The sequence below is a fragment of the Pseudomonas sp. FW305-28 genome, assembly GCF_017351395.1.
In the GTDB taxonomy this organism is placed as follows: domain Bacteria; phylum Pseudomonadota; class Gammaproteobacteria; order Pseudomonadales; family Pseudomonadaceae; genus Aquipseudomonas; species Aquipseudomonas fluorescens_AA.
In genome coordinates this window covers 57,672-115,057 of sequence record NZ_JACNDD010000001.1, presented here as the reverse complement: position 1 = coordinate 115,057, position 57,386 = coordinate 57,672, and the positions used below count along the sequence as shown (strand labels likewise).

The 57,386-nt window shown below is 62.3% G+C and carries 53 protein-coding genes (2 of these 53 cut by a window edge); 19 read left to right on the top strand and 34 right to left on the bottom strand.

Annotated elements, in window-relative coordinates; all coding sequences use genetic code 11:
* The 3 genes from J4E53_RS00515 to J4E53_RS00505 all read left to right on the top strand — a co-directional run.
* Positions 1-62, top strand: partial view of a LysR family transcriptional regulator gene (locus J4E53_RS00515; protein WP_060741897.1) — the 3' end only. Its footprint begins 823 nt before the window's first position; only the last 62 of its 885 coding nucleotides appear in the window; the start codon falls outside the window, past its left edge; the stop codon is at positions 60-62.
* A 140-nt stretch (positions 63-202) separates the two neighbouring features.
* Positions 203-2,062: an ABC transporter ATP-binding protein gene (locus J4E53_RS00510; protein ID WP_103308523.1), complete on the top strand. Its 1,860-nt coding sequence runs from the start codon at positions 203-205 to the stop codon at positions 2,060-2,062.
* Between the two features lie 103 nt (positions 2,063-2,165).
* A complete protein-coding gene (locus tag J4E53_RS00505; RefSeq protein WP_060741895.1) occupies positions 2,166-3,059 on the top strand; it encodes a LysR family transcriptional regulator in 894 nt (297 codons plus the stop codon).
* On the opposite strand, the gene J4E53_RS00500 is transcribed toward J4E53_RS00505, so the two are convergent.
* The 13 genes from J4E53_RS00500 to J4E53_RS00440 all read right to left on the bottom strand — a co-directional run bounded on the left by J4E53_RS00500 (position 3,047) and on the right by J4E53_RS00440 (position 17,891).
* A complete protein-coding gene (locus tag J4E53_RS00500; RefSeq protein WP_103308522.1) occupies positions 3,047-4,216 on the bottom strand; it encodes a carboxymuconolactone decarboxylase family protein in 1,170 nt (389 codons plus the stop codon). The genes J4E53_RS00505 and J4E53_RS00500 overlap by 13 nt on opposite strands.
* Before the next feature lie 19 nt (positions 4,217-4,235).
* Positions 4,236-5,282, bottom strand: coding sequence for an alpha/beta hydrolase (locus J4E53_RS00495; protein ID WP_060741893.1), 1,047 nt, complete (start codon positions 5,280-5,282; stop codon positions 4,236-4,238).
* 46 nt (positions 5,283-5,328) lie between these two features.
* Positions 5,329-6,423: an alpha/beta fold hydrolase gene (locus J4E53_RS00490; RefSeq protein ID WP_103308521.1), complete on the bottom strand. Its 1,095-nt coding sequence runs from the start codon at positions 6,421-6,423 to the stop codon at positions 5,329-5,331.
* 120 nt (positions 6,424-6,543) lie between these two features.
* Positions 6,544-7,062 (bottom strand): hypothetical protein, encoded by a 519-nt coding sequence (locus J4E53_RS00485; RefSeq protein WP_103308520.1) that lies wholly within the window; start codon positions 7,060-7,062, stop codon positions 6,544-6,546.
* Between the two features lie 695 nt (positions 7,063-7,757).
* Positions 7,758-10,523: a cystathionine beta-lyase gene (gene metC / locus J4E53_RS00480; protein WP_103308519.1), complete on the bottom strand. Its 2,766-nt coding sequence runs from the start codon at positions 10,521-10,523 to the stop codon at positions 7,758-7,760.
* A 46-nt stretch (positions 10,524-10,569) separates the two neighbouring features.
* Positions 10,570-11,169, bottom strand: a complete 600-nt coding sequence (locus J4E53_RS00475) for a cysteine dioxygenase (RefSeq protein WP_103308518.1) — start codon at positions 11,167-11,169, stop codon at positions 10,570-10,572.
* Positions 11,170-11,180: 11 nt separating this feature from the next.
* Complete coding sequence (locus tag J4E53_RS00470; RefSeq protein ID WP_103308517.1) at positions 11,181-12,017, bottom strand: amino acid ABC transporter ATP-binding protein; 837 nt, start codon at positions 12,015-12,017, stop codon at positions 11,181-11,183.
* Positions 12,004-12,792 (bottom strand): amino acid ABC transporter permease, encoded by a 789-nt coding sequence (locus tag J4E53_RS00465; RefSeq protein ID WP_103308516.1) that lies wholly within the window; start codon positions 12,790-12,792, stop codon positions 12,004-12,006. Before J4E53_RS00465 ends, J4E53_RS00470 begins: the two co-directional genes overlap by 14 nt.
* Positions 12,782-13,516, bottom strand: a complete 735-nt coding sequence (locus tag J4E53_RS00460) for an amino acid ABC transporter permease (protein ID WP_060741886.1) — start codon at positions 13,514-13,516, stop codon at positions 12,782-12,784. The genes J4E53_RS00465 and J4E53_RS00460 overlap by 11 nt, the downstream gene beginning before the upstream one ends.
* A complete protein-coding gene (locus J4E53_RS00455) occupies positions 13,513-14,724 on the bottom strand; it encodes an aminotransferase class I/II-fold pyridoxal phosphate-dependent enzyme (RefSeq protein WP_103308515.1) in 1,212 nt (403 codons plus the stop codon). The genes J4E53_RS00460 and J4E53_RS00455 overlap by 4 nt, the downstream gene beginning before the upstream one ends.
* Positions 14,721-16,145, bottom strand: coding sequence for an FAD-binding oxidoreductase (locus J4E53_RS00450; RefSeq protein WP_103308514.1), 1,425 nt, complete (start codon positions 16,143-16,145; stop codon positions 14,721-14,723). The genes J4E53_RS00455 and J4E53_RS00450 overlap by 4 nt, the downstream gene beginning before the upstream one ends.
* Complete coding sequence (locus J4E53_RS00445; RefSeq protein ID WP_103308513.1) at positions 16,142-16,993, bottom strand: transporter substrate-binding domain-containing protein; 852 nt, start codon at positions 16,991-16,993, stop codon at positions 16,142-16,144. Before J4E53_RS00445 ends, J4E53_RS00450 begins: the two co-directional genes overlap by 4 nt.
* A 55-nt stretch (positions 16,994-17,048) precedes the next feature.
* Complete coding sequence (locus tag J4E53_RS00440; protein WP_103308512.1) at positions 17,049-17,891, bottom strand: transporter substrate-binding domain-containing protein; 843 nt, start codon at positions 17,889-17,891, stop codon at positions 17,049-17,051.
* A gap of 242 nt (positions 17,892-18,133) precedes the next feature.
* On the opposite strand from J4E53_RS00440, the gene J4E53_RS00435 reads away from it, so the two are divergent.
* A complete protein-coding gene (locus tag J4E53_RS00435; protein ID WP_060741881.1) occupies positions 18,134-18,991 on the top strand; it encodes a LysR substrate-binding domain-containing protein in 858 nt (285 codons plus the stop codon).
* 36 nt (positions 18,992-19,027) lie between these two features.
* On the opposite strand, the gene J4E53_RS00430 is transcribed toward J4E53_RS00435, so the two are convergent.
* The 6 genes from J4E53_RS00430 to J4E53_RS00405 form a co-directional block, all read right to left on the bottom strand.
* Entirely contained in the window at positions 19,028-19,471 is a 444-nt protein-coding gene (locus J4E53_RS00430) for an HIT family protein (protein WP_103308511.1), read from the bottom strand.
* Between the two features lie 257 nt (positions 19,472-19,728).
* Positions 19,729-20,130 (bottom strand): response regulator, encoded by a 402-nt coding sequence (locus J4E53_RS00425; protein ID WP_103308041.1) that lies wholly within the window; start codon positions 20,128-20,130, stop codon positions 19,729-19,731.
* A complete protein-coding gene (locus tag J4E53_RS00420; RefSeq protein WP_060741878.1) occupies positions 20,127-22,310 on the bottom strand; it encodes a PAS domain S-box protein in 2,184 nt (727 codons plus the stop codon). Before J4E53_RS00420 ends, J4E53_RS00425 begins: the two co-directional genes overlap by 4 nt.
* A gap of 109 nt (positions 22,311-22,419) precedes the next feature.
* Complete coding sequence (locus J4E53_RS00415; RefSeq protein ID WP_103308039.1) at positions 22,420-23,250, bottom strand: amidohydrolase; 831 nt, start codon at positions 23,248-23,250, stop codon at positions 22,420-22,422.
* Between the two features lie 28 nt (positions 23,251-23,278).
* Positions 23,279-24,568, bottom strand: a complete 1,290-nt coding sequence (locus J4E53_RS00410; protein ID WP_103308038.1) for an MFS transporter — start codon at positions 24,566-24,568, stop codon at positions 23,279-23,281.
* Positions 24,569-24,690: 122 nt separating this feature from the next.
* Positions 24,691-25,422, bottom strand: a complete 732-nt coding sequence (locus J4E53_RS00405; RefSeq protein ID WP_103308037.1) for a GntR family transcriptional regulator — start codon at positions 25,420-25,422, stop codon at positions 24,691-24,693.
* Positions 25,423-25,730: 308 nt separating this feature from the next.
* On the opposite strand from J4E53_RS00405, the gene J4E53_RS00400 reads away from it, so the two are divergent.
* On the top strand, positions 25,731-27,074 hold the full coding sequence (locus J4E53_RS00400) for an OprD family porin (RefSeq protein ID WP_103308036.1): 1,344 nt from the start codon (positions 25,731-25,733) through the stop codon (positions 27,072-27,074).
* Between the two features lie 78 nt (positions 27,075-27,152).
* Here the strand turns inward: J4E53_RS00400 and J4E53_RS30650 are convergent, their stop codons facing one another.
* The gene (locus J4E53_RS30650; protein ID WP_237140832.1) at positions 27,153-27,344 is read right to left on the bottom strand and encodes an Lpp/OprI family alanine-zipper lipoprotein; all 192 of its coding nucleotides are present in this window, start codon (positions 27,342-27,344) and stop codon (positions 27,153-27,155) included.
* A 192-nt stretch (positions 27,345-27,536) separates the two neighbouring features.
* On the opposite strand from J4E53_RS30650, the gene fnr reads away from it, so the two are divergent.
* From fnr to J4E53_RS00380, 3 genes are all read left to right on the top strand, one after another.
* Positions 27,537-28,289 carry a fumarate/nitrate reduction transcriptional regulator Fnr gene (gene fnr, locus J4E53_RS00390; protein ID WP_060741873.1) on the top strand — a complete coding sequence of 251 codons (753 nt, stop codon included), beginning with the start codon at positions 27,537-27,539 and terminating at the stop codon, positions 28,287-28,289.
* Between the two features lie 130 nt (positions 28,290-28,419).
* Positions 28,420-29,913, top strand: a complete 1,494-nt coding sequence (gene arcD, locus J4E53_RS00385; protein ID WP_060741872.1) for an arginine-ornithine antiporter — start codon at positions 28,420-28,422, stop codon at positions 29,911-29,913.
* 88 nt (positions 29,914-30,001) lie between these two features.
* On the top strand, positions 30,002-30,541 hold the full coding sequence (locus J4E53_RS00380) for an Hsp20/alpha crystallin family protein (RefSeq protein ID WP_060741871.1): 540 nt from the start codon (positions 30,002-30,004) through the stop codon (positions 30,539-30,541).
* 330 nt (positions 30,542-30,871) lie between these two features.
* Here J4E53_RS00380 and J4E53_RS00375 read toward each other — a convergent pair whose 3' ends face one another.
* The 4 genes from J4E53_RS00375 to J4E53_RS00360 all read right to left on the bottom strand — a co-directional run bounded on the left by J4E53_RS00375 (position 30,872) and on the right by J4E53_RS00360 (position 36,764).
* Positions 30,872-32,227: an MBL fold metallo-hydrolase RNA specificity domain-containing protein gene (locus tag J4E53_RS00375; RefSeq protein WP_207268094.1), complete on the bottom strand. Its 1,356-nt coding sequence runs from the start codon at positions 32,225-32,227 to the stop codon at positions 30,872-30,874.
* A gap of 100 nt (positions 32,228-32,327) precedes the next feature.
* Entirely contained in the window at positions 32,328-33,218 is an 891-nt protein-coding gene (locus J4E53_RS00370; protein ID WP_103308034.1) for a universal stress protein, read from the bottom strand.
* A 66-nt stretch (positions 33,219-33,284) separates the two neighbouring features.
* Positions 33,285-35,657 (bottom strand): phosphoketolase, encoded by a 2,373-nt coding sequence (locus J4E53_RS00365; RefSeq protein WP_103308033.1) that lies wholly within the window; start codon positions 35,655-35,657, stop codon positions 33,285-33,287.
* 213 nt (positions 35,658-35,870) lie between these two features.
* Complete coding sequence (locus J4E53_RS00360) at positions 35,871-36,764, bottom strand: universal stress protein (protein ID WP_060741867.1); 894 nt, start codon at positions 36,762-36,764, stop codon at positions 35,871-35,873.
* A gap of 245 nt (positions 36,765-37,009) precedes the next feature.
* Here J4E53_RS00360 and J4E53_RS00355 point away from each other — a divergent pair, with 245 nt between their 5' ends.
* Complete coding sequence (locus J4E53_RS00355; RefSeq protein WP_072347403.1) at positions 37,010-37,573, top strand: GNAT family N-acetyltransferase; 564 nt, start codon at positions 37,010-37,012, stop codon at positions 37,571-37,573.
* A gap of 51 nt (positions 37,574-37,624) precedes the next feature.
* Here the strand turns inward: J4E53_RS00355 and J4E53_RS00350 are convergent, their stop codons facing one another.
* Positions 37,625-38,536 carry a universal stress protein gene (locus tag J4E53_RS00350; protein ID WP_103308032.1) on the bottom strand — a complete coding sequence of 304 codons (912 nt, stop codon included), beginning with the start codon at positions 38,534-38,536 and terminating at the stop codon, positions 37,625-37,627.
* A gap of 100 nt (positions 38,537-38,636) precedes the next feature.
* Positions 38,637-39,887 carry a DUF4010 domain-containing protein gene (locus J4E53_RS00345; RefSeq protein WP_103308031.1) on the bottom strand — a complete coding sequence of 417 codons (1,251 nt, stop codon included), beginning with the start codon at positions 39,885-39,887 and terminating at the stop codon, positions 38,637-38,639.
* A gap of 257 nt (positions 39,888-40,144) precedes the next feature.
* Here J4E53_RS00345 and J4E53_RS00340 point away from each other — a divergent pair, with 257 nt between their 5' ends.
* The 8 genes from J4E53_RS00340 to J4E53_RS00305 all read left to right on the top strand — a co-directional run bounded on the left by J4E53_RS00340 (position 40,145) and on the right by J4E53_RS00305 (position 47,079).
* Complete coding sequence (locus tag J4E53_RS00340) at positions 40,145-41,068, top strand: universal stress protein (RefSeq protein ID WP_060741863.1); 924 nt, start codon at positions 40,145-40,147, stop codon at positions 41,066-41,068.
* A 59-nt stretch (positions 41,069-41,127) separates the two neighbouring features.
* Complete coding sequence (locus J4E53_RS00335) at positions 41,128-43,875, top strand: cation-transporting P-type ATPase (RefSeq protein ID WP_060741862.1); 2,748 nt, start codon at positions 41,128-41,130, stop codon at positions 43,873-43,875.
* A gap of 37 nt (positions 43,876-43,912) precedes the next feature.
* On the top strand, positions 43,913-44,392 hold the full coding sequence (locus J4E53_RS00330; RefSeq protein ID WP_060741861.1) for a hypothetical protein: 480 nt from the start codon (positions 43,913-43,915) through the stop codon (positions 44,390-44,392).
* A 65-nt stretch (positions 44,393-44,457) separates the two neighbouring features.
* Positions 44,458-44,790, top strand: a complete 333-nt coding sequence (locus J4E53_RS00325) for a TSUP family transporter (protein ID WP_305891268.1) — start codon at positions 44,458-44,460, stop codon at positions 44,788-44,790.
* Positions 44,791-44,833: 43 nt separating this feature from the next.
* Entirely contained in the window at positions 44,834-45,268 is a 435-nt protein-coding gene (locus J4E53_RS00320; RefSeq protein ID WP_103308030.1) for a YeeE/YedE family protein, read from the top strand.
* A gap of 2 nt (positions 45,269-45,270) precedes the next feature.
* Entirely contained in the window at positions 45,271-45,690 is a 420-nt protein-coding gene (locus tag J4E53_RS00315; protein ID WP_103308029.1) for a DUF6691 family protein, read from the top strand.
* Positions 45,691-45,703: 13 nt separating this feature from the next.
* Positions 45,704-45,892, top strand: a complete 189-nt coding sequence (locus tag J4E53_RS00310) for a DUF2892 domain-containing protein (protein WP_092141787.1) — start codon at positions 45,704-45,706, stop codon at positions 45,890-45,892.
* Positions 45,893-45,987: 95 nt separating this feature from the next.
* Positions 45,988-47,079: an ArsO family NAD(P)H-dependent flavin-containing monooxygenase gene (locus J4E53_RS00305; RefSeq protein WP_103308028.1), complete on the top strand. Its 1,092-nt coding sequence runs from the start codon at positions 45,988-45,990 to the stop codon at positions 47,077-47,079.
* A gap of 45 nt (positions 47,080-47,124) precedes the next feature.
* Here the strand turns inward: J4E53_RS00305 and J4E53_RS00300 are convergent, their stop codons facing one another.
* Genes J4E53_RS00300 through J4E53_RS00270 form a run of 7 tightly spaced genes read right to left on the bottom strand, consistent with a single transcriptional unit; the run spans position 47,125 to position 53,419 of the window.
* Positions 47,125-48,492, bottom strand: coding sequence for an ATP-binding protein (locus tag J4E53_RS00300; protein WP_103308027.1), 1,368 nt, complete (start codon positions 48,490-48,492; stop codon positions 47,125-47,127).
* Positions 48,492-49,151 (bottom strand): response regulator, encoded by a 660-nt coding sequence (locus J4E53_RS00295; protein ID WP_060741855.1) that lies wholly within the window; start codon positions 49,149-49,151, stop codon positions 48,492-48,494. The genes J4E53_RS00300 and J4E53_RS00295 overlap by 1 nt, the downstream gene beginning before the upstream one ends.
* Positions 49,152-49,162: 11 nt before the next feature.
* Positions 49,163-49,807 carry a tetratricopeptide repeat protein gene (locus J4E53_RS00290; RefSeq protein WP_060741854.1) on the bottom strand — a complete coding sequence of 215 codons (645 nt, stop codon included), beginning with the start codon at positions 49,805-49,807 and terminating at the stop codon, positions 49,163-49,165.
* Positions 49,804-50,613, bottom strand: a complete 810-nt coding sequence (locus tag J4E53_RS00285) for an SDR family oxidoreductase (RefSeq protein ID WP_060741853.1) — start codon at positions 50,611-50,613, stop codon at positions 49,804-49,806. Before J4E53_RS00285 ends, J4E53_RS00290 begins: the two co-directional genes overlap by 4 nt.
* Positions 50,600-51,274 (bottom strand): TenA family transcriptional regulator, encoded by a 675-nt coding sequence (locus J4E53_RS00280; protein WP_060741852.1) that lies wholly within the window; start codon positions 51,272-51,274, stop codon positions 50,600-50,602. Before J4E53_RS00280 ends, J4E53_RS00285 begins: the two co-directional genes overlap by 14 nt.
* A complete protein-coding gene (locus J4E53_RS00275; protein ID WP_103308026.1) occupies positions 51,271-52,752 on the bottom strand; it encodes an AMP-binding protein in 1,482 nt (493 codons plus the stop codon). The genes J4E53_RS00280 and J4E53_RS00275 overlap by 4 nt, the downstream gene beginning before the upstream one ends.
* Positions 52,742-53,419: a thermostable hemolysin gene (locus J4E53_RS00270; RefSeq protein ID WP_103308025.1), complete on the bottom strand. Its 678-nt coding sequence runs from the start codon at positions 53,417-53,419 to the stop codon at positions 52,742-52,744. Before J4E53_RS00270 ends, J4E53_RS00275 begins: the two co-directional genes overlap by 11 nt.
* Positions 53,420-53,664: 245 nt before the next feature.
* Here J4E53_RS00270 and J4E53_RS00265 point away from each other — a divergent pair, with 245 nt between their 5' ends.
* Positions 53,665-55,371 carry an amidase gene (locus J4E53_RS00265; protein ID WP_103308024.1) on the top strand — a complete coding sequence of 569 codons (1,707 nt, stop codon included), beginning with the start codon at positions 53,665-53,667 and terminating at the stop codon, positions 55,369-55,371.
* Positions 55,372-55,561: 190 nt separating this feature from the next.
* Here J4E53_RS00265 and J4E53_RS00260 read toward each other — a convergent pair whose 3' ends face one another.
* Positions 55,562-56,416, bottom strand: a complete 855-nt coding sequence (locus J4E53_RS00260; RefSeq protein ID WP_103308023.1) for a LysR family transcriptional regulator — start codon at positions 56,414-56,416, stop codon at positions 55,562-55,564.
* 74 nt (positions 56,417-56,490) lie between these two features.
* On the opposite strand from J4E53_RS00260, the gene J4E53_RS00255 reads away from it, so the two are divergent.
* Positions 56,491-57,386 carry the 5' portion of a DMT family transporter gene (locus J4E53_RS00255; RefSeq protein ID WP_103308022.1) on the top strand. It continues 46 nt past the right edge of the window, so 896 of the gene's 942 nt are visible here — the first part of the coding sequence; the start codon lies at positions 56,491-56,493; its stop codon lies off the right edge, out of view.

Sequence of the window (57,386 nt, the reverse complement as noted above, 5' to 3'; positions counted from 1 at the left end):
TGGACATCGAGCGGCCTACGCAACATGTACTGGATGTGTTGTGGGAGTTGAGCGCGCAGTGATGCCCCCCAAATGCTTCGAACTTTGCCGTCGCCAAAGAGACTACCTGAGAGTGCCAGTACCACCGGTGGTCGTGGTGCCACATAACCCTCAAAGCAGCCTTTAGTGACAGAATCCCCAATCGACCGTTTCGGAGACCCCCATGCTTCGCGTATTTGAACAAAGGCTCGACCCTTTCCCGCCCGACGAGGTACCGCCACCGCCCGAAGGCCTGGCTCGGTTTCTCTGGGCCTGCACACGGGGGGCCCGCGGTTACATCCTCGCGTTTGCGCTGCTCAGCGCCGGTGTGTCGATCTATGAAGCCTGGCTGTTTTCCTTCCTCGGCCAGGTCGTGGACCTGCTCTCGACCTGGCAGGCCGGCGGTGAGGCGGCGGCGCAGGAAAGTCGCGTGCTGTGGGGCATGGGCCTGGTCATGCTGGCCAGCATCGGGCTGGTAGCGTTGCGAACCATGGTGCAGCACCAGGTATTGGCGATCAATCTGCCGTTGCGGCTGCGTTGGGACTTTCACCGCCTGATGCTGCGGCAAAGCCTGTCGTTTTTTTCCGACGAGTTCTCTGGCCGGGTCACCACCAAGGTGATGCAGACTGCGCTGGCCGTGCGTGACGTGCTGTTCACCCTGATCGAGATCGCCCCCGGAATCGGCGTGTATTTCATTGCCATCATCGCATTGGCCGGTGGCTTCGCCCTGAAACTGATGCTGCCTTTCGTGGCCTGGATCGTGCTGTTCGGGCTGGCCATGCTCTACTTCGTGCCCCGCCTGGGGAAAGTCGGACAGGAACAGGCCAATGCGCGCTCTTCGATGACCGGACGTATCTCGGACGCCTACACCAACATCACGACCGTGAAACTGTTCTCCCACTCCAATCGTGAAGCGCACTTCGCGCGCGCGGCCATGGAGGATTTCAAACAGACCGGCTTTCGCCAGATGCGTCTGGTCAGCCAATTCGAGATCGTCAACCAGGCGTTGGTGGTGGGGTTGATCATGGCGGCAGGCGGTTATGCCCTCTGGCTGTGGCACCAGGGCGACGTCGGCGCCGGTGCCGTGGCGGCGATCACCGCCATGGCGTTGCGTATCAACGGCATGTCGCACTGGATCATGTGGCAAATGACCTCGCTGTTCGAGAGCATCGGCACCGTGCAGGATGGCATGGCCACCCTTACCCGCGGCCCCAAGGTGCAGGATGCGCCGGACGCGGGAGTGCTGGTGACTTCCGGCGGAGCGGTCACCTTCGACAATGTGAGCTTCAACTACAATGGCGAACGCCAGGTGCTCAATGGCTTGAGCCTGAACATTCGCCCGGGCGAGAAAATCGGCCTGGTGGGCCGCTCCGGCGCGGGCAAATCCACGCTCATCAACTTGCTGCTGCGCTTCTATGATGTCGACAGCGGACAGATCCGCATTGACGGGCAAGACATTGCGCACGTGACGCAGGACAGCCTGCGCAGCGCCATCGGCATGGTCACCCAGGATACGTCCCTGCTGCACCGCTCCATTCGCGACAACATCGCCTATGGTCGACCCGATGCGAGCGACGCACAAATCCGCCGTGCCGCGGCCAATGCCCAGGCCGATGAGTTCATCAGCCAACTGAGCGACCGCCAGGGCCACACCGGCTACGACACCTTGGTCGGCGAGCGCGGCATCAAGCTGTCGGGCGGCCAGCGCCAGCGCGTCGCGATTGCCCGAGTGATGCTCAAGAACGCCCCGATCCTGCTCCTCGACGAGGCGACCAGCGCGCTGGATTCGGAAGTCGAAGTGGCCATCCAGGAAAGCCTCGATGAAATGATGCAGGGTAAAACCGTCATCGCCATCGCCCATCGGCTGTCCACGATTGCGGCGATGGATCGACTGATTGTCATGGACGATGGACGCATCATCGAACAGGGCACCCACAGCGAATTGCTCGCCAAGAACGGCATCTATGCGCGGCTGTGGCACCATCAGAGTGGCGGGTTCCTGGGTGAGGACCGGTGGGTGGGCGAGGCGATGGATCAGGTATGAGCGTGGATGGCCCGGGGGGCAACGCTCCCTTCACCCCGATGGTCCCAGCCGATGACTGGCACCAGTGCCATAATCCCTCCCCGCTCATGCCAGAGACGGATCAATGACCACCGAACGCTACGACCAGCTCGCCATCTTCGCCGCCGTCGCCCAGGAGCGCAGCTTCACCCGCGCAGCGGCCAAGCTGGGCATGTCGCAACCGGCGCTGAGCCGGGCGATGCGTCAGTTGGAGGAGCGGCTGGGGGTCAGGCTGCTCTCGCGCACCACGCGAAGTGTCGCCCCGACCGAAGCCGGTGAACACCTGCTGCGGGTGGTCGCGCCGCGATTCGAAGAGATCGATAACGAGATGGCGATGCTCAGTGAGTTTCGCGATAAGCCGGCGGGTAAGTTGCGCATCACTGCCGGTGAGCACTCTGCGATCACGATCTTGCAATCCGTTCTCGCCAGGCTGCTGCCAAACAATCCCGATCTCAATATCGAAATCATCGTCGACTACGGTTTCACCGATATCGTCGCGGAGGGTTTCGACGCCGGTGTCCGGCTGGGCCCACAGGTCGCCAAGGACATGATCGCCATGCGTATCGGCCCTGATATGCGCATGGCGGTTGTGGGCTCGCCAGCGTATTTCGCCCGATACCCCAAGCCAGTCATCCCTGACGACCTCACGGCGCACAATTGCATCAACCTGCGCATGCCGACCCATGGCGGCCTTTACATCTGGGAGTTCGAGAAAAACGGACAGGAAGTGAACGTCCGAGTGGAAGGCCAGTTGGTGTTCAATACCATCGCGATGCGCCTGGAGGCGGCCCTCCAAGGGTTGGGGCTGGCCTACATGCCGGAGGACCAGGTGCAAGACGCTGTCGCGCAAGGCCGGTTGATTCGGGTGCTGGAAGATTGGTGCGAGCCGTTTTCCGGCTACCACCTCTACTATCCCAGTCGCCGCCAAAGTTCACCGGCCTTTACGCTGCTGCGCGAAGCCTTGCGCTACGTGGGTTGATTGGCCTGGACGGTGTCCAACGCTTCACTGGCACGCTTGGCCGCGGCGGCGTCGCCCTGCTCGTCCAGTAGCTGGATCAGTTGCCGCAGCTGTGCAGCGCTCAAGCCGACTCGCAGGCTGGCGGCCAGGTGCGAGCGCAGTTGCGACTCCACGCCGGGAGTGACCGCCAGCGCGGCGACTGTCGCCAGCTCGCGGCTTTGCCAGTCCAGGTTGTCACGCTCGAAAATGTCGCCAAACAGGTGCGTCTGCAAGTACTGGTTGATGACCGGGACGAAGTCGAACAACGGCCCCTGGACGGGCGCACCGGCAATGCGCGTCTGATTGGCCGTGCCCGCCGCCAGCAACGCGTCGCCGGTAGGAATCAGTCGAGCAGGCTCGCGCCCCGGGTCGTCCTGGACGCCGCGTTGCTTGCGCGCCTCCACCACTTTCATCAATTCGCCGAGGGCGTTGAGGCTGCGGGGAAAGCCACTGTAGGCGTAAAGCTGCACCAGGATTTCCTTCGCCTCGCTGACGGTAAGGCCGGCATCCAGCCCTCGATTCAAAGCAGTGTTGAGACCAGGCATATTGCTCGTCGCCAGGGCGGCGGCAATCAGCGGGATGGCTTGCTGCTTGGCCGACAGGGTTTGCGAAACCGCCACCGTATCCGGCCTGGCCGTAGACGTTCCAGCGGCGCCGTACTGTTCTTCGCTGACCTTCTCCATCCACTCCACGCTCTTGCCCTCCACCGTCCCAGTGACGGCCAGGTGAGTCATGGCGCTCGTCGGCGCAGCACCATGCCAATGCTTGACGCCTGGCGGGCAAACGATGACATCGCCCGGACGGATCTGCTGCACGGGCTTGCCCCACTCCTGCGTCAGGCCGACACCGGAAATCACCACCAAGCGTTGACCGGCGGGATGGGTATGCCAAGCCGAGCGCGCACCCGGTTCGAAGCTGACGTAGGCGCCGGAGGCGCTCACTTCATCGGTAGCCGGGAACAACGGATCGACCCGCACTCGCCCGGTGAAATAGTCCGCCGGGCCTGCGACCGAAGCCTGGCTGCCGGCCCGGCTGATCTGCTGCGAAGTCCGGGATTCATTGGCAGTACCTCCTGCTCCCCAGGCATCGGCAAAGGGAGCCGCAGCGCACACCGCGAGACCTATCAGGGTATTTTTCATGGCAAAGGGTTCCTTCAAGTCAGAGCGTCCTGGCGTAAAACGCGGTCAGTTGGTCCATGGCGATGTCCACATAAGCCGGCACCCAATAGGTTTCGATATGAGTAGCACCGGCGATGGTGAACAGTTTTTTGTCCTGGGTTCCGCTCGCCTTGGCAAAGGCTTGCTGCGACATATACAGGCTGTCGGCGTTGCTGCCGGCGATCATCAACAAGGGTTTGTCGATCAGCTCGATCTGGTCCGTGGCATCGAAGCTCATCAGGTCCAAGAGGCTGCTTTGGGTGTAGCGAAAGGTCGAATTGGGGTGGGCGTGAGTCTTGCCGTAGTACTCGAAACCCTGGCGATACAGATCAAACGGCAGCTTGGCGATCTGTTCATCGGTCAGTTTGGCGTCGCCGACGTAGAGAATTTCTTCACCGGCCGCTTCTTGGGCGCGGGCCGCCGATGCCTGCTGCAAACGCGCCTGAACGGTAGACAGCTGCGAGTCCTGGTAGCCGTTGCGGCGAACCAGCCCAGAGTTGAACATGCTCAAGGTCGCGATCGACTGGAAGCGCTTATCGGTTCGCGCTGCCGCCAGTGAATAACCGCCGCCGCCGCAGATGCCGAGCAGGCCCAGGCGTGTGTTGTCGGCCCCTGGATAACCGGCGATGAAGTCCGCCATCCCATGGATATCTTCGATGCGATGCGCAGGCTTGTCGACGTTGCGAGGCTCACCGCCACTGGCCCCTTGATAGGCCGCGTCGGCGGTGATCGTAATGTAGCCCTGGTCGGCCAAGCGCTGGGCATAGAGACCTGCGACCTGCTCCTTCACGCCACCGTTGGGGTGCGCGACGATTACGACCGGATACTTCTTCGCTGCGTCATAATTGGCTGGCGTGTAGACGTTGGCGGCGATATCCAGGCCGTTGAGCTTGTAACTCACCGGATGGATGTTGACCTTGCCCGGTTCGTTCTCCGTCAACGCGCCACCGTAGGTCAAGGTGAAGGGGTTGTGCTTGTAGTCCGCCGCTCCGGCACCGGACATCCCGATCATGGCGGCCATGAAGGTGGCCTTCAATGTGGTTCGCATCGATGAATACTCCTGACAATAGGTGTGAGGACGGCGCGGAGGAGGTTCAATCGAGGTTTTTTTCAGCCAGGAATGTCGAAACCAGGTCCGCGATCTCGAGGTTGTTCAAGTCCGAAAACGGAAAATGGCTATTGCCCTTGATACCGATCTCCGGCAAATGGACCAGCCTGACGTCACCCCCATGGCGGTTCACGGTGTCGCGCCACACGCGCGCCATTTCAAGGCGCGCACGCCAGCTGTCCTGGGCCGGCAAGCGCACAGGTTGGTCGGGGATGTTGTCACCGTAGAAAATGATGATGGGGAGGCGGGTCAGCGCCTTGAACTGCTCCTGCGAAACGGCCTGACCCGAGAGCGTGTCGAAGGCGCTGGGAATCGGCGCAGGCACTTCCCCCTCTGGAAACACGAAGCCGCTGCCCGGCTCGAATGCCACGATGGCCCGCACGTTCGGGCTTTTGATCGCTGCCAACCAGCCGGGCCCGCCGCCCTGGGAATGGGTGAACAAAATGGCCGGCCCGGTTTTCCCCAACAGCGCGGCAACGCTGTTGGATACGACATCAGCGTCATAGGCCCCGGTGTTGGGGGTCATGGAACGAAAAAACTGCTCCTGCGCCGCCTGCCCGCGTGGGAACTGACTGCCCTCGAAGACCTTGGGCCAAAGGCCGATGCGAAACTGGTTGAACCACAGTTGCTCATCCGGCACAGGCTTGATCGTCGCTTCAACCAGACTGCGTCCCGCATCGCCACGGCGCGGTTGGTCGATCAGGTAGGTAGAGAATCCGCGACGCAGGAAAATATTCTGAAAGCCTTCACGACCATCGGCCGTCGTTTCCCAGGACTTCGCCGACTGCCCGGCGCCATGAAGCATGAGAATCGGCAGTGGACGGCTATCGACCGGAACCTGATAGAACGCATACAGGTGGTCACCATGTAGGGTTTGACCATCGGCCTGGGCTGGACGGTAGGGATCAAAAATACCTGGCTGGGAGATCTGCCCGCCGCCGGCCGTCAGGCTTCCCTGTTCCTTGATGACCAGGGGTGGACGTTCCGCGCCATTGACCAGCGTCGTGGTGCACAACGCCAAATAAAGGATGCCCGCCTTCGCGACGACGGGCAGTCTTGGAGGGATCAAACGCTTAGTCATGGGCTTCCCTATCGATTGAATCGCAGAGAAGCAAATTACCCTTGCCGCATTAATCGATAAACCATGCCAGTTACATAGCACTCATATCGCAATCGCATAAATACAACTGGACAACGCGACTTACCTTTTCTCAACCAATCGCAGTGACTGTGCACCCTCCAGTGATAGGTGGATCACAGCAGCCTTGCTCGGGAAGTTCGGCGCGTCGTCATCAGTGTTCTCCATCACAGGAATGTCGATCAGGGTCTGCTCACCCGTCGGGTCGCTGACCAGCTTTGCATCCAGTTTGTCGATGGCACGCCAGCTGTCGCCCCCGATGCGCATCACGTCCAACAGGCTGTAGTGCGGCACGCCTTCTTCGTTCTCTTCGGGCGTAAAGGCCGCCAGGTATTGGCTGTAGTTGTTGCCCATACCGAAACCCTCGATGGTGAAGACCGCGAGGGTGACCTGGCTGTCCTCGCCAGTGTCCAGCGTCTGCACCAGCGTTGCTTCCGGGTAGCCGGTGGCATAGCTGTCCTTGATGAGCGCCACCAAGTGCCCGATCTGAGCCTCCAGGGCTTTCGGAACGGGTTTCGATTCAGCGGCGTGAGTCAGGGTGCAGGTGAAAAACAAAGCAGCGGTCAGCAGGCGCAATTTCATGAAAGTGAATGTCCAGGGGCGTCGGGAGGTCTGCGCGCAATGGTAGCGGTTGGCAAGGGATTTGGTAGCCCAGTGTCGATAGGTTTTGTGGTGGGGTGCACAACCTTGCTCGCCAAAGCGGTGGATCAGTACGCATTGAGATTGGATGCACTGCCGCCATCGCGAGCAAGCTCGCTCCCACAGTGGGTTTGTGGTGCTGCACGGGACTTGAAACCTATGCAGGACCCTTGTGGGAGCGGGCTTGCTCGCGATAGCGGAATGTCAGGCGACATTGATGTTGAATGGGCTGGCCTCATCGCGAGCAAGCTCGCTCCCACAGTGGATTTGCGGTGCTGCACAGTATTTGAAACCTATGCAGGCCCCTTGTGGGAGCGAGCTTGCTCGCGAGAGCGGAATGTCAGGCGACATGGATGTTGAATGGGCTGGCCTCATCGCGAGCAGGCTCGCTCCCACAGTGGATTTGCGGTGCTGCACGGGACTTGAAACCTATGCAGGCCCCTTGTGGGAGCGGGCTTGCTCGCGATAGCGGAATGTCAGGCGACATGGATGTTGAATGGGCTGGCCTCATCGCGAGCAAGCTCGCTCCCACAGTGGATTTGCGGTGCTGCACGGTACTTGAAACCTATGCAGGACCCTTGTGGGAGCGGGCTTGCTCGCGAAAGCGCTGGGTCAGTTCGCAACCGATGCTGGATGCTTCAAGTCATCGATGCACTGACGGCAGCCTGCGCAAATCCCCGCCGCAAGTCCTCGATCAACACCTCGACATCCTCCAACCCCACATGCAAGCGCACCACCGGGTTCAATGCCCGATCCTCGGCACGTTGCCGATCCTGGGTATCGGCAACGGTCACCAGGCTCTCGAATCCCCCCCAGGACGCGCCCAACCCAAACACCTGCAACGCGTCGATGAATCGCTCCAGGTAAGCGTCGTCGTGTTCGCGAAGTTCAAAGGACAGCAACCCATTGCTGCCGTTGAAATCCCGCTGCCACAACCCGTGGCCGGGATGCTCGGGCAGCGCGGGATGGAAGACCCGCTTCACCTGCGGTTGCGCCTGCAGCCAATGGGCGATTTCCAGGGCCTGGCGCTCATGGGTGTCCAGGCGTGGCACGAGGGTGCGCGCGCCACGCAGGACCAGGTAGGCGTCGTCGGGGCTGACGGTGTTGCCGAAGCTGTCGCTCATGGCCGCCAGTGCCGGCCAAGCCTCCTGACGCGTGCACACGCTGCCCATGACCACGTCGCTGTGGCCGCTCAGGTATTTGGTCAGGGCCATGATCGAGATGTCGGCGCCTAATGCCAGTGGCCGGTACAACACGCCCGCCCCCCAAGTATTGTCCACCGCCAGCAAGATGCCGCGCGGCTTGCAGAGTGCGGCGATGGCCGGCAAGTCGCAGAGCTCGTACAGCAAGGAACCGGGCACTTCGGTGTAGACCATTTTGGTGTTGGCCTGCAACCGTCCGGGCAGGTCGCTGCCGTCGGGGGCGAAGTAGTCGACCTCTATGCCGAAGGCCTCGAGGAAGTCCCGGGCCACACGCCGTACCGGAGCATACACCGCATCGGTGATCAGCACATGATCGCCAGGCCGCAGGTAGGCCAGGAAGGTTTGCGCCACGGCAGCCAACCCGGTGCCAAACAGCCGCGTGCGGTAGCCACCCTCCAATTCAGTGACGAGGTCTTCCAGGGCGAAGGCCGTCGGATTGCCCCGGGCGCCATAACTCAGGACACGCTCGCTGTCGCGCCGGGCACGGGCGTCACGCATCTGGGCCAGGTTGTCGAACAGCACCGTGCTCAGGCGGCTGACCGGTACGTTGACGGGCCTGGCACCGACGCCTTTTGCAGTGCGCGCGCCATGGACCAGACGGGTCCGCAACCGCTCAGCGACAGTGCTTTGAGGCTGTCCCTGCAATGGCTTGAGGCTGGCGATCTCCTCCTCGCTCATTTGCGCCAGCAGACCGATTTCCCACGCCAGGTATTGGCGCGCCGCATCCTTGTTGCCAGCGTGACGGTCGTGGGTGAAAAACAGGAAATCGATGCACTGTGCATCCGGCAATGTATCGGCGCCCTCTTGCAGCGCCAGGTCCGCCGAGCGCCAGGCATCCGGACCGCCGTCCAGCAAACGGACCTCCGCTTGAGGCAGCTCCAGTGCCGCCAGGGCGGCGAGTCGGGCGTCATCGGCCACCAGCACCAGCGGCCGCTGCTCACCCGCCAGCGCACGGGCCAATAACGGCCGGATCGACCAACGCGCCCCGGCGATATGACCTTTGCGATAGGCCCGGCTCGAACGCAGGTCGATCAAGACCACTGCGTCATCCTTCAGGGCGTCGGCCAAGGCCTGCACACTGATCAGCGGCAGCTTTTCAGGCGCGACGCCGGCTCGAGCCGGTAATGCCAGGCCACTGCTCAACCCACCGGACAACACAAAGGCCTCGTGCCCCAGCTGCCGCAACCAACTGGCAATAATCGGTGCGCGTACGCCGTCGTTGTCGAACAGCACCACCCGCGCCTGGCGCACGCCCACGTACAGATCGGTGGATTGAATCAACTGCCCGCCCGGCGTGTGTTGCGCACCCGACAACGTGCCAGCGGCAAACTCCTCGGCGGTGCGCACGTCGCAGAGGAACAGACTGCGCCCGACGTCCGCGGCCCACTGCTCGACCTGGGCAACCCCAACGACAGGCGCTCCGGCCCGCTCGGCCAGTTGTGTCGCCGCCAAGCGCTGCCCCGGCAACGTGCTGCTCGACACCTCATCGGCATAACGACGCTCGCTGCCGTGTTCCAGTTGAAGATCTTCCAGGTGCCAGCCTTGCGTACCGTTTTCCAGGGCATAGATCGGGTTTTTCAAACCCAGGTCGATCAACGTCTGGGCGCCAATGATGCTGCGGGTCCGGCCGGCGCAATTGACCACGATGGGGGTCTGCTCGTCCGGCACCAGGTCGTGCACGCGGTAGCCCAGTTCGCCATTGGGGCAGCAGATCGAACCGGGAATGGTCATCTTGCGATACTCCTCCAGCGGTCGGCCGTCGAGGATCACCAGCGGCTCACCCCGGGCCTGCCACTGCGCCAGTTGGCGGGCGCTGACGTGAGGCGTGTGACGGACCGCCTCCACCTGCTCGCCAAAGGCCTTGGACGGCACGTGCACACCAGCAAACAGCTGATAGCCGGCGGCCTGCCAGCCATCGGCGCCGCCCTCCAGGATGTGCACATTGACATAGCCCAACGCTTGCAGGCGTTGCGCCGCACGGGCCGCCAGATCCCCGCCATCCTGATCATGGAGCACCAACCGCACCTGGAGGTTCGGCGCCAGCCGCCGCACTTCCAACTCCAAACGGCTATAGGGCAGGTTCACCCCGAAAAACAGATGGGCTTCGCCATATTGGCCGTGCTCACGCACATCAAACAGGGCGATTTCCTGCCCGTCGAACAACCACCGCTGCAGTTGCTGGGGAGTTAGGGTCTGGCTCATGGGAGTCCCGCTGGAAAAATGGAGTGACTGGAACGCAAGGTTGGCGTCAGTGGGCATAGGCCTTGATCGACGGGGCCATTTGCGAGGCGTTGTAATTGAGGATGCGCCCATCGGCTTCGACGCCGTAACGGCCGTTGAGTGACTCCAGCGGCAAGCCATAGAGATGGAAATGCAGGGTCGGTTGCTCGCCTGCTACCCGAATGCCATGCAGGTCTTCCCCCAGGAACGCGATGGATGTACCGGGCTGCACGATCACCTCCTTTTCCAGGCGCAAGGTGGTGTATCCCGGTTCGCGACCCTCATCATCGCGTTGATAGACGTAGTTGATTTCCTGGCCTTCAATGGCGCTGATGATGGCCCAGGTCTCGTGGTTGTGGGGGATGGTGCTTTTGCCCGGTAGCAGCGAGTTCAGGTACAGCGTCGGAGTGTCGCCGTCGTCATTGAGGCGATAGCGAAACGCGGTGCTGCCCTGCCCCGGCTCCGGTGCCGGAAAGGCCTCGAAGTTGAACAGGTCGCGGCGCTCGGCCAGGGCTTCCAGCAGCACGACAATCTGCTTGAGCGCGGCTCGGTCGACGCCTCGCTGGTGAATGACGCGCACTTCCTTGAGGAAGTCCTCGATGATATCGGCACGGTCAGGGGTGGTCATGGCAGGCTCCTTTAGACAGACAGGCTGTAGCTACTCAGGTTGGTCAACAGGTAAGGATCATCGGCGATGGGCGGCCGCCGCCCCGGGTCACCCAAGGCATGGCGCAGAAACTCCCGGGTGCGCTCGCTGGTGGGGTGCTGGAAAATCCGCGCGGCGCTACCGTGCTCGACGATCACGCCGTTCTCGGTGAAATAGACGACATCGCTGATCTCCTCGGCGAAACGCATTTCGTGGGTCACCAGCACACAGGTCATGCCCTCTTCGGTCAGCTCGCGAATCACCGTCAACACCTCGCCGACGGTTTCCGGATCCAGGGCCGAGGTCACTTCATCGAACAGGATCAGCTCCGGCCGCATCGCCAGGGCGCGGGCAATCGCCACCCGTTGTTGCTGGCCGCCCGAGAGTTGTCCCGGATAGGCATCGGCCTTGTGCTCCATGCGCACCTTGGCGAGCAAGGCGCGGGCATCTTTCTCGGCGTCGGCCCGATTGCGGCCCAGGACCTTGCGCGGCGCAATCACCAGGTTCTCCAGCACCGACAGATGCGGGAACAGGTTGTACTGCTGGAATACGAACCCCACGCGCTTGCGCAACTCGATGCGCTGGGCTTCCTGGGCCAGGGTGTGGACCTCGGTGGCACCGACACGGATGCTGCCCCGCTGGGGTTGCAACAGGCCGGTGATGCAACGCAGGATCGTCGACTTGCCCGAGCCGGACGGGCCGATGATCGACACCGCTTCGCCACGGCGCACGTCCAGGTCAATGCCCTTGAGCACCGGGTTGCTGCCGAACGACAAGTGCAAGTCGCGCAGGCTGACCAGGGGTTCGGCGACGGTTTCAGTAGAAGGCATAACGTCGCTCCAGGTATTGGGTAAGGCGGGAAATCGGGTAGCAATAAGCAAAGAACAGCACCAGCAGGCTCAGGTAGATCACCACGGTAAAGCCGGTCAGGTTCACGGTGTTGCTGGCGATCTGCGCGGTGTCGATCACGTCGTGCACACCCACCAGGGAAGCCAGTGCGGTGCCCATGGTGATCACCGCGTAGAGGTTCATCCACGGCGGCAACATGCGCTTGAAGCACTGCGGCAGGATGATCGAGCGGAAAATCTGCCCACGGGTGAACGCCAGGGAACGCGCCGCCTCCCATTGGGTGCTGGGAATCGAGGCGATGGCGCCACGGAAGATTTCCGCGACATTGGCGCTGGCGGGCAAAGCCAGGCCGAGGGTGACCTTGACCCAGTCGGGGAACGCGACATAGGCACTGCCGATACGAACCTCGAACGGGAACACATACGTAGTGAAGTAGATCAGCACCAGCCAGGGCGCATTGCGGAAAACCTGCACCCAGATCCGCGCCGGCCAGCGCAGCAAGCGCAGGGGCGACAGGACCATGGCGCCGACCAACAGCCCCGCCGCAGAACCCAGCCCAATGGCCAGCAGGCTGATGAGAATGTTCTGCCCAAACCCTGCGACCAGGGCCGGCGACCATTGCAACAAAGCCTTGAACACCGGACTGTGCGGGGCCACATACACCAGCCAGGACAACGTCGCCAACCCCAGCAGCACTTTGCCAAAATGTCGCCGCGGCCAGGCCGGTGGCGCGATGACGGACGAATCAATGGCCATAGCCGGGCATCCTCAGGCGCGCTTCGAGGTAGCGCCCCACGCAGTTGACGGTGAAACTCAGCAGGCCGAAAAAGCCCAGGATCAGGATCATCAGCTCCAGCACGTTATCGCTCTGGGTCCAGATCATGATGGCCGCATAGGTGATGTCGCCCACGGCGATGGCCGAAGCCACGGCGGTCATTTTCACCAGGTCGATCAGGTTGTTGATCAGCGACGGCAAGGCAAAACGCAGGGCCAGGGGCAGTTGCACGTTCCATAACAGCTGGCGGCTGTTGAAGGCCAGCGAACTGGCCGCCTCCAGGGTCACCGTGGGCACGGCCTCGATGCCGGCCCGCAGCGCCTCGGCATGGAACGCGCCCTTGTGCAGCGAGATCACGATCACCACCCAGGCGAAGGGGGTCAGCGGGTTGGCCGCACCAACGGCCTCGGTCAGCAGCATGTTCAGCACCAGGAAGGCGCAATACAGCTGCACCAGGGTCGGCGTGTTGCGCGTGACTTCGACAAACACCCGCGCAGGCCGTGCAAGCCAGGCCTTGCCCGAGGTCAACAGCGCCGCCAGGCCGACGCCCGCCAACAGGCTGCCGACGATGGTCAGCAGGCACAGCAATACCGTGGTCAACGCGCCCTGCTCCAGCGTGCCGCGCTGATAGGCATCGAGCAGAAAGTTGTAGTTGAGGCCGAGCCCGGCGCTCCAGTGGACGAATTGCTCCAGCCAATGGGTCATGGTTCGCCCCTCAATTGGCCGCAGGCGTGGGCAATACGGCGGCCCGCTTCGGCGACGGTTTCGGTCGCCGTGGCGATGGACAGGCGAAACCACGGCGACAAGCCATAGGCACTGCCCGCGACGCCAGCCACGCCCTCGTCCAGCAGGTACGCAACGACATCGGCATCGTGCTCCAGCCGGCGACCGTCCGGGCGATAGCGCCCCAACAACCCGGCGCAGCACACAAAGACGAAAAAACCACCGTGAGGCTCGAGGAGTTCAAGGCCCTCGACATTGCGCAAGGTGCTCACCAACACATCACGGCGCTGACGATAGGCCGCGACCTGTTCCGGCAAGAAATCCAGCCCGCCCTCGAACGCCGCCAAGGCCGCCGCCTGGCCGACCGAGGACGCCCCGGAGGTCGATTGCGATTGCACCACGGTCATGGCATCGGTCAGCGTTTGCGGCCCGGCACCGAAACCGATGCGCCAACCGGTCATGGCATAGGTTTTCGACACCCCGCCCACCAGCAGGCAGCGCGATTGCAAATCCGGCGCGACGTTGAGCAGGTTCTGCGACGGGCGCCCGTCGAAACGAATATGTTCGTAGAGCTCATCCAGCAGAATCAACACGTGGGCATGCCGGCGCAGCACCTGGGCCAAACCTTGCAGTTCTGCCTCGCTGTACACCGCGCCACTGGGGTTGCCGGGGCTATTGAGGATCAGCCAGCGCGTGCGCTCGCCGATGTGTTGCTCCAGTTGTCGAGGCGTGAGCTTGCAGCCTTGGTCCAGCCCACATTCGATGAACACCGGCTCACCGCCGTTGAAGCGCACGCTGTCCGGAAAGGACGGCCAGTATGGCGTCGGTACCAGCACTTCGTCGCCGTCATCGAGGGTCGCGGCGAAGGCATTGAAGATGATCTGTTTCGCTCCGTTGGCAATCACAATGGATGCCAGCGGATAGTCCAGCTGGTTTTCCGTGCGCAGCTTGCGTTGCACCGCCACTCGCAAGGCCTTCACACCCGGCGTCGGCGTGTACTTGGTGGCGCCGGCGGCAATGGCGGCATAGGCAGCCTGCTTGATGTGTGCCGGCGTATCGAAATCCGGCTCACCGGTGGTCAGGTCGAGAATGTCGCGACCGGCGTCACGCAGGGCCGTGGCCCGGGATTTGGCGGCGGCATTGGCGGACAGCGAGACACGCTGCACGCGCTTGGACAGGTAAAGCGTCATGGCTGGATTTGCTCCAGGACCTTGCCCGGATTGAGCAGATTGCGCGGATCCAGGGCCTGCTTGATCCGGTGCATCAGGTCCAGTTCCACGGTACTTTTGTAGCGCCCCAGCTCGTTCACCTTGCGCTGGCCGATCCCGTGTTCGGCACTGATCGAACCGCCATGGGCGTGGGCGCTGTCGTGGACCAGTCGGCTGAGGGCGGCGTAATGGGCCATGTGCGCGTCGACCGTGGAGTCCAGCGGATGGGCGACGTTGTAATGCAGGTTGCCGTCCCCCAAGTGACCGAAGGTGTAATGCCGCACGCCGGGAAACTGCTCCTGCAACAGCGCGTCGGTATGGGCAACGAACGCCACGACCTGGGAAATCGGCACCGAGATATCATGCTTCATGTTGCGACCGGCACGCTTTTGCGCATCGCTCATGTTTTCCCGCAGCTGCCAGAACGCCTGGCTCTGGACGAGGTTTTCGGCGATCAGCGCATCGGCCAGCAGCTGCTGCTCGAAGGCTTCACCCAGTACCTGCTCGAAAACTTCCCGTGCATGGGATTCACTGTGGTTATCGGACAGTTCCAACAGCGCGAACCAAGGCTGGCGAGCACTGGCGAAGGGACGCGGACCGTCGGGAAACTGCTCGCGCAATAGCGCAAGGCACTCGGCACTGAGCAACTCGAAGGCCGTCAGGCTGGCACCAAAGCCGGCGCGGGCATGGGACAACAAGGCCACTGCCTGCTCCAGGGAGTCGAACGCCAGAAGCGCGGTGGCCTGGGCCTTGGGCAGCGGAAACAGCTTCAGGGTCGCGGCGGTGATAATGCCGAGCGTGCCTTCGCTGCCGATAAACAGGTCCCGCAAATCGTAGCCGGTATTGTCCTTGCGCAAGCCGCGCAGGCCATCCCAGATTTCACCCCGGGCGGTCACGACTTCCAGGCCCAGGGTCAATTCACGGGTATTGCCGTAGCGCAGCACCGCGGTGCCGCCGGCATTGGTGCCCAGGTTGCCGCCGAGGGTGCAACTGCCTTCGGCACCGAGGCTCAAGGGGAACAAGCGACCGGCTTCGCGTGCAACGTCCTGGACAGTTTGCAGGATGCAGCCCGCCTCGACGGTCAGGGTGTCGTTGTCGGTGTCCACGGCGCGTACCCGATTCATTCGGTCGAGCAACAGCAACACGGCACGGCCGCTGGCGTCCGGGGTGGCGCCACCCATCAGTCCGGTGTTGCCACCCTGCACCACCACCGGTGTGTCAGTCGCGGCGCAAGCCCGGACCACCGCCGCGACCTCTTCGGTACTGGCCGGGTGTACTGCGGCAATCACCTGGCCGACGTAACGGCCCTGCTTGTCGGTCAGGTACGGCGCGGCGTCTTCGCTGCCCTGCACATGCTTGGCGCCGACCAGTGCCTGCAACGTCAAAAACAACGACTGGCTCATGGTTGCGCGGCCAGGGGGGCCGCCTGACTGTACTTGGCATGCAGATCACGCAGGGCCTGGGACGGCGCCATGCCGGTGCGCTCGCCTAGCTCGATCAGCCAGCCGCTGCGGTGCCAGTCGCGCACGATGGCATCGAGTTTAGCCTGGGTGTCGTGCTCGCCCTTGCGCAGCCAGATCACCGAATTCGATGGGATCAGATCCCCCGGCAGCGGGATTTCATAACCGGCCCATTCGGCTTCGCTCAACAGCGCATGCAGGGTCGGGCTCACATGGACCGCTGCCACGCAGCCATTGCCGCGCAACGACAGCAGCGACTCGGACTGGCTGCGAAAAGCCTTGATCTGTGCGCCGTAGGTTTCTTGCAGGGGCTTGATGAAGTTGCTGCCCTGGGACACGCATACCGGTTTGCCTTTGAGGTCGGCCCACTGGCGGATGCCGGAACCCTTGCGAATCAGCGCCGCCCCACCGACCTCCTCATAGGGCGTCGGCACGTAGTCGAGAATCTCGCCACGCTCTTCGGTGAACTGCATGTTGGCGATCAGGATGTCGACTTTGCCCTGTTGCAGGAATTGCACACGGTTTGGCGCCAGCACCGACACGGTCTGGGTCTCCACGCCCAGCGCCTTGCCGATGCCTTGGGCCAACTCGACGTTGTAGCCCAGGTGCTCGCCTGTCTTGGGGTCGATGGTGCCGAACGGCGCGCCACTGAGCATCACCCCGACGCTGATGGCATGCCGTTGCTCGATCCGGTCCAGCGTGGCATCGGCCTGGGCCAGGCTGGCCGCGCAGCCGACGGAGCACGCCAGGCACAGGCTGACCAGGGTTCGTGGGGCGAAAAATGAAATCATGGGCAATGACCTTGAACGTCGGTTGGTTGAAAGGCGAAAACAGGCGCGACGATCCTCAGGCGCCGTTGGCCTGGAACTGTTTCTGCAATTCCACCAAGGCGGGTGACGCCGGGGTGATGCGGTTACGGGTCTGGGCCTCGATCAGCCAGCCGCTGCGGTGCAATTGCTTGATGATCGGGTCGAGCTTGGCCTGGGTATCGCTTTCACCCTTGCGCGTCCAGATCACCGAGGGCGCCGGGTTCAGCTCCGGGCTCAGGGCGCGGTAACCCTGCCATTCGGCGTTGTCGGCAATCAGTGGATTGATCAGCGTGGCGTCGTGCACCGCCGCGACGCAGTTGTTGCCACGCAGTGCCAGGAGTGATTCCGAGGAGCTCTTGAAAGCCTTGATCTGGACGCCCAACTCGGTGAGCGGCTTGATGTAGCTGCTGCCCTGGGAGGTGCACACCGGTTGATTCTTCAGGTCTTCCCAGCGACTGATCGTGCTGTCCTTGAGCACCGCCGCGGTGCCACCGACGCGGTAGAACGGCGTGGGTACGAACCCGAGGATTTCACCGCGCTCGGCGGTCCATTCCATGTTGGCGATCAGCACATCGACTTTGCCCTGCTGCAGGAACTGCACGCGGTTGGCGGGCAATACCGGCACCAGTTGCACCTCGGCGCCCAGTTGCCGGCCCAATTCCTGAGCGAGCTCGACGTTCAAGCCGCGCGGTTTCTGGGTGGCGGGGTCGATGCTGCCGAACGGGCCACCGGACAGCAGCACACCCACCGCCAGTTCGTGGCGCTGTTCGATCTTGTCCAGAGTGGCATCGGCCTGGGCGATGTTGACGGCTGACAATGAAATCAAGGCGCCCAGCATGACAGGCAGCAATCGTTTTACAGGTGAGCGCTCGAGCAACATGGATTTCCCCTCATGGATGGCCGGCGTCCCCCGACCTGATGAGTGGGCATCCTAGGGAGCGCCTTGAGGCAAAGGAAATTCAAATATCTAATATCGTTATAACTCTCAGGGTTTGGTTTCCAGGCGAAAAACTTATAACCGCTGTTTTACTGGCTTGCAGTCAAGACCCCGTCGCAAGACTCCCCTCAACCCATAAAAATCTGTAATGTTTAGGTTTGCACCCTTGATGTGAAGCAACCGCCATGTCGACCCTCGATCTCGAGTTACTGCGCACCTTCATCGCCGTGGTCGATCACCACAGCTTCGCCGAAGCCGGCGCCCAGTTGTCTCGCACACAATCTTCAGTGACCCAGCACATGCAACGCCTGGAACAGCAGGTCGGGGTAAGCCTGTTCGAAAAACGCGGACGGCAAAAACAGCTCACGGAAGCCGGCCAGCAATTGCTGCGGCATGCGCGACAGATGCTATCGCTCAATGACGACGTCCTCAGCTCCCTGCGTGAGAGCAGCCTCAGCGGCGTGCTGCGCATCGGTTCGCCCCACGACATCGCCGACACCATCCTGCCTCCGATCCTCAGTCACATCGCCCGCTCGGCCCCGCGCTTGCGCCTGGAAATCGATGTCGGACGCAGTCCGTTCCTGATGGACGACCTGCATCGAGGCAAGGTCGACATGATCATTTCCACCCGCCAGGATCCGAGCCTTGAAGGCTTCGCCTTGCGCACCTCACCGGTGTGGTGGATCTGCTCGGCCCAGTACCTGCACAACCCCGGCGAACCGTTGCCGCTGATTCTGGTGGATGAGCCCAGCATCTATCGCCGCTATGCCCTCGAGGCGCTCGAACGTGCCAAGATTCCCTGGCGCCAGGCCTACCTGGCCTCGAACCTGATCGGCATCAAGGCCGCGACCCGCGCGGGCTTAGGGGTCACCCCACGCAGTATGGAAATGCTCGGCCCGGACATGCGGGTATTGGGGGAAAACGATGGTTTACCGCGGCTCCCGGACGTGACTTATCACCTGTGGATTCGACCCAATACCGTCAATCCATTGGTGCGCCGGGCTTACGAGTTGATCCGCAGCAACCAGGGACACGGGAACTGATACGGCCCGCGCCCCTTCGCAGGACCTTGCCCGGCGTCAGGCCATTGAGCGAATGCGCTCGACCAGGCGAGCCTGGAGTTTTTCCAGCTCCTCGGGATCGGCCTTGCCCCGGCCATGCACACCCGGCTCCTCACCTTCCCAGCGCGGAATGATGTGCACGTGAATGTGAAAGACCGTCTGCCCGGCCACAGCGCCATTGAACTGCGCAACCTGGACCCCGTCCGGCTGCAACTCGTCCACGATGATGCGCGTCAGGCGCTGCACGGCAGACATCATCGCGCCCAGGACAGCGGGCTCGACTTCGAGGATGTTGCGCGCCTGGGAGGCTTTGGGGATGACCAGGACATGGCCGCGCGATTGCGGAAAGATATCCAGGAAGGCCAGCACATCGGCGTCTTCGTAAATCTTGTAGCACGGCGCATCGCCGCGAAGGATCAGCGCAAAGATGTTCTGCGGATCGTAGTGACCGTGGAGACTCATGTTCACTCCTTGAATGGGTGTGGAGAGGTGGGTTGCCGGTAAGAGATTTAGCACAGTCCAGTGGCAACGTCTCGTAAAGGCCTGCTTGAACGTCAGGGCTGGGCTTGCTGGGGAGGGTGTTGCATCCGTTGGTACGGTGCTGGAGGCCGGATCGCTATCGCGAGCAAGCTCGCTCCCACAGGGGATTTGTGGGGGGCACTCAATCACGGTCCACCGCCGGCCATTGTGGGAGCGAGCTTGCTCGCGATGGCGGTGAGTCAGTTGGCATCAGGGCTGAAGGTCGGGGTGCTTTCGCGGGCCTCCTTCAGCGCAACGGCCATTTTCTGCCGCAATTCACTTTCCGAAAACGGCTTGTGCAGAACCGGCCGCGCGGCGTACTCGGCCGGCAGCCCGCTGGCGCCGTATCCGGTGCTGAACAGAAAGGGGATTTGGCGCTCGCGAAGAATGTCGGCCACTGGGAACACACGCTCGCCGGCCAGGTTGACGTCCAGGATCGCCAGGTCCACCTGCACCGAGCCGGCGATTTCACACGCAGCAGCGAGCCGGGCGACCGAGGCCACCACTTCGCATCCGAACTCTTCCAGCATCTCCTCGATCAACAGGGCAATCGCGCCTTCGTCTTCGACGACCAGCACCCGGATTCCAGCCAATGGGCTCATGCCCCGTCCGCTCCAATCAGGAACGAAAAACGACAGCAAACGCCCTGCGGGGCATAGGTGAGGTCAAACGTGCCGCCCAGGTCGCGCTCGATGCAGCGCTTCATCAGGCGCGACCCCAACCCTTCCCGTTCCGGCGGGGATACCAGCGGCCCTCCACGCTCCTGCCAGTCGAGGGTCAGCCACGTTCCGTCCGCTTGGCTCTGCAGGTACCACGTGACGGCAAGCGTCCCCGTCTCCACCGACATGGCCCCGTACTTGAGCGCGTTGATCGCCAATTCATTGAGGGTCATCGTGAGGTTGAGCGCCACGCGGGTGCCAATGTCCACGCAAGCGCCCTCGATCACGACACGGCCAGGCTCATGCCCAAAGACCGGCAGCAGCACTTCATGGGCCAGGGTGTCGAGTGGCGTCTGCCCCCAATGCCGCTTGGTCAACAGATCGTGTGCACGGGACAACGCCAACAGCCTGGCCTCGAAACGCCTGTAGCCGTCCTTCGCATCCTCGGCATTGCGCGCGGTCTGGGCCGCCAGCGATTGCACCGTGGCCAGGGTGTTCTTGACCCGGTGATTGAGCTCATCGATCAGCGTTTTCTGGCGGTTCTCCGCCTGTTTTCGTTCGGAAATATCGACCAGCATGTTGATGGCGCCCACCAGGTTTCCATCGGCGTCATGCAAAGGCGTGGGAAACGGCGTGAACGGTACATGGCTGCCATCCGGCCGCTCTGCAATGGCCTCGACGCCGCGTATCGGCCGGTTTTCCTTCAGCGCCACCGCCATCGGGCATTGATCGTGGGGAAGCGCGGTTCCGTCCGTGTTGAAAAGCTTCCAGGTCACACACCACATGTCGCCCAACTGCGGGGTGCGCCCCGACAGTTCGACAGCGGCGCGATTGTAGAACGTGATGCGCCCTTCGGCATCGGTGGTGTACACCGCGGCAGGCAATGCTTCGAGCAGATTGCGCATGTGCCGTTCGCTTTCGCGGATCTGGTTTTCCATCCGCCGCGCCAGCGTGACGTCCTGCAGCACCCGCACGCCATAACGAAACGTACCGTTGGCGTCCCTCACCGACGAGCTGTGGATGTCGAGGTAGACCACCTCGCCATCGGGCTTCAGGGCGCGCTTGCGCAGCACGTAGTTATCCAGTTCACCGGCCACCTGGCGGGCGTACAACCCCGCATCCTGGGCGATGCAGTCCGGGTGGGTGTAGTCCAGGAATGTCATCGACAGGAGTTCCTCCCGCGACCGGCCCAGCATGTTGCACAGGGCGTCGTTCACCCGGAGCAAGCGACCGTCGATATCGGCCTCGGAAATCCCGATGGTCACCGCCTCATAGGTCGCTGAAAGCCGGTCGTCGCTGTCCTGGCGTGCCGTCTCGGCCGCGTGGACGCAGCTCCTGTCGATGGTGAAGCAACGGGTGTTGAAAAGCTTTCCGTCCTCGAAGCGCCCGTTCGAAGTGATGGTGACATGCTTGATCGAGCCGTCTTTCGCCCTCAGCCGCGCCGGATAACTCTCCAGGCAGTCGCCACTGCCCAGCTTGGTGAGGATATCGTCGATAACCGGTTCATCGACATGAAACTCGGTGATGTGCCGCCCGATGTATTCCTCTGCCGGGTAACCCAGCAGCGCCAGCTCCGCCTTGTTGGCGCGCAGGATGATGCCCTCGCCACTGACGATATGCAGGCCCACGGCACTGTTTTCGAAAAAGTCCTCCAGGTCGGCACTCTTGCGCCGAAGCTCCTCGGCCATGGCATGGTGCGCCGACACATCCTGGAAGCAGTTGATCACCCCTTGAATGTCGCCCCACCGATCCCTGAGGACACGGATGTTCATCAGCGCCACGAACCGCGAGCCATCCGGGCGTTGAACGATCACTTCCTGGTTGCGCGGCGCAATGCCTGTATTGAGCGCCGAGGCCGTCGGGCAGTGTTCGAATGCCAGCGGCGTGCCATCGGCCAGGAACAATCGATGGGCACCGCAAAAACGGTCGCCGTTCTCTCCGAGTGCTGGTGCCCGTCCCCACAGCTCGGCCGCCTCGCTGTTGTACCGGACGAGCCACCCCTGGTGATCGCAGAGGTACACCGCACCGGGAATCGCATCGAGCGCGCCCGTCCCCATCGCGATCAAGCTTTCGTATTCGCTCGGCGCAGGTGTTTGCGTGGGCAGCTCTTCAATGTTCGACATCAGTCATCCTCAAACCGCCAGGCTGAAACCTTTCACAGGGGCATCAATGGAGTCTAGATCCCTATTCATCGGGCGAGTTCAGGAAAACTCGACGTCACAGCCTCGTGCCTCAAAACTTGAAGAGCGCCTGGGGTGCCTGGACCATTAACGCATGAATCAGCGACGCCGAACATTCCAATGCGCGCAGCTGCGCCATGACCGTCTCGAAGCCGACATGCGCTTCATGCTGAGTGTGCGGCCAATCGCTGCCCCACACCAGGCGTTCGGGGCCGAAACTGCGTTCCAGCAGCGCCAACGAGGCGCGGGCGAATTCAAGGTTGCGCGGGGCCGTTGCGCCCAATCGATAGATACCGGACACCTTCATCCACACCTGCCCGCCCTGCCCCAGCGCCATCAATTGGGCAAAGCCAGGTTGATCCAGCCCCGAACACGCATCCGGGCGGCCGAAATGATCGACCACCACCTTGATGCCCCATGGCAACAGCTGAGCCATCAACCCCGGCAAGTCCACCAGGTTGGCGTGCAACTCGACATGCCAGTCCAGTTCGGCGATGTGGCCCAACAAGCCGTGCCAGGCGGCGTCACGAAAATCAGGCAAGGCTTTGCCCATCAGGTTCAAGCGCACACCGACCACCCCCAACCGGGCCATGTCGTCCAGCTCGGCTCGGCTGATGTCTCGCTCCACCACCACGACCCCGCGCAACTGCTCCGGCGCTTGCCGTAGGGCGGCCAGCAGGTAGCGGTTATCGGTGCCGAGAAAGCTCGGCTGCACCAACACGCCATGGCTCAAGCCATGGGCGTGCAAGTGGCCCAGGTATTGAGCGAGCGTGGCGTCATAGTCGGGTGTGTAGCGCCGGACAGCGGCCAGTTCCAGCTCACGGCTGAACACGTGGGCGTGGCAGTCAATGCCGGTCATCGGTTTGGTACAGGTATCAACCATGGGTCTCATCTATCGACAATAAGGGAAATCAGGCCCGGGCGCTCTGGCTGTCATGCTCAACCACAGGCGCCGATGCCGCAGTGGCTTCCAGGCTGCGGCCGCGGGTTTCCGGCAGGCACAACGCCGCGATCACCGCCACGCCGTAGGCGATTCCGGCGTCGATGCCAATGGCCGAGCCCAAGGACATGGAATCGCTCATGTGGCCGACCAGGAACGGGAACATCGCCGAGAGCACCCGACCGAAGTTGTAGCAGAACCCCACGCCGGCACCGCGCACATCCGCCGGGTACAACTCGTTGAAAAACGCCCCGAGGCTCGCCGGAATACCGGCCGCGAAGAAGCCGAGCGGGAACCCCAGGAACAGCATCTGGGTGTTGGTCAACGGCAGGAACACATAACACTGCACGGTGACCACGCAGCACAGCGCGAACAACACGATGTTCTTCCGGCGGCCAATGCGATCGATCAACAGGCCACTGACTACGCAGCCGCACCAAAAGGCGAAGATGATCACCGCCAGGTAGCCGCCGGAGTTGAGTACCGACAGGTTGCGCTCGGTCTTGAGGAAGGTCGGCAGCCAGGTCATCACCGCGTGGTAACCACCGTGCGCCCCTAGCCCCAGCAACCCGCCAAACAAGGTCACGCGGATCAACTCGGGGCGAAAGATACCGGCCAGGGATTTGAAGAAACTTTGCGGGATGACATTGTCTTTTTTCAGGCGCTGGAAACTGTCGGGCTCTTCAACGTTGCGCCGCACCCAGATGATCAGGAACGACGGCAGCAAGCCCACGACGAACATCACCCGCCAGGCCATGTCTTGCGGCACGAGGGAGTAGATCAGCGTGAAGACGCCGACCGCCAGCCCCCAACCCACCGCCCAGGCGCTTTGCACCGTGCCCATGACCTTGCCGCGATACTTGGGGTTGATGGTCTCGGCCATCAATACCGCGCCGGCGGCCCATTCCCCGCCAATTCCGAAGCCCTGCAGCGCCTTGACGATCAACAGCTGGTGGAAGCCCGTGACGAACGCTGACAGGAAGGTGAAGAACGAAAACCACAAGATCATCCACTGCAGTGTGCGCACCCGACCGTAGCGATCCGACAGCGTCCCGCCGACCCAGCCGCCAATGGCCGAAGTGACCAGGGTCACGCCGCTGACCAACCCGGCATCGCCCTTGGTCAGGGCGAACGCGGCGATCAATGCCGGTATCGCCAGGCCGAACATCTGTACTTCCAAGGCGTCGAGCGACCATCCGCCGAAACAGGCCCAAAACGTTTTGCGCTCCCGCGCAGTGACTTGGCGATACCAACTGAACATGATTCTTATCCTTGTAAGTGGAACGAAAGGCAGCCGAGAGCGAACCGCGCCGCTACAGGGCCAGTCATGGCAAACAAAACGATAAGGACAGCGGCGATCGACTCGCCGCCAGCCGGGTCGGGTCAGCGAATTTCCACGCGGTAGCGGAAGTGCTCGGCATGCCCGCGAGAGCGTCGCCACTCCAGGGGATTGCCAGCGTAGTCCCGTGCCAGGCGCTCGATCACCACCACCGGGCTGTTGACCGGCACCTGCAGCAATCTTGCGTGCACCTCATTCACCGATTCGGCGGTGAGGGTTTCTTCGGCATAGGCGACAACCTGGCCGCACACCTCTTCATAGATGGGGTAAAGCAACGGGCCCTTTTGACTCAGGTCGATTTCGAGCAAGGCTTGGAAGCGGCTACGGGGCAACCAGATTTCTTCGGCGAGCACCGGCTCCACTTCCAGCAGACGCACCCGCACCAGGCGAATCACCGGCGCATCCACCGGCAACCCCAGCGCCTGGGCCACCGCCGACGGCGCGGCCACCGGTTCCACGGACAAGATCCGGCTCTCGGGAACCCGGCGTTCGCCAGAAGCGCTTTGAAAACGGAAGAAACGGAACAACGACGATTGAAACTGCGGCCGGCGAATGAAAGTACCGCGCCCCTGCTGGCGCTCCAGGACGCCCTCGCTGACCAGCGCATCGATGGCCTTGCGCACTGTGCCGGTCGACAACTGGTACTCCGCTGAAAGGGCGGCCTCGGTCGGAATCGCCTCCCCCGGGCGCCAGCGGTTATTGGCGATCTGTTCAGCCAATTGGTCGCGCAAACGTTGATACAGCGGCAGGCGGGCATCACTGGAGAGAGATTTCATCGACCTTATTCACCTTGTTATCTAGTCATATATATGAATATGCACGACGAGTATTTACCCAGGCTCGATGGCTGTCAAGAAGTGCCAGGGTGTCTCGTTGACGAATGGTGAATCCAATGACGCAGCCGCCCGCAATTAACAACGTTTAACTCGCACGCTCGCGCCCCACGCCCAAGAATGAAGCCCTCTGCCCAGACCTGTTTGCTCAAGCGCAAAGCTGTCCGCCCACCCTGCGGTGCGCCGGGCATTTCCCACTGGCTGCGCGTAGTACCGCCCCTTCGCCGCCCAATTTCACATGGAAATGAAGCATGTTGCCTGCACCCCACCACTCAACCGCCGCCCTGAAGCCACTCTGGCTGCTTGCCCTGCTCACAAGCAGCACCGCACCGGCGATGGCAGCGGAACTCGCGCAAAGCACGCCTGGCTTTCTCGACGGGGCGACGCTGCAAGTCCTCAGCCGTAACTTCTACCTCAACAATGACTATCGCGCCCCGACCCCGGCAGGCAAAAGCTACAAACAGGAATGGGCCCAGGGCTTCATCGCCTCGTTCGAGTCCGGTTTCACCCCCGGCACGATCGGCGTAGGCATCGATGCCCACGGGTTCCTGGGGTTGAAACTGGACGGCGGCAAGGGGCATTCCGGAACGGGATTATTGCCGCTGGATGAGAATGGGCGAAGCGAGGAGCATTACTCCAGTGCCGGCGGCGCGCTGAAATTCAACGCCTCACGCACCACCCTGGCGCTCGGCGAAATGACCGTGCAGAGCCCGGTATTCGATACCGCAGACAAGCGCCTGCAACCCGAATACGCCAGCGGCCTGCTGCTCTCCAGCCGCGAATTCAACGGGCTCGACCTGCAGGCGGGTCACTTCAGTGCGTTCAAGAATCAGGACGCCTCGACCGGCAAGGGTGATTTTTCCGGGTATGGCGCGACGACGCGCCACAGCGCCATCGACTTCATCGGCGTCGACCTGCTCACCGGCCAAGCCCTGGGCGGCGCGCTCTACGCCTCCGAACTGAGCGATACCTGGCGCCAGTACTATGCCAACCTGCATACCACCCTTGGCGAACTGTTCCTTGACGGCAACCTGTACCACACCCGCGACTACGGTAAGGCCAACGCCGGGGCCATCGACACCACAGCCTATAGCCTGAGCGGCAAGTACCGGTTCAATGCCCAGGCGTTCACCCTGGCCTACCAGAAAATCAACGGCGACACGCCCTTCGATTTCGTCGGCGGCGACTCCATCTACCTGGCCAACTCGATCAAATATGCCGACTTCAACGGCCCGGGCGAACGCTCATGGCAGGCGCGCTACGACCTCGACCTGGGCACCTTGGGCATCCCCGGCCTGAGCTTCATGGCCCGCTATGTGACTGGACGCGGGATCGACGGCAGCCATGCCCCTCAAGGCGGTGCCTACAACCCGTTCGATAGCGACACCGGCACTTACAGTCCGCAACAAGGCGCTGGCGGACGCCACTGGGAGCGCGACCTGGACCTGCACTACATCGTGCAGTCAGGCCCGGCCAAGGACCTGTCGTTGCAACTGTCCCATGTCACCCATCGCGCCAACAGCAGCCAGGGCGGCGATGACATCGACCGGCTGTACCTCGTCATTGAGTACCCGCTCAAGCTCGGGCCGTTCTGACCCTCGCGTGTCAGGAAACCGAAGGTGGACGAACACGCGCAGCGCCCGCCTGTTGCCCATGCCCCATATATCCGCTGATTACTTGCGCGAGGCCTTATCGGTCATCCGAGTGGCCCGGATGCTTGCCTCCTCGGCGGTACGTTGGGCCTGCTCGGACATTGTCTCGGCCTGCTCAGCTTTCCTGAAGGCCTCATCCGCCCTGAGCCTTGCCGTTGCGGCGTTATTTTCCGCCGACCCCAGCGACTGGTTTGACAGCGCCAGGCCGTTGATCGATCTGTCACTGCCCCTTTGTACGCCCGCCCACGATGCAGCAGCGTCGTCCTGCAGACCGACAGTGAAGGTTTGCAACCCATCGTTCGCGCCCCACTGCGCCAATCGACAATCGGTATCGCTTTAGGCGACAAAAAACAGGCGTGGATGAGTTGTTCTTCTATGCTTGCTCCAACTATAGGAATTTTCCCCATGGCCGAGTCCGAACCGCGACTTCTGCGGGTGCATGCCCTCAAGACCGCCTGCTCGAACTGCAGCGTGCTTGAGCTGTGCCTGCCCATTGGCCTGACGGGCGGTGAAGTCGAGCGCCTCGACACCCTGATCGCCCAGCGAGTGAAGGTCAAGAAAGGCGCAGCGCTGTATCGCACCGGCGACCCGCTGCGCTCGTTGTATGCGGTGCGATTGGGTTTCTTCAAGACCAGCGTCCTCTCGGTAGACGGTCGCGAACAGGTCACCGGTTTCCAGATGCAAGGCGAAATGCTTGGCCTGGACGCCATCAGCACCGATCACTACGCCTGTAATGCCATTGCCCTGGAAGACAGCGAAGTCTGCCCGCTGCCTTTCAACCTCTTGGAAAAACTGGCCCACGACTTACCGTCGTTGCAGCACAACCTGAACAAACTCCTGAGCCAGGAAATCGTGCGCGACCACGGCATGCTGTTGATGCTCGGCAACATGAACGCCGACGAACGCCTGGCGGCGTTTCTATTGAACCTGTCCCAGCGGCTTAACATGCGAGGTTATTCCTCCAGGGAGTTCGTGCTGCGCATGAGCCGCGAAGCCATCGGCTCCTACCTGGGCCTGCGCCTGGAAACCATCTGCCGGGGCATCGCCCACCTGCGCCAGGAGGAACTGGTGGACATGCATGGGCGCAATGTCACTATTCTGGACTTGCCCGGCCTCAAGCAAAAAGTCGCCGGTTGTCATCGTCATGCGGAACTGTGATGCCTGCTCTGCATGACATCTGATCTACGTCAATACCCGTCAACGCCTCCAAGCCGAGATTAAGACTCAGCGTTCGAACCTTTGCATCGACGAAGGTTACCGAACCTCCCGTCTCATGGAGGCTTAGATCATGGCAACGCACCTGCAAGGTACAGAACCGGTCATCCCAACCGTCACACCTCACCCTTTGGCCGGCAGTTTGCGAAAGGTCGAGCCCAGACGCCTGTCGCTGAGTTTGCTGATCGCTCTGGTCGTCGGTTCGATGATCGGCAGCGGCATCTTCAGCCTGCCCCAGAACATGGCAGCCAGCGCCGGTGCCGGGGCGATCCTGATCGGCTGGCTCATCACCGGGGTGGGCATGCTCTCGCTGGCCTTGGTCTACCAGACCCTCTCCAACCGCCAACCGGAGCTGGACAACGGTGTGTTTGCCTATGCCCGTGCCCTGGGCGGCGAATTCCTCGGTTTCAATTCGGCGTGGGGCTATTGGATCAGCGCCTGGATCGGCAATGTCAGTTACCTGGTGATTCTGTTCGCTGCGCTCAGCTACTTTTTCCCCCTGTTTGGCGAAGGCAATAACAAGGCCGCGATCATCGGCGCTTCTGTGGTGCTGTGGGCATTGCATTGGATGATCCTGCGCGGGATGCGCACCGCCGCCAAGGCCAACGCCCTGACGACGATCGCCAAGGTGGTGCCGTTGCTGTTGTTCATCGGGCTGGTCATTGCCGCGTTCTCCAAGGACACCTTCATGGTGGATTTCTGGGGCACGCCGGCGCTGGGCAGTACGCTGGACCAGGTCAAGAGCACCATGTTGGTGACGGTCTGGGTGTTCATCGGTATTGAAGGCGCCAACGTATTCTCCGCCCGGGCCGCCGAACGGGCCGACGTCGGCCGCGCTACCGTGATGGGCTTCATCCTCACATTGTTGCTGCTGATCGCCGTTTCCCTATTGTCGTTGGGCATCCTCAGACAGCCCGAACTGGCCGCGCTGAAGAATCCTTCCATGGCCGGTGTACTGGAAGCGGTGACCGGGCCTTGGGGCGCGGTGCTGATCAGTATTGGCCTGATTGTGTCAGTGGGCGGCGCGCTGCTGGCCTGGACGCTGTTGGCAGCCGAATCGGTCTTCACCCCGGCCAAGGAAAAGGTCATGCCACGCCTGCTGGCCACGGAAAACCAACATGGCGCACCGGCCAACGCGCTGTGGATCACCAACGGCTGCATCCAATTGTTCCTGCTGCTGACCCTGTATTCGAGTGCCAGCTACCTGGCGCTGATTTCACTCGCCACCTCGATGATCCTGCTGCCGTACCTGTTCAGTGGCCTGTATGCACTGAAAATGACCTGGCAAGGCCAGACCTACGCCGGCCATCGCGGCCTGCAACTGCGCGACATGGCCATCGCTGTGGTCGCGACGGGCTATTGCGTCTGGCTGCTCTACGCCGCCGGCCCCCGGTACATGCTGCTCAGTGCCCTGCTCTATGCCCCCGGCTCGCTGATCTACCTGAGCGCCCAACGGGCCAGGACAGGCCGGGCCCTCACTGGTTTTGGCTGGGGCCTGCTGATAGTGATCTGGGTGGCGGCGATCTTCGCCGGCTGGATGCTCTGGGCCGGCCAACTGTCTTTGTAAGTTCGCAAGCGTGCATTGACCCGTTCGGCAACGGTATCTGCTCATCTGGCCAGGTACCCGTCCGGACATCACCAAAGAGGAAAATCAAATGTCCAATTCAGTGAAGAAAATGCCGGTCAAAACCGAAGAAAACGCTCCACCTCTCGCCAAGCCTGAGCTCAGGCATCCGTTTGAAAAGCTCCGCCAGCAGGTGGATCGCCTGTTCGATGATTTCAACCGGGGCACGGGGCTTTCGCCTTTCAGTCGCGGCTTGTTCGATGTCGAGCCTTTCTGGCGTCGCGAGTTTTCCACCAGCAGCCTGCCGGCCGTTGACATCAGCGAGAAGGAAAAGAGCTTTGAAATCACCGCCGAGTTGCCCGGCATGGATCAGAAAGACATCGAAATCCGTCTGGCCAACGGCAACCTGATCATCAAGGGGGAGAAAAAAGACACCAAGGAAGAAAAAAGAAAGGGTTATCACCTGTCCGAGCGCCATTACGGCTCCTTCGAACGCGTGTTCAACCTGCCAAAAGGCGTCGACAGCGACAAGATCGAAGCCCAGTTCAGCAAAGGCGTGCTGACGCTGACACTGCCAAAAAAACCGGAAGCACTGAAAGCGGAAAAGGTCGTGCCCATCAAGGCCGATTGATCGCTTTGAACCCTGCCCCTCGCCGGCCAACGACGAGGGGCTTTTTCTTGCCTGTGCCTATTTCAGGCCGAATGCGTCGTTGAAGCGACCACCGCTATCGCGAGCAAGCTCGCTCCCACACTGAACCTTGGCGGGCACAAATCCCGCGACCACAGCCCCCCCCTGTGGGAGCGAGCTTGCTCGCGATAGCGGTGGGTCAGCTGACGATGATGGGGGCTGGACTAATGCCTTCGCGAGCAAGCCCGCTCCAACACTGAACCGTGGCGGGTACAAATCCCGTGGGCACAGAAAATCCCCTGTGGGAGCGAGCTTGCTCGCGAAGGCGGTGGCTCAGAGTTCGACGCTATCGCGGTACTCCGGCACCGACACCGACCAACCCAATTCGTCGTGAATGCGATGGCGCAAGACATCGGACGCATTGGGCTCGCCATGCACGACATAGGTGTGCCGGGGTGGTGTCTTGAAGCCGCCCAGCCATTGCATGATTTCGTCCGCATCGGCATGGGCCGACAGCGTTTGCATGGGCACCACTTCGGCATTGATCGGCACATCCTTGCCATGAATGCGCACCGCCGGCTCGCCGGCCACAATCCTCGCACCGCGTGTACCGCCAGCCTGGAAACCGGGCATCAGCAAGGTGTTGATGGGGTTGGGCGCCAGGCTCTTGAGGTGGTGCAGCACTCGCCCGCCGGTGGCCATGCCACTGGCGGCGATGATCACCGCCGGGGTGCGTTGCAGGTCCAGGGCCATGGAATCCTTGACCGAGCGCACCGGATGGGCGATGTGGCACATGCCTTCGCACTCTTCCCTGGAGAGACGGTGCTCGTCACCAAAGCGCTGGTACAACCGGGTGACGTCGATGGCCATGGGGCTGTTGAGATAGATCGGGATATCGGGGATCGCCCGGCGCTGTTTCAGGCGATACAAGTGGTACATCAGCAACTGGGCACGACCAACCGTGAACGAGGGCACCAACGTGATGCCGCGGCGCAACGCGGTGCGAGTGATCACCTCAGCCAATTGATCTTCCGGCGACTCGTGTGGGTGCCGACGGTCGCCGTAAGTGGATTCCACCAACAGGACATCCGCCTGCTCGATGACCTTCGGCGCGAACATCACCGGATCCTCGGGTCGCCCCAAGTCCCCGGAACACACCAGCGTCACCCCTGCGGCCTGGACCTGTACCGTCGCGGCACCGAGGATGTGTCCGGCGCGACGCAGCAAGATGGTTATCCCCCGGGCGATCTCCACTGGGTGTTCGAATGCAATCGGGCGCAGCAGTTTCAGCGCTCGTTCAGCGTGTTCACGGGTGTACAGCGGGAAGGCCGGTGCGTGTTTGGAAAACCCCTTGCGGTTGGCGTATTCGGCTTCTTCTTCCTGCAGGCGGGCGCTGTCACGCAGCAGGATCTTCACCAACTCACAGGTCGCTGGCGAAGCATAGATGGGGCCGCGATAGCCATTACGCACCAGCACCGGCAGGTAGCCGCTGTGGTCCAGGTGGGCGTGGGTCAGTACGATCGCATCCAGGTCACGCATCGGCAGCTCGAAGGGATCCCAGTTATGCAGGCGCAATTGCTTGTAGCCCTGGAACAGGCCGCAATCGATCAGGATGCGCTGATCGTCGTGTTCCAGCAGATACTTGCTGCCGGTGACCGTACCGGCGGCCCCGAGAAATGTCATGCGCATGGCGGTGCTCCTGGGCAATCGATCGTCAGTCTATTAATCACATTGCTGGACCTCGTTGCCGTTGATCTTTGTCAACAGCTAAGCGGTCGAGTCCGATCCATCACACCGCCAGGACACTGCAAGACACCTGGTACAGGATGTGCTCGGTCGTGCTGCCCAGTAGCCCATGCAGATCGTCGTGCTGGAATCGCCCCATGACGATCACGTCCACTTCATGCTCCAGGGCAAACTCACTCAGGGCCGAGACCGGATGCCCCAGTAGAAAATGCCTGCGCTCGGCCGGCACACCAAACAGGTTCGCCAGTTCCAGAAAGGTTTTTTCCAGGCTCCTGCGCAGTTCCTTGCTGAGCTGCGACAGCGCCAGGCCGCCACCGCCCACATCCCCCAGATAGACTGACGACACTTCATAGGCGTGAACCAGGTGCAGCTCGGCGTCGCACTGCAAGGCCAGCCCCATTGCCTGGCGGATGATCCGGTCGTTCAGCCCACTGTTCTGGGCAAACGCACTGGAAGGGTCCACCGCCGCGACCACTGTACGCGGCAGCGCATGACCGGTGGCCCCAACCAGATACATCGGCACAGGACAGTTGCGCAGCAGTTGCCAGTCCAGCGGGGTGAAAAATGCCCGCTTGAGCATGGGCTCGTGTTGTACCTGCTTGATCAGCAAGTCCGGCTGGATCTGCGTAACGTGTTTCAGGATCTGCTTGCCCATCTTCTGGGCCCATTCCACCTCAGTGGTGACCCGCAGGCCACGGCGGCGCAACTTGTCCGCCTCATCCTCCAACCAATGGCGATGGTCCTGGAGATAGTTCTGCCGCGCTTCCTCACGAGGCCCCTCTTCAAGCAGCGAAAGAATGTCCAGCGAGGGAATCAGGGCGGTGACATGCAAGTGCGCTCCACTGGCCGCCGCCAGGGCCGCGGCGTGATGCAGGGCGGGCGAATGACGCTGTGCCGGGTTGAGGATCAGCAACAGGCGTTGGTACTGGCTCATGATGGGTCTCCAAAGTCGGGCTCGAACGCCACGGCGCAGCGTCGATGCCATGAGGCATGTTGGCCGTCATTGCGGCGTCGGCGTCCAGCGCCAATTCAAGACTTCGGGCATGTCCTGCCCATGCTCGATGAGGTACAACTGGTGCTTTTCCATGGTTGCCCAATAGCGATCCCGAGCACTGTCCACCAGCGGCTGCAAGCGTGGCACGCGCTGGATGACATCGAGCGCCAGTTGGTAGCGGTCCAGGTGGTTGATGACCGCCATGTCGAACGGCGTGGTGGTGGCACCCTCCTCCATGAAACCGCGGACATGGAAGTTATCGTGGCCGTGACGCTTGTAGACCAGCCGATGGATCAGCGACGGATAGCCGTGGAAGGCGAAAATCACTGGCTTGTCCACGGTAAACAACCCATCGAACTCGGCGTCCGGCAACCCGTGGGCATGCTGTTGCGGCGGTTGCAGGGCCATCAGGTCCACGACATTCACTACCCGCACGCGCAGGTCGGGTACGTATTCGCGCAGCAACGTGACAGCGGCCAGGGTTTCCAACGTTGGCACGTCACCGGCACAAGCCATCACCACATCCGGGTCTTCGTCGTTGTTGCAGGCAAAGGCCCAGCGACCGATCCCGATCGAGCAGTGCCGAACGGCCGAATCGATGTCCAGCCACTGCCATTCCGGCTGCTTGCCGGCCACGATCACATTGATGTAATCGCGACTCTTGAGGCAGTGATCGGCAACGGACAGCAGGCAATTGGCGTCCGCCGGCAGGTAGATGCGCACCACGTCGGCGCTCTTGTTCGCCACCAGGTCGATGAACCCCGGGTCCTGGTGGGAAAAGCCATTGTGGTCCTGTCGCCAGACATGGGACGTGAGCAGATAATTGAGCGAAGCAATCGACGCGCGCCACGGGATCTGGGCGGCGGTCTTGAGCCATTTGGCGTGCTGATTGAACATCGAATCGACGATATGGATGAACGCCTCATAGCAGGAAAACAGCCCATGCCGGCCAGTCAGCAAATACCCCTCCAGCCAGCCTTCACACACTTGTTCGCTGAGGATTTCCATCACCCGGCCATCGCATGCCAAGTTCGTATCGTTTGCCTCCAGGGCCGCCATCCAGGTTTTGCCACTGACCTCGTACACCGCATCAAGACGATTGGAGGCGGTTTCGTCGGGGCCGAACAGACGGAAATTGCCTGCCCGCAGGTTGTGCTTCATCACATCACGCACAAAACCGCCCAACACCCGGGTGGCCTCTGCCTGCACGCTGCCGGGTGCGCAGAATTGCACGGCGTAATCGGTGAACCGCGGCAGTTCCAGGGGTTTGAGGAGCACGCCACCATTGGCATGGGGATTGGCGCCCAGGCGCCGATGTCCCGTCGGCGCCAAGGCGGCAATGTCCGGCAGCAACGCACCGTTGTCGTCGAACAACTCCTGCGGACGGTAGCTCTGGAGCCATTGTTCCAGTTGCATCAAATGCTGGGGCAACTCGAAGTGGCTCAGCGGCACCTGGTGGGCGCGCCAGGTGCCTTCGACCTGCTGGCCATCGACGAATTTCGGACCGGTCCAGCCCTTGGGCGTGCGCAGCACCAGCATTGGCCAAAGCTGGCGCTCCAAGGTACGTCCCGACGAATCCGCGCGGGCCATGCGCTGGATTTCGCGAATCTTGAGCAACATGCCGTCCAGGGTCCTGGCCAACTGTTGGTGCACCGTTTGCGGATCGTCGCCTTCGACAAAATAAGGATCGTAGCCGTAGCCATACATCAGGGCCGACAGTTCGTCTTCACTGATGCGCGAAAGCAGCGTGGGGTTGGCGATCTTGAAACCGTTGAGATGAAGAATGGGCAGCACGGCCCCGTCACGCCTGGGGTTGAGGAATTTGTTGGAGTGCCAGCTCGCCGCCAACGTGCCGGTTTCGGCCTCACCGTCGCCGATGACGCAAGCCACGATCAGGTCAGGGTTGTCGAACACTGCGCCATAGGCATGGGCCAGGGAATAACCCAACTCCCCACCTTCATGGATGGAGCCGGGAATCTGCGCAGAGACATGGCTGGATAAGCCATAAGGCCAGGAAAATTGCCGGAACAGGCGCAGCATTCCGTTTTCATTCTGCTCCACCGAGGGGTAACACTGGGTGAAGCTGCCCTCCAGGTAACTCTGGGCGACGATGGCGGGGCCGCCATGACCGGGGCCGGTGATCAGGATCATGTTCAAGTCACGGGTCTTGATCAGGTGATTGAGGTGCACGTAAATCAGGTTCAGCCCCGGCGTCGTGCCCCAATGGCCCAGCAGGCGCGGTTTGACATGATCGCGTTGCAGCGGTTTGCGCAGCAACGGGTTGTCCTTGAGGTAGATTTGCCCCACGGCCAGGTAATTGGACGCACGCCAGTAGGCGTCAATGCCTTCCAGTTGGTCGGGGCTGAGAAAATCGCTCATCACGTCCTCCGCAAAAACACAGGATTGCCATGCTTGATTCTGGAACGCAGGAAGGCATGTGACTTGATTTACATCAGAACCAGGGACGCTAAGGTCATACCAGGTGCTTGCTCGATGCCCTGGTGCCGCCGGCCTTGCCTGCTACCCATTGGTCCAAGTCAAACCAAACGCTGGAGCGCCTGATGAGCGGACAGGTCCATGGGGCCGTCGTACTCACTCCTTGACCGCCAGCACACTGCCCGGCACCGAATACAAGGCACGCTCTGTCGTGCTGCCAATCAAGCGCTCAAGACCGGCGCGGTGCACAGTACCCATCACCACCACATCGGCCTCGAATTCGTCGATGAATTCCTGGATGACCGGCACCGGCAGGCCAACGACGAAGTGCCGACGCTCCGCCGGTATGCCACAGCGCTCGGCCAGGCTGATAAGCGCCGCATGCAGCGATTCGCGCAGGGCGTCGGCAAAGTCGTCATCCCAGGCACCGGCCAGCAACGAGGCTTCGCCATTGAAGGCCGGCGACAGGTCGCAGGCGTACAACAGATGCAACGAAGCGTCGCACTGCCGGGCCAGCGCGGTGGCCGTCTGGACGATACGCTCATTCAAGGCATTGGCCTCGGGATCCGAGGGGTCCACCGCAGCCACGACCCGCCGCGGCAAGCTGTGCACCGCCTGGTTGACCAGGTGCACCGGCACCGGACAGTCACGCAATAAATGACAGTCAAGGGGCGTGGCGAACACGCGCTTGAGCAAGGGTTCAAGGGTAACGTCCTTGATCAGCAGGTCAGGCTTGAACTGCTCGACGTAGCGCAGGATTTCCAGCAACGGATGAAGCGTCCACACCACGTGAGTCGTCACATCCAGGCCTTCCTCCTTGAGCAGCGCCGCCTCTTCTACCATCCAGCGACGATAGCGGTGCAAATAGCGCTGCACGCTCGCTTCATCGATTTTTTCACCCCATAAGTGGGTGCGGGCCGGTGGCTGGACGAACGCGCACAAGTGCAGCGCAGCCCCGCTGGCCCGGGCCAGGGCACAGGCCCTGCGCATCGCCGCAGAAGGATGCAGGTCGGGTTCGACGATCAATAGCAGACGCTGGTATTGCCCCATCGCACACCTCCATCGGATTGCCCATACGAAATCCAGAACCTTGCACCGGCCTTTTCCGGCACGATCTTCAGCGTGCGCCCATCTAGGCCCCGGACGGTTTGATCTGAATCAAAGGCAGGGCAATCGACGGACGGATACGCGGGCACTGATCCAGATCAGAATCGATCGCCGTGGCGGGCGTAGAACACTATCGAATGCGTAGCTTTTTATCGCACGCACGTGTACATCCGAGGGAGGATCGCACCATGCTCACTGTCAAAGACCACAACGAACGCGCCGCTGCCCTGTATGCCAGCATCAGTGGCAAACACTGGATCCAGGCACTCAAGGACGGCCGGCATGTCTTGATCCGCCCGCTCAGGGAGCAGGATCGCCAGCGCGAATACGACTTCATCATGCGCCTGTCACCGGAGTCCCGACACATGCGCTTTCTGGCGCAGATCAATGAGCCAGGCGCGGCGTTGCTCGATAATTTGATGGACGTCGACTGCAAGACGCGCATGGCCTACATCGCCCTGGTCCATGACAACGGCGAGTTGATCGAGATCGGGGTCAGTCGCTATTGCGCGACCCAGGAACACGAATGCGAGTGCGCGGTGACGGTCGCCGACCCTTGGCAACACCTGGGGCTGGGGACGTTGCTGATGGAGCACCTGATCGACACCGCGCGTAAAAATGGCTACCGCCAGATGTACTCCGTCGATGCGGCCAGCAATGCCCCGATGCGGGATTTGGCCCATAGCCTGGGTTTTGAAACCCACAGCGATCCCGACGACACCCGGCAGGTCATCCACCGGCTCTACCTTTAGCTCCGGACGCTGCGCGAGGCCTTGGTATGGCCTCGCACAGCGTTGATCCCGTCACGCTTGCGGCTTGATCGCCAACACGCTGCAGGGCGCCCGTTGCAGCAACAGCTCAGCGGTAGTGCCCAAGCGCCTGTCCAGGCCACGATGCGCCGTGGTGCCCATGACGATGACATCGACCTGGTGATCGGCGGCGAACGTGCAAATGCTGTTCAGCGGCGCTCCTTCGATGAAGTGGCGCTGCTGCGGTGCGACCCCATGCCGCTCGGCCAGGGACTCGAACACCTCATGCTGGGCCTGGCCCAACGCTTCATAGAGCCCGGTGGCCAGGGGCAGCGCGCCAATGCCCATGTCCGAGGCGTAGACAGCCGTCCAATCGAAGGCGTGCAGCAACTCGACCTGGGCATTACATTGTTCCGCCAGTTTGACCGCGGCGTCGACGATCTGGTCGTTGAACACCAGATCCTGCTCCTCGCTGCGCAGCACATCGACAATCGCCAGGACCCGCCGAGGCCGCGGGTGACGCGAATCCGTGACCAGATGCACCGGCACCGGGCAGTCACGCAGCAAGCGCCAGTCCAGGGGTGTGAAAAACACCCGTTTCATCGCCGGTTCCGGCTGCGCGTCCTTGATGATCAACGCCATCGGCATCTCCTTGACGTATTGCTGCAAGGCTTGGAAGGCATCCTTGCTCCACACCACCTCGCAGGTCACCTCGACGCCGTGCCGGCGCGCCAGTTCGGCCTGTTGCCACAGCCAATGCCGATGGGTTTCCAGATAACCCTCACGCGCTTGCTTGACCTGTTCCGGGGCGAACAGACCGGCCACCGAGAGCAACTCCAGGTAGTCGAACGCCACAATATGCAGGGGCAGGTCCAGCGCTAGGGCCAACTCGGTGGCGCGGTCGAACGCCGGCGTACGGATCATGGCGTCAGGCGCCACTAGCAATAAACGTTGAGTCTGGGACATGGAACACCTCGGCACGTGGCGACAGCCACTTAAAGGATTGAGGTTTCCAGAATGGACGCCTGCCCGAGACAGGACTTGATCTTCATCAAACAGCCATCATTCAGGCTGACAAACTCGGGAGCAACAGCCCTGCCCACATCGCCAGTGTGACCAGCACCTGGCCGGGAATCACATACCCGGCGAACCTTCGCCCGCCACTGAGCCAGGCGACGACGCATTTGCTCAGGGAGTTGCTGCTCAGCGCCATCAGCACCGGTACGGCGACGCCGTCGGAGGGCAACAACCCGCCCTTGGCCAGGGACGCGATGGAGGCCGTCGAGGCATGGGCGTCGAGCAACCCGCTGAAAATCGCGGTGACGGTCACCCCGGCCTGGCCAAACGCATCGAGCATCGCCGACGAGAGGACGGTGATACCGGTCATTGCCAGAACCATGGTCAACGCCAGCTTGAGGCTGAAGGCACCGCCGTGTTTGATGGGTTCATCGGCCCGCGCCCTTGGACGGGGAAACATCAGCATGCCGGCGTAGAGCAATACCATCAGCATCCCGCACGCCAACGGCCCCCACATCCAACGCAGCAGCACGGGGTCCACGGCTGCGAGAATCAGGCTCATTTGAACCACCGTCGCCAGGTTGGATAATACCGCCGCGGCGCTCACCACCTTGAGATTGATCGGCTCTTTTACCGCGATGCCGCCCATGGTCGCAACTGTCACTGTGGCGGAAGCGAACCCTGAGGCAATCGCACTGAGGGCATAGCCATAGCGGGTCCCCAGGGTTCGAACCGCGACATGCCCCAGCGCACCCACCGCCATCAGCATGACGGTGAGGGTGCACAGGTTGCGCAGGTTGATTGCGTCATAAGGCCCGAGGAATCGATCCGGTGCCAGCGGGAGCACGACCAGCGCGGCGATCAACAGCACCAGGCCATCGCGCAGCTCGGTGGCCGTCAATTGGTTGCGGGCAAAATGGTGCAACGTCTGGCGGCTGGCGAGCAGCCCGGCAATCACTACGCCAATCGCCGTCGCCAGGCCCGGGGCGCTCGCACAGAGCGCACCCAGTGCCAGTACCGCGAACAACGCCACCTCGCTGGTAATCCCCGGGTCCTTGTCGAGATTTCGCCAATAGGCCACGGTCACCAATGCGCCCAGGGCAAGGGTCATGCCCCCCAGCAACAAGGGACCGCCCGCCTGGATCGCCAGGTAGCCGAGCACGGACGTGATGGCGAAGGTGCGCAGGCCGGCGAAGTCGCGCCTGTCGCCCTCGCCTTTGCGCCGTTCGCGCTCAAGCCCCACCAGCAGGCCGATTCCCAGCGCGGCGGCGGCATTGGCGAAAGCCAGGGTTTCAGTCATGGTCACGGCTCTCTGGCGCTGCCTGCGGTTGTCACTCAATCCAGAGGCCCGAGCCGACTGCGCTCGGGCCCTGGGGCGACTGATCATGCTCAAACATAGCGCGATTGCCGCGCCGTTGCCGCCTTCAACGCAACGCTTTGAAGCGTGTTTGATGCAAATCAAGTTACCGGGCGCCATGACGCTCATGATCGATGACAGACACCACGCCGCGCGAAACGTCGCCCGGCGCCAACAGGTCCTTGCCCGGGAGGTTTGTCATGTCTACGCAATCACGCTTGATGCTGGTCGTCTCGCCACTGATGGAACACAGCCCGGCGTTCGACCGGGCCGCCGCACTGGCCAGGGCCGAAGGCGCGGCGCTGCATATTGTCGCGTTTGACTACCTCGAAGGCCTGGCCACGGCGGGCCTGGTCAACGAACAAGCACTGGAGCAGATGCGCCTGGGCTACATCGAGCGCCATCGGCAGTGGCTGGAGGAACAGGCCAGGCCCCTGCGCAACCTCGGCATCGAGGTCACGACAGAAGTGACGTGGGTCGAGCGCCCCTTGCAGGAAATCCTGGTCCACCTCAAGGAAGCGCCGATGGCTGCGCTGATCAAGTCGGTGGACCCTGAGTCATGGTTTTCCCGACTGATGTTCACACCGCTGGACGTGCACCTGCTGCGCGAATGCGCAGTTCCATTGCACTTCGTCAACAAGGTCGCCCACGCTCGTCCGCGCAAGATCCTGGCCGCCATCGACCCGTTCCATCAGGACGGACACTACGAAGGCCTCAATGACCGTATCCTGAGCGAAGCCAACAAGCTGGCCACCCGCTGCGACGCGACGCTGGAAGTCATCTACGCCTATGACCTTTCGTCCATTACCGCCGCCGAATACGGTTTCGGCAACGGTTCGATGTTCTTCTCCTCGACCCTGGCCCGCCAGCTCTACGAATCCCAGGGCGCCGCCTTCGATGCACTGGCCGAACGCAATGGCATCGCCCCGGACCAGCGACGCATGATCATGGGTGACCCGGCCAAGGTGTTGGCGAGCTACGCCGCATCCCATGACATTGACGTCATCGTCATGGGGCGCGTGCGCTACGGCAGCCTGGACAAGCTGATCGGCAGCACAGTGGAAAGCCTGCTGTACAAAATGCCCTGCAGCCTGTGGGTGATTGCGCCGCAGCGAATTGGCTGAGGTGCAGTTGCGCAGATGACCCGCAGAACAACCGCACCGTACCCACAGGAGCGCGGCTGATGAACCGACCGAGCAACATACCTGCGGCGCACCCGACAACGCCCTCGCAGGGCCTGGCCTGGTACACGTTGCCCGCCGCACAGGCACTCAAACACCTGGGTGTCGATGAGCAAGCCGGGCTGGACATCGCCGAAGCCCAGGCCCGGCTTGAGCGTACGGGTTTCAACCGGTTGCCAGCGTCAGCCCGGCGGCCAGCGTGGCAGCGATTTCTGCTGCAATTTCATAACATCCTGATTTATGTACTGCTCGGTTGCGCTGCAATCACCGCAACGCTGCAACACCTGTGGGACACGGTGGTCATTCTTGCCGTCGTGGTGGTCAATGCGATCATTGGCTATGTCCAGGAAGGCAAGGCCGAGCAGGCCATGGATGCCATCCGCAACATGCTGGCGCCCCGCGCAACGGTGATACGTGCCGGCGAACGCCTGGGCATCGCAGGCGAGGAACTGGTACCCGGCGATATCGTCTTGCTGGAGGCTGGCGACAAAGTCCCGGCGGATCTGCGCCTGCTGCATGCCAATCGGCTCCAGGTCCAGGAAGCCATCCTGACCGGAGAGTCCGCACCGGCTGAAAAAAATACCGAACCGGTGCGCATCGAAGCAGCCCTGGCTGATCGTGCCTGCATGGCCTTCAGTGGCACCCTGGTGACCTGCGGCCAAGCAACAGGGGTCGTCGTCGCCACCGCAACCTCGACTGAAATCGGGCGCATCAGCAACCTGCTGTCGGCAGTGAAGCCGCTGACGACGCCCCTGATACAGCAAATGGACGTCTTCGCCCGCTGGCTGACGCTATTGATTTTGCTGATCGCCGGTCTGCTACTCGCTTATGGCCACTTTGTCGGGCATTACGTCTTCACCGAGATATTCATGGTCGTGGTGGGCATGTCGGTCGCGGCCATACCCGAGGGGTTGCCCGCCGTACTCACCATCACCCTGGCGGTGGGCGTGCGGGCAATGGCCCATCGCAACGCCATCGTTCGGCACCTGCCGGCCATCGAAACCCTGGGCTCGGTATCGGTCATCTGCACGGACAAGACCGGCACCCTCACCCGTAACGAGATGATGGTGGCATCCGTCGTCACCAGTGACCTGACCTTCACGGTCGACGGGGTCGGCTATCAGCCTTCGGGCAACATGAACCTTGCCGATCAGTTGATCGACACCTCTCACCACCCGGTGCTGGCCGAACTCGGGCGCGCGACCAGCCTTTGCAATGACGCGAGCTTGAGGCAGCACGAAGACGCCTGGAAGGTCGAAGGAGACCCCATGGAAGGTGCATTGCTGGTGTTTTGCGCCAAGGCCGGTATCAACGGTGAAGAGGAACGCGGCACTTGGGCGCGCACCGATGCCATTCCGTTCGACGCTAAACACCGCTTCATGGCAACGCTGCATCACAACCATGACCGACAAGCCGCGATTTATGTCAAAGGCGCGCCGGAGCAGGTTTTGACCATGTGCACATGCCAGCGTAGCAGCACGGGGGCAACGGCCCCGCTCGATACCGACTATTGGCACGCGCAGGCCAATGCCATCGCCCGCAAAGGCCAACGCGTGTTGGCGCTCGCCGTCAGGTCCGTCCCACCCGAACACGCCATCCTGGAATTTGCCGATGTGCAAGGGACACTGACCTTGCTTGGCCTGGTCGGGATGATCGACCCGCCCCGCCCGGAAACGATCCAGGCGATCAAGCAATGCCAGGCGGCCGGCATTGTCGTGAAAATGATCACAGGGGACCACGCCGGCACCGCCTGCGCCATCGCTGATCAGATCGGCCTGGACAACCCCGACAAGGTACTGACGGGCATTGACCTGGATGCAATGAACGATGCAACCCTCAGGGAATCGCTCAAGCAAGTGAACATCTTCGCGCGTACCAGCCCCGAACATAAGCTCCGGCTGGTGACGTTGCTGCAACTCAACGGCATGACCGTGGCCATGACCGGCGACGGCGTCAACGACGCGCCAGCGCTCAAGCGCGCAGATGCCGGCATCGCCATGGGCGGCAAAGGCAGTGAAGCAGCCAAGGAAGCCGCGGACCTGGTACTGGCGGACGATAACTTCGCCTCTATCGTCGCCGCTGTGCGTGAAGGCCGCACGGTCTATGACAACATCAAGAAAGTGCTGAGCTGGACGTTACCCACCAACGCGGGCGAGACAATGACCCTGATTGTCGCGCTGCTGTTTGGCCTTACATTGCCAGTCACGGCGATACAGATCCTGTGGATCAACCTGATTACCGCTATCACGCTGGGTATCGCGCTGGCGTTCGAACCGACCGAAGACAACACCATGCGCAGGCCACCGCGCTCACGACAGGAGCCGTTGATCAGCGGCGCATTGGTCTGGCATATGGTGCTCGTTTCCATTCTGTTCCTGTGCGGTGTCTACGGCATCTTTACCTATGCCCTGGACCGAGGCTACTCCGTCGAACTGGCCCGCACCCTGGCAGTGAACACCTTGGTCGTGATGGAAATTTTCCACCTGTTCTTTATCCGCAATCTCTACGGCACGTCACTGACCTGGAAGGGCCTTCGGGGTACGAAGGTTGTGTGGGCGACCATCGCGGTGGTGACCGTCGCTCAATTCGCCATCACCTACGCGCCGCCGCTGCAAACCGTGTTCGCCACCCAAGCGGTGCCCTTCATGGATGGACTGCTGATCATCGCGGTGGGCATTGCGCTGTTCGCCATCATCGAAATTGAAAAACAGCTTCGACTGCGTTTAAGCGAGTCCGATCGTCAACCGTGACGATCACTCCCCTACCCACCCCGCCAGGACCTGAACCATGAACGCATCCAGACTCGCCGCCCTCGCCCTGACCGCGGTGCTTTTCCCCACGCCTACCTTTGCCCAGCAGGCCACCGACGCCGCCAATCCGACGCCGCCATCAATGAGCATTGAACAATTTGATCAGCAGATGGCGAAAGCCCAGGAAAACCTGAAGAAGATGCAGGAGCAAATGAGCCTGATCCAGAAAACCACCGATCCGGCGCAACGCCAGAAGCTCATGCAAGATCACCAGGCCATGATGCAGCAAAGCATGCAGATGATGAATGGGATGATGGGGGGCGGCATGATGGGCGGCCATATGAAGGGACACGGCCCGATGATGGGTTGGAAACAAATGGGCAACCACTATTCCCGGATGACGCCTGAGCAGATGAAGCAACACCAGTACATGATGGACAACTACATGGGCATGCAGCAAATGATGATGGAACAGATGATGCAGCACCAGCAGAACATGGGGACGCCATCTCCCTAGACCGGTCTCCCAGGGCAGCGCCTAACTGGACCGGCCCTTGCGCGTGGGTGCTCACGACTTAGGGCGTGGTCGGCGGGGTGCTTTTCGGGCTGCTCGGCGTGGGCGGTGGTTTCGTCGTGGTTCCGGCGCGCCAACGGTACAGCAATCTGACCACGCAATCGGTGCTCGCCACGTCGCTGACCGTTATCGCTTGGGTTGCCCTGTCAGGGGTGCTGACGAGCTCTGCGACAGGCCACCTGCAATGGCCAATAGCGCTACCCTTTTCCATGGGGGCCATCGTCGGCATGCTCGGCGGGCGCCTGGTCGCTGCCAAGTTGCCGGAACCCATCTGCAAAGATGGCTTCGCCCTTGTGTCGACGCTGGTAGCGGCCGCGCTGCTGGTAAAAGCCCTGGGTTGAATCGCATAGTGGAATATCAACGATTGTGTACCGGAGAACGCTGATGAATCTTGACTGGCTCAACTTTACGCCTTGGTCATCCCTTGCCGGCGGTATGTTGATTGGCTTGGCGGCCAGCCTGTTCGTGGTCGCCAACGGCCGGATCGCCGGCATCAGCGGGCTGATCGGTAGCCTGCTGCAGCGAGGCAGCGAAGGGCTGGGCGAGAAGGCATTGTTTCTCCTGGGCCTGCTCGTCGCGCCGCTGGTATGGGGCGTGTTTGCCACCTTGCCGCCGATCGAGTTCCAGAACGGCTGGCTAGGCCTCACTGTCGCGGGCCTGTTGGTGGGTGTCGGCACCCGTTACGGTTCGGGCTGCACCAGTGGCCATGGCGTGTGTGGCCTGTCACGCCTGTCACCGCGCTCGATGGTCGCCACCGCGTGTTTCATGCTCAGCGGTTTCGCCACGGTATTTGTCCTGCGTCACGTGATAGGGGTTTGAACATGCGCAAACTGACGGCATTCATCGCTGGCCTGCTCTTTGGTTTCGGGCTGCTCCTGGCAGGCATGGCCAACCCGGAAAAAGTATTGGGTTTCCTGGACCTGGCCGGCGCCTGGGATCCGTCCCTGGCGCTGGTGATGATCGGGGCGATTGGCACCGCGATCGTCCCGCTGGCCTGGGCGCGCCAACAGACTCATTCGCTGCTGGGCAGCCCCATGCAGTTGCCGGTCAAGCGAGAACTGGACCCACGCCTGATCGGTGGCAGCCTGGTGTTCGGTATCGGCTGGGGCATCGCCGGCATCTGCCCTGGCCCCGCCGTGGCCATCCTGCTGACCGGACACTGGCAAGCCTTTGTCTTCATGCTGGCCATGTTGGCGGGCATGTGGTTGTTCACCGTGCTGGAAACCCGGCGTGTCCATTGATCAGGAGATTGCCATGAAAGCCAACATTGGAACCATTGACCGGGGCGCACGCATTGCCGTGGGGCTTGTCCTTATAATTCTGGCCCTGACGGGCTCGATCGGCGCCTGGGGCTGGATTGGCCTGGTGCCACTGGCCACGGGTATCTTTCGCTTCTGTCCGCTCTATTCGTTATTGGGCATCAAGACCTGCAAACGTTGCTGAAGCGCACAACGGCCTTTCTCCTGGAGCGGCCAGTGACGTTGCAAGCCCCTCTTGGAGCCTTGCAACGGGCTCACTCAACCGAAGGATTCGCCGCCATGCCCTGCTCACAGCCCGAGACATTTGACGTAATCATCATCGGTGGCGGCCAAGCGGCCTTGGCGGTGGCCTATTTCCTGCGGCGTACGCCTCTCTCGTTCGTAATCCTCGACGCCCAGGAAGAACCCGGTGGTGCCTGGCGGCATGGCTGGAACTCGCTGCGACTCTTTTCCCCGGCTACATGGAGTTCGATCCCCGGCTGGATGATGCCCCCCACACAGAATGGCTATCCGTCGCGAGACCACGTGATCGACTACCTCACGCAGTACGAACAGCGCTATCGATTTCCCGTGGTGCGACCGGTACAGGTCACGCGTGTGGAACGCACAGCAACGGGTTTGCGGGTACACACCCCCGAGAAGCACTGGGACGCCCGGGTCGTGGTCAGCGCAACGGGCACCTGGAGCAACCCCTACATCCCTCGTTACCCTGATGCAGCCTTGTTCGCTGGGCAGCAATTGCATTCGGCGGACTATGTCGAGGCATCCCCGTTCGCTGGCAAGAAGGTCCTGGTTGTAGGCGGTGGCAATTCAGGCGCGCAGATTCTGGCCGAGGTATCGAAAGTCGCCGAGACCGCTTGGGTCACGCCCATCGAGCCGCTATTCCTTCCCGACACAGTGGATGGGCGCGTGTTGTTCGAGCGTGCCACCGAACGCTGGAAGGCCCAGCAGGAAGGTCGCGTCATTGATCAACCCGTGGGAGGGTTGGGTGACATCGTCATGGTACCGCCAGTAATCGAGGCCCGTGAACGCAACGTCCTTCAGGCCGTCAGGCCTTTCGAGCGCTTTACTCGCAACGGTGTGATCTGGGCCGACGGCCGCGAATCAGCGGTGGACGTGGTGATCTGGTGCACCGGATTCAGGCCCGCCCTGCAGCATCTGGATGCGCTGGGGGTGCTCAACAACGACGGCCGTGTGGAGGTCGAGGGCACCCGCTCGATACAAGAGCCCAGGCTGTGGCTGGTCGGCTACGGCGAGTGGACGGGGTCGGCGTCCGCCACCCTGATTGGCGTTACACGCACGGCACGCAGCACGGTTGGCGAGATAGTCGACTTTCTCGCCCGGCAATCCATGGCCGATGCGCCTGCTTGAAGCACCGCACGGGATCGGCCACCTGTCATGGCAGCGGAAAATCGCTTAGAAGCGCCCTATTTCCAAGGTCGCGCACAGCCCGCCCTCGGTGCGATTCTCCAAGCGTATGTGCCCCCCCAGTCGATCCGCGATGGTGCGTACGATCGTCAGCCCCAACCCCGCCCCTTGGTCATTGCCGCGGCTGTAGAACCGCTCGAAGAGCCGCTCACACTCGGCCTCGTCGATACCCGGCCCCTGGTCTTCGACAGACAGCTCGTAGTGATCGCCCTTCCTGGCCAGGCGTACGGTGATCGTGCCGTTGGCCGGAGAAAAATTGGCCGCGTTGGTCACCAGGTTGTTCAAGGCGATATCGATGGCCACCGGGTCGATTCGAACCGGACCGATGTCATCGCTGACATCCAGCACCGGCTCGAGCCCCTTGCTCAACAACCAGGGGGTCAGTTGTATCAGGCTCGCCCGAACCGTGGCGGCCAGGTCGATGACCGCCGGCGTCGGAACGCCTGCCTGCGGTTCAAGCCGTGCCATGGTGAGCAATTGGTTGACCAGGCGCGTGGTGCGGTCGACCCCGGCAATCAGGTGTTCCAGGGACTCGCGACGGCTTTGCTCGCTCCCCGCCTCCATCAGATTCTGTGCATGCACCCGCAGTACGGCCAAGGGCGTACGCATTTCATGGGCGGCGTCGGCGATGAAACGCCGCTCACGGCCCATCACCTCCTGGATCTGCGCCAAGACACGGTTGAGTGCCGCCTGCATGGGCTCAAGCTCGGTAGGAAGCGGCATCATTTGCAAGGGCTCCAGGGAACCGGGATGCCTGGCGCGCAGCTTTGCCGCCATATCGACCAGGGGCTTGAGCCCCCAGCCGATGGCCAGCCAGATCACGGCGGCAAGCACCACGCTGCCGATCAGGTTGGGCACGACGGTGTGACGAACAATGCGGTCGACCAGGTCGGCACGCACGTCGTCGCGCTCGCCCACCCAGATCTTCAACCCGTATTGCGCGTCGTCCAGGACGAACGCCCGCCACTTACGGTTCTTCTGGTCCACGATCTCGCTGAAACCGGGCGCAACCGGGGGTGAGGTGAACGACGGTGCGCTGGTGGTATGAACCAGCACCGAACCTTGTGAGTTCCAGACCTGGAAAGCGATCTTGCTTTCATAGGGATGACCGTCGACTTTAGGCACCGCCTGCCCCAACGCCGAATTGAACGCCTGATACAGTTCGGCGTGTTCCTTGCTCGCCATCGGCATGCGCATCACACCCTGCAGCAGCCGGGCATTCTGCGCCAATTGGGCATCGTAGACCTCGGCGATTTCGTGGTTGCTGTCATGCAGGTTGAATACCGTGATGATCAACAGGCCAAGAAACAAGAGGCCGAGGATCAACGTGAGGGTACGCCGCCGGATCGAACTCATCAGCGCTCCTCCACCAGGTAACCGACACCGCGAATGGTGCGGATCAGGTCGGTGGAGAATTTCTTGCGCAGGTGATGGATATGCACTTCCAGCGTGTTGCTCTCGGCCTCCTCGCTCCAACCGTAGAGCAACTGCATCAAATGATCGCGCGTCATGACGCGGCCCGGCGGCGAGAGCAGTTCATGGAGCAACTGATACTCCTTGGGCGTCAGGGCCACCGGCTTGCCCTGGTAACTGACTTGCTGGGTGCCGGGGTTCAGGCTGATACCGGCATGTTCGATCAACGCTTGGGCGCGGCCGGCGCTGCGGCGCAGCAGGGCCCGTAGCCGGGCCTTGAGTTCCGCCAGGTCGAAGGGTTTGACCAGATAGTCGTCAGCCCCGGCGTCCAACCCGGCGATGCGATCCTCGGTGGCATCGCGGGCGGTGAGGATCAGCACCGGCAGGTTGGAACCACTGTCACGCAAGCGCCGCAACACCTGCAGGCCGTCCATGCGTGGCAAGCCAAGGTCAAGCACCGCCAGGTCGAAAGTCTCACTGAGCAGCGAATGCAAGGCGCTGCTGCCGTCCTGCAACCAGTCGACGGTATAGCCTTCGCGACTCAAGGCCTGATGGATGCCCTCCCCCAAGGCCACGTCATCTTCGATCAGTAATAAACGCACACGCGCTCCTGTCAGTTCAGTTGCTTGTTCACATCCACCAGTAACGCGTCGATCTCCTTGCGGCGCCCGGCATCGGCCGTTTCCCGACCCGGCCGCGGCGCTGCCTGCAAGGCTTTTTGCAGCGCTGCCTTGGCTTCGCTGTAGCGTTTCTGACGGTAGAGGTGATCGCCCCAAAAGTACAGGCTGTCGATGCCGTTCGGGTTGAGTTGCAACGCCTGCTGGAGCAATTGCTCGGCCTTGTCCGAATCGCCGAAACCCAGGGGCCAGCCCGGCACCCGGTCGTAGAGTGCGCCGAGGCTGGTGTAGGCCGAGCCTTGCAGGGCCTTGGGGTCCAGGGTCAGGGCTTTTTCCAGGTCGCCCTTGGCGTCCTTGACCTTGCCCAGCGCACCGAGCCCACCCTTGGCACCGGCCCAACTGCTGTTGACGATACCGGACCAGATCCATGCTTCGGCCACCGATTGGCGCTCCTGCTTGAATGCCGAGGCCTGGGTCGCGAGTTTTTCGAACGCGTCGGCGCGTTGGCCTTCTGGCAATTCATATTGAATGTGGGCCCAGCGCTGCTGGATGTCGCTGAGACGTTGCTGGTCGGCCGCCTCCAATGCCCAGACGCTTTGGCTCAGGGTGCCGATCAATAGGCAAGCAAGGATTTTTTTCATGGCTTGAGGTGCTCGTTTTCAGGTTTGCGACTGAGGCGACGGACCAGTGGCAATTGCTTGCGCAGACCCCGATCCACCAAGTTGGGAAGCAGGCTGTTGAGGCCGACGAAAAAGCGTTCAGGCCAGCCCAGATACAGCTCGCGCCGGTCGCCGATAATCGCGTGGATCACCGCCGCCGCCACGGTTTGCGGGTCGTCGACGTTGGCCTTGAGGGCCTGGTTGAGCGCGTCGGCTGCCGGGCTGTTCATCGAGGTTCGGGTGGCCCGGGGCGCCACGTAGAGCACTCCGATACGGGTGTCGGCCAACTCCCGGCGCAAGGCTTCGGAAAAACCGCGCAAGGCAAACTTGCTGGCGCAGTAACTGGCGTAGCCCGGGTAGCCGATTGATCCGTAGGTCGAACCGACGTTCACCACCATCGCGCTGTCGGCCTGCTTGAGCAGCGGCAACAGTATTTTGGTCAGGCAGATCGGCGCGCTGATGTTCAGCGCCAGCATGGCGTTGATCTCGCTGTCGTCGAGTTGTTCGAGCATGGCGAAGTGGTTCACGCCCGCGGCATTGATCAGCAGGTTGATGCCGCCCTGGGCCTCGGCGGCGACCAGCACTTTGCGTCGGTCGGCGAGGAAGGTCAGGTCGGCTTCGACCCAGCTCAAGTGCTGCGGATAACGCTCCAGCAACGGCTGCAAGGCTTCGCGATGCCTGGCGACGGCCAGCACCCGCGCGCCACTGGCGCACAGGGCAGCGGCGATGGCTTGGCCGATTCCACCGCTGGCGCCCGTCAGCACGACACGTGCATCACACAGGCGCATGTTCAGGCTCCCCGTCACGCGGCAGGCCCCGGAACATGTCGGTGTACAACCGGTACACCACCTTGGAGGCATGGATCACCGCAGCCTGGTCCGCCGGATCGTCCAGGCGGTTCATCAGCCCGCGATAGGTCTGCATATGCTCGATGTCGAGCGATCCATGGGAGCTGAGGTAACTGAACGCCGTGGGCGGCAATTCCAGGCGCTGGCGGATGCTGTCGGCGGCATGGGTCGCCAGGGCGATACTGGTGCCCTCCAGCACATTGACCATGCCGAACAGGCCAACCGGGTTGCCTCGGGCGATCAAGTCATAGAGGTAACTGACCATCAGCTCGATGGGTAACGAAGGCTGGCCGTTGCGCACCGCTTCCTTATCGCCACCGCACACGGCAATGTCATCCAGCACCCATTGCTCATGGCCGTACTCTTCGTCGATGTATTCGCACACGGCCTTGCGCAGCCATTCCAGGTGCGTTGGCAGGCGCGCCCCGCACGCCATCATCAACGGCACCGTATGGCGCACGTGGTAATACGCCTGGATCAGGAAGCCCCGGTAACTGGCCAGGCTGACCTGGCCGTCGAGGGCGTCACGAATGATCGGCAGATTGAACAGGGTCTGGCGCTCTTGCTGGGTGGCTTCTTGCAACGTGTCAAAAAAACTCATGATGGGGATTCCTCGGACAAGACGGGTGAAGTGAGCTGCGCGCGGTAATGCTCGACGATGGCTTCCCGGCGTGGCCGGCCATTGGCGGTGAGCATGCCGTTGGCAGCGCTGAAGGGTTGGTCCAGGCGCGTCCAGCAATGGACCCGCGCGTAATCGGGCAACGTGTCGTTGGCCTTGGCCACGGCCAGCTCCAGCGTTTGATCGGTACAGTCGGCGCGGGCAGGCCAGAGCAGTGCATGGTTGTGCGGCATGGCTTCGCCATAGACAAAGGCCTGGGCAATGTCACCGCCCTGGGTGAGTTCGGCTTCAACCCATTCGGGGTTCACGTTGCGACCGAAACTGGTGACGAATTGGTGCTTCTTGCGACCTCGCAGGTAAAGGAAACCGTCCTCGTCGAACTCACCCAGGTCGCCGCTGGGCCACCATTCGCTGGCGTGCGCAGGCTCCCCCAGGTAACCGAGCAGCGTCGAGCCCTTGATCAGAACTTCGCCGTCATCGGCCAAGCGGATCTCCACATGGGGCAGTGGCTGGCCGACACTGCCGGCACGATGAGCCTGTGGCCGATTGAGGCACACCACCGAAGCGCATTCCGACAGCCCATAGCCTTCAAACACCGGCAGGCCAACACGCTGGGCCCGCTGCAACAAATCGTGGGACACCCGTGCCCCGCCGACGGCGGCGAATCGAACGATGTGCGGGTTGAACAGCTTCTGTTCGGCGGCCGTGACCAACATCAACAGCAGTTGCGGAACCAGGATCAGGCTCTGCGCCCGACGCTCGGCCAGGCATCCCAGCAGGCGCGTCGGGTCGACCCCGCTGGCGCCCTGGATGCCAAGCGTCCTCTGGCTGGGCAGGCTCAGCATGGCACCGGCATACAACGCCGCGTAGCAGCCAAGGTTTTCCAGCAGAATCGCCAGGGGCAACAATGCCAAGTGATGCCTGGCCTCGACCGGTTGGCTGGCCTGTTCCAGTTCACGGGCCACCCGCAACAGGCTGTCGGCGCTCAGGCAGACGCCTTTGGGCGTGCCGGTGGTTCCGGACGTGAAGGTCAGCTTGGCGGTGCCTGTCGGCAGACGACTCGGCCCGTCGAAATGCCGCCGCCAGAACTCGCCACTGTGCTGGTATCCGGCGGCTTGCAGTTCCGCTTCGAACGCAGGCTCGGCAATCACCCGCTCGGCCTGGCTCTGCTCCAGGCAGTGGCGACGTTGTGCCTGGCTGAAAAAACCGGGCAGGATGACGCAGGCCAGCCCTTCGAACAGCGCGGCAAGGTCCCAGAGCATCGCTTCGATGCCGTTGTCCAGGGCCAGGGCAACAACGCTGATGTGTTCATCGCGCAGGCGTTGCTGGCGGTACACCACTTCGGAATAAAGCGTTGCGTAGTCGAGCTGCGAACCGTCGCCCCACAGTGCCACGGCATGGCCCCTGCGCTCGGCATGACCACGCAGAGTGCGCTTGAAGCGTTCCATTTCAGGCGACATGGCTGGTTTCTCCGAGGTCCGTCGGCAGTCCCAGGCGATTGAACACGCCGGTATTACGCAGGTGAACGAAACCGGCGCGGATGTTTCCGACATGAACCCACGGCTGGCTTTCGTAGTAACGCCCCCAGAGGTGACGCTCCTCGCCAAGGCGCTGCGGATCGGCCGGGCACAGGGTCACGGGCTTGAGACCCAGGCGATGGAAGCTGTTGACCAGGCCGATATTGCCAGTGAACGCAACCCATTCCAGGCCGCCCATGGCCAACAGATAAGTGATCGCGATGATGCTCAGCCGGGCGCTGCCCGTGTCGCTGGCGGCCAGGTTGCCAACCTCAACGATGCCAGCGCGGTCCACCGCACGATCGGCGGCGGCACTGATCAAGGGCTCGATGGGGCTGTCCAGATAATGTTCGAGGAACAGCGGCCCCTGGGCGGCCCGGCGCACGCCAGCCGCTGCGCAGAGCGTGCCGTGGACATCGTCGAGCCCGAACAGCTCCGGCATGAAGTGACGAATATCGGCACCGTGGACCTGGCGAAAACGCTGCTGGATGAACGCCTCGAACTCAGCTCGCCGGGCTTGTCCCGGCAACGCCCGGTGCAAGTGCCGAACCGGCGGGCCGGCATCACCGAAGGCCAGCGGCAAGTGGATGTTCCAGTCAAAATCGGGCATGGCACAACATTCTCCCTCGGGCTATTGGGGAGAAGTATCGAGGCCGTTTCTTAACGAAGTCTGAAGATGGGAAGTTTGCGTACGCTTGAGAAATAGTCCGATCAAACACGGGCTGCCTTTGTTTGTTTTTCCGTAGTACAGTAGGCAAAACCCGATAAATATCCACCTTTAGATGACCTGAAGTGCCAGGCCCGACGTCAATGGACCCGCACTCCCCGTCATCCTTCTACCGCGGCGGTAACTGCATGATCGACATCACCGAAGTCTCCATTGCCCAACTGCGCGCCGCGCTGGAATCGGGCCAGACCACAGCGGTAGCGCTTGTCCAGGCCTACCTCGCCAGGATCGATGCCTACGACGGCCCCGACACCCCCACGGCCCTCAACGCAGTGGTGGTGCGCAACCCGGATGCGCTGAAGGAAGCGCAGGCTTCCGATGCCCGTCGGGCCAGTGGCCAGACCCTCGGCCCACTCGACGGCATTCCGTATACGGCCAAGGACAGTTATCTGGTCAAAGGGCTCACCGCCGCCTCCGGAAGCCCGGCGTTCAAGGACCTGGTGGCCTATCGCGATGCGTTCACCATCGAACGACTGCGCGCCGCCGGGGCCATCTGCCTGGGCAAGACCAACATGCCGCCCATGGCCAATGGCGGGATGCAGCGCGGGGTGTATGGCCGCGCGGAAAGCCCGTACAACGGCGACTACCTCACCGCGCCCTTTGCCTCCGGCTCCTCGAACGGTGCGGGCACGGCAACCGCCGCCAGTTTCGCCGCGTTTGGCCTTGCCGAGGAAACCTGGTCGAGCGGACGCGGTCCGGCGTCGAACAACGGCCTGTGCGCCTACACGCCGTCGCGCGGGGTGATTTCGGTGCGGGGCAATTGGCCGTTGACGCCGACGATGGACGTCGTCGTGCCCTTCGCCAGGACCATGGCCGACCTGCTCGAAGTGCTGGACGTGGTGGTCGCCGAGGACCCGGACACCCGTGGCGACCTGTGGCGGTTGCAACCCTGGGTGCCGATTCCGAGCGTCGAGTCGGTTCGTCCTGCCTCGTATCCGAGCCTTGCCAGCAACCCGGGGGCGCTGGCCGGCATTCGGTTCGGCGTGCCACGGATGTACATCAATGCGGACCCTGAAGCCGGCACCGCCGAGGCCCCCGGCATCGGCGGCCCGACGGGGCAGCGAATCGTCACCCGTGCCTCGGTGATCGACCTTTGGGAGCAAGCCCGCCAGGCCCTGGAAGCTTGCGGCGCCGAAGTGGTCGAGGTGGATTTCCCGCTGGTGTCCAATTGCGAGGGCGACCGTCCCGGCGCACCGACGGTGTTCACCCGCGGCCTGGTTTCCAAGGAGTTCCTGCACCATGAGTTGTGGGATCTATCGGCCTGGGCATTCGATGACTTCCTGCGGGCCAACGGTGATCCGACATTGAATCGCCTGGCCGATGTCGACGGACCGAAGATCTTCCCCCACGACCCGGGCACCCTGCCCAACCGGGAGGACGATCTGGCCGCCGGCATGGACGAGTATGTGAAGATGGCCCAGCGCGGCATTACGCCCTGGGACCAGATCCCGACGCTGCCCGACGGGTTGCGGGGGCTTGAAGCGACACGCCGGATCGACCTGGAAGACTGGATGGAGCGGCTGGGCCTGGACGCGGTGATCTTCCCGACCGTCGCCGACGTCGGGCCGGCGGATGCGGATATCAATCCGGAATCTGCCGATATCGCCTGGAGCAACGGGGTCTGGGTCGCCAACGGCAACCTCGCCATCCGCCATCTGGGCGTACCCACTGTCACCGTGCCCATGGGCGTCATGGCGGACATCGGCATGCCCGTCGGGCTGACATTCGCCGGGCGTGCCTATGACGATTCGAGGCTGTTGCAACTGGCGTCGGCGTTCGAGTCGATTGGCTCCAAGCGCCGGGTCCCGCCTCGGACACCGCCATTGTCGGCTTGACCCGATCATGGGGCTGCTGCGCAGCCCGGCGGGAGCAAGCTCCCTCGCCACAAAAGCGCACAGGTGCATTACCTGAGGGCTATTTTGGCGAGGGTGGCGTTTGAATGATCACACCCTCGCCCAGCCGAACATGCAACCGTGGCGAGGGAGCTTGCTCCCGCTGGGCTGCGCAGCGGCCCCGATTCCATGCCTACAGCCGGAAATACTGCTGCATGGCACGGGCCAGCAGGCTCACGGCTTCATCGCCGCGTGACGCCTGGGCTCGCATGAACACCACCTCATGCTCCGCGATCACCGGCAGGCCTTCGAGGATCCGCATGGCAGCCGTCACCCGTCCACGGTCGATCAGGCTGATCGCCAACCCGGCCTCCACGCAGGCCTTGACGGCCTGGTTGGAGGGGCTTTCCAGGACGATGCGGGTCTTGCGCCCGCTTTGCCTGAGGGACTCCATCATCGCTTGCCGATAAGGGCATTGCGCCGCATGCACCGCCAGCGGCAGCGGCTCCATCGAAGCCGCTATCGTGTGGGCCGGCCCGACCCAGACCGGCGTGGTGGACACCAGCACCTGCACCTCTGCATTCGCCTGCCCCTTCGGCTGGGCGACAACCGCCGCCTGAAGCTTGCCGCGCTGCACCAGGTCGCGTAGCGCATAGCTTGGCGCGGTCTTGAGCTCCAGCACCACGTTGGGCCACGCGGCGGCGAAGGTCGGGAGGATGTCGCGGATCACATGGTCTGCGTACTCATCCGGCACCCCCAAGGTGATACGCCCCGCCAAACGGGTTCCGTGCAGGTCGGCCAGCACCCGGTCATGGGTGCTCAACAGCTCCGTCGTCGCCACGAGCAAACGCTGGCCCAACGCGGTGAGGGATACCGATTGATTGTCCCGGTTGAGCAAGCGCCCGCCAGCGACCGCTTCCAAACGCTGGATATGCACACTGACCGCCGCCGGGCTTTTGTGCAGTTGGTCTGCCGCCGCACTGAATTTACCGATCCGCGCCACCGCATGAAAAGTACGTATCAAGTCGATATCGAGTATGGCCGTCATGATTCAATCTTCGTGAACAACTGATGCATTACATTTTGATTTATTAGATTAGCCGGGTTTCGTAGCCTGTGGTCATGAACCCGAATAAATCGCTGACCTGCACTTCCCTGCCCCGGCCCGCCTGGTACTGGCTGATTCCATTGCCGTTGCTCGAAGCGGCATTGCTGGTGTCGTGGAGCTCGGGCTTCGTCGGCGCGCGCTTTTCCATCGATTACGCGCCGGCCCTGCTGGTGGTCTTCTGGCGGTGTGTCGTGGTCACGCTCGTCCTGTTTCCCTTCGTCGCCAGGCCGCTACGCCGAACCTCGCCTAGCGTGCTGTTGAAGAACGCCGGCATCGGCCTCCTGGCGATGGCGGGCTACCTGGGCGGCATCACCCAAGGCATTGCCCTGGGTGTGCCGGCGGGCCTGGCCGCGCTGGTCGCCGACCTGCTGCCGATGGGCTTGGCACTGCTGGCCGCAGGCGTACTCCGGCAACGACTGGCCTGGCAGGTCTGGGTGGGGCTGCTCATCGGCCTGCTCGGCGTCACGCTGGTGACCCAGGGCGCACTGGCGTGGGGCAATGCGCCCTTGTGGGCCTATGGCCTGCCGCTGCTTGGCATGTTCTCGCTCGCCGTCGCGACCCTGTGGCAGAAATACTTACCCGCCGAACAATCGCTGGGCCTGCTGCCCAACCTCTGGCTGCAATGTTGCGTGTCGGGCCTGGCCTTCGCCCTGGTCGAGGGCGCCCATGGCAGCCTGGCCCCGCTGCCCAGCACAGGCTTCGCACTGAGCGTCTTGTGGACCGCGGGCCTGTCGACAATGGGCGGCTACGGCCTCTACTGGTTGTGCCTGCGCCGCGCGACCGCCACCCGCGTCGCCAGTGTCCTGTACCTCAGCCCGCCCATTACGATGCTCTGGGCCTGGGCCATGTTCAACGAACCGCTTTCCTGGCAGATGGTGGTGGGGATGGCGGTGTCCGGGATCGGCATCTG

Coding starts and splice junctions, on each gene's coding strand:
- J4E53_RS00490 (WP_103308521.1), bottom strand. CDS start 6,423: ATGACTAAGCGTTTGATCCCTCCAAGACTGCCCGTCGTCGCGAAGGCG.
- J4E53_RS00465 (WP_103308516.1), bottom strand. CDS start 12,792: ATGGCCATTGATTCGTCCGTCATCGCGCCACCGGCCTGGCCGCGGCGA.
- J4E53_RS00445 (WP_103308513.1), bottom strand. CDS start 16,993: ATGATTTCATTTTTCGCCCCACGAACCCTGGTCAGCCTGTGCCTGGCG.
- J4E53_RS00265 (WP_103308024.1), top strand. CDS start 53,665: ATGATCGACATCACCGAAGTCTCCATTGCCCAACTGCGCGCCGCGCTG.
- J4E53_RS00330 (WP_060741861.1), top strand. CDS start 43,913: ATGAACGCATCCAGACTCGCCGCCCTCGCCCTGACCGCGGTGCTTTTC.
- J4E53_RS00340 (WP_060741863.1), top strand. CDS start 40,145: ATGTCTACGCAATCACGCTTGATGCTGGTCGTCTCGCCACTGATGGAA.
- J4E53_RS00355 (WP_072347403.1), top strand. CDS start 37,010: ATGCTCACTGTCAAAGACCACAACGAACGCGCCGCTGCCCTGTATGCC.
- fnr (WP_060741873.1), top strand. CDS start 27,537: ATGGCCGAGTCCGAACCGCGACTTCTGCGGGTGCATGCCCTCAAGACC.
- J4E53_RS00435 (WP_060741881.1), top strand. CDS start 18,134: ATGTCGACCCTCGATCTCGAGTTACTGCGCACCTTCATCGCCGTGGTC.
- J4E53_RS00410 (WP_103308038.1), bottom strand. CDS start 24,568: ATGTTCAGTTGGTATCGCCAAGTCACTGCGCGGGAGCGCAAAACGTTT.
- J4E53_RS00365 (WP_103308033.1), bottom strand. CDS start 35,657: ATGAGCGATTTTCTCAGCCCCGACCAACTGGAAGGCATTGACGCCTAC.
- J4E53_RS00315 (WP_103308029.1), top strand. CDS start 45,271: ATGCGCAAACTGACGGCATTCATCGCTGGCCTGCTCTTTGGTTTCGGG.
- J4E53_RS00475 (WP_103308518.1), bottom strand. CDS start 11,169: ATGACCACCCCTGACCGTGCCGATATCATCGAGGACTTCCTCAAGGAA.
- J4E53_RS00485 (WP_103308520.1), bottom strand. CDS start 7,062: ATGAAATTGCGCCTGCTGACCGCTGCTTTGTTTTTCACCTGCACCCTG.
- J4E53_RS00270 (WP_103308025.1), bottom strand. CDS start 53,419: ATGCCCGATTTTGACTGGAACATCCACTTGCCGCTGGCCTTCGGTGAT.
- J4E53_RS00510 (WP_103308523.1), top strand. CDS start 203: ATGCTTCGCGTATTTGAACAAAGGCTCGACCCTTTCCCGCCCGACGAG.
- J4E53_RS00405 (WP_103308037.1), bottom strand. CDS start 25,422: ATGAAATCTCTCTCCAGTGATGCCCGCCTGCCGCTGTATCAACGTTTG.
- J4E53_RS00360 (WP_060741867.1), bottom strand. CDS start 36,764: ATGGGGCAATACCAGCGTCTGCTATTGATCGTCGAACCCGACCTGCAT.
- J4E53_RS00460 (WP_060741886.1), bottom strand. CDS start 13,516: ATGACCCATTGGCTGGAGCAATTCGTCCACTGGAGCGCCGGGCTCGGC.
- J4E53_RS00380 (WP_060741871.1), top strand. CDS start 30,002: ATGTCCAATTCAGTGAAGAAAATGCCGGTCAAAACCGAAGAAAACGCT.
- J4E53_RS00310 (WP_092141787.1), top strand. CDS start 45,704: ATGAAAGCCAACATTGGAACCATTGACCGGGGCGCACGCATTGCCGTG.
- J4E53_RS00285 (WP_060741853.1), bottom strand. CDS start 50,613: ATGCGCCTGTGTGATGCACGTGTCGTGCTGACGGGCGCCAGCGGTGGA.
- J4E53_RS00345 (WP_103308031.1), bottom strand. CDS start 39,887: ATGACTGAAACCCTGGCTTTCGCCAATGCCGCCGCCGCGCTGGGAATC.
- J4E53_RS00455 (WP_103308515.1), bottom strand. CDS start 14,724: ATGACGCTTTACCTGTCCAAGCGCGTGCAGCGTGTCTCGCTGTCCGCC.
- J4E53_RS00320 (WP_103308030.1), top strand. CDS start 44,834: ATGAATCTTGACTGGCTCAACTTTACGCCTTGGTCATCCCTTGCCGGC.
- J4E53_RS00370 (WP_103308034.1), bottom strand. CDS start 33,218: ATGAGCCAGTACCAACGCCTGTTGCTGATCCTCAACCCGGCACAGCGT.
- J4E53_RS00400 (WP_103308036.1), top strand. CDS start 25,731: ATGTTGCCTGCACCCCACCACTCAACCGCCGCCCTGAAGCCACTCTGG.
- J4E53_RS00290 (WP_060741854.1), bottom strand. CDS start 49,807: ATGAAAAAAATCCTTGCTTGCCTATTGATCGGCACCCTGAGCCAAAGC.
- J4E53_RS00305 (WP_103308028.1), top strand. CDS start 45,988: ATGCCCTGCTCACAGCCCGAGACATTTGACGTAATCATCATCGGTGGC.
- J4E53_RS00505 (WP_060741895.1), top strand. CDS start 2,166: ATGACCACCGAACGCTACGACCAGCTCGCCATCTTCGCCGCCGTCGCC.
- arcD (WP_060741872.1), top strand. CDS start 28,420: ATGGCAACGCACCTGCAAGGTACAGAACCGGTCATCCCAACCGTCACA.
- J4E53_RS00335 (WP_060741862.1), top strand. CDS start 41,128: ATGAACCGACCGAGCAACATACCTGCGGCGCACCCGACAACGCCCTCG.
- J4E53_RS00275 (WP_103308026.1), bottom strand. CDS start 52,752: ATGTCGCCTGAAATGGAACGCTTCAAGCGCACTCTGCGTGGTCATGCC.
- J4E53_RS00430 (WP_103308511.1), bottom strand. CDS start 19,471: ATGAGTCTCCACGGTCACTACGATCCGCAGAACATCTTTGCGCTGATC.
- J4E53_RS00440 (WP_103308512.1), bottom strand. CDS start 17,891: ATGTTGCTCGAGCGCTCACCTGTAAAACGATTGCTGCCTGTCATGCTG.
- J4E53_RS00500 (WP_103308522.1), bottom strand. CDS start 4,216: ATGAAAAATACCCTGATAGGTCTCGCGGTGTGCGCTGCGGCTCCCTTT.
- J4E53_RS00375 (WP_207268094.1), bottom strand. CDS start 32,227: ATGCGCATGACATTTCTCGGGGCCGCCGGTACGGTCACCGGCAGCAAG.
- J4E53_RS00420 (WP_060741878.1), bottom strand. CDS start 22,310: ATGTCGAACATTGAAGAGCTGCCCACGCAAACACCTGCGCCGAGCGAA.
- J4E53_RS00495 (WP_060741893.1), bottom strand. CDS start 5,282: ATGCGAACCACATTGAAGGCCACCTTCATGGCCGCCATGATCGGGATG.
- J4E53_RS00260 (WP_103308023.1), bottom strand. CDS start 56,416: ATGACGGCCATACTCGATATCGACTTGATACGTACTTTTCATGCGGTG.
- J4E53_RS00415 (WP_103308039.1), bottom strand. CDS start 23,250: ATGGTTGATACCTGTACCAAACCGATGACCGGCATTGACTGCCACGCC.
- metC (WP_103308519.1), bottom strand. CDS start 10,523: ATGAGCCAGACCCTAACTCCCCAGCAACTGCAGCGGTGGTTGTTCGAC.
- J4E53_RS00425 (WP_103308041.1), bottom strand. CDS start 20,130: ATGAGCCCATTGGCTGGAATCCGGGTGCTGGTCGTCGAAGACGAAGGC.
- J4E53_RS00450 (WP_103308514.1), bottom strand. CDS start 16,145: ATGAGCCAGTCGTTGTTTTTGACGTTGCAGGCACTGGTCGGCGCCAAG.
- J4E53_RS00350 (WP_103308032.1), bottom strand. CDS start 38,536: ATGTCCCAGACTCAACGTTTATTGCTAGTGGCGCCTGACGCCATGATC.
- J4E53_RS00470 (WP_103308517.1), bottom strand. CDS start 12,017: ATGCCTTCTACTGAAACCGTCGCCGAACCCCTGGTCAGCCTGCGCGAC.
- J4E53_RS00300 (WP_103308027.1), bottom strand. CDS start 48,492: ATGAGTTCGATCCGGCGGCGTACCCTCACGTTGATCCTCGGCCTCTTG.
- J4E53_RS00280 (WP_060741852.1), bottom strand. CDS start 51,274: ATGAGTTTTTTTGACACGTTGCAAGAAGCCACCCAGCAAGAGCGCCAG.